Raw genomic sequence first — 55674 nt, forward strand, 5'->3', positions numbered from 1 at the left:
CGATGCGATACAGCAAGCGCTCGAGCGGACCGCCGAAGCGGACCACACGAGAGGTACCCTCCATCACGCGCGTGAGATAACGCGAAACCGGCACGGCGAGTGCAAGCAACACGACCACGTAAACGACCGTTTGCAGGACATTGTTCGAATTCATTCGATGTCCTCCGCGCGCAACAGCGCATAGACGAGGTAAGCGAACAGCAGCGCGGTAGTAGCGCCTGATAGCCATAGAATCCAGGTCATGAGCGTGCTCCCTGGCCACGCCGGAACTGCATCAACTTCTCGCAGCCGGCAATCAAAGCAAAGGTCAGCGCTGCGAATAGCACTATTCCCCCGACGTACACCACATCCATTTTGTGTTCTCCAGTAGCGGACTTTGGATCGGTCGAAGGTTATGCCGATCTGCGTAAAGGCCTGGTCAAAGATGGCAGGGGCGTTATAAAAAATGCGTAAACAAAGAGGGCCGCTCCCGCTGGGTACGGAACGGCCTCATTCCGTGGAGACTGACTTTACGGGTATTTCCCGCAAGCGCGCGGCGGCGCCGCAGGCGCGGGATTTTGATAATGTTGTTACTGCGCTTTGCCCTGTTTCCCGCGACGCGCGCCAGCATGCCACCGCGCGCATGAGGGCCTTACGGGCGGGTCCGGCGAGTTCGCAGCTGGCGCCCGTTCAAGCGATAGTATCCAGCAGATCCAGTAACGCGTCCCCGTCGACAGGCTTTCTGAAGAAGCCGAGTGCGCCTCGCTGCAGATAGAAGTCTTCCGTATGTCCACCTGGTCGCCCCGTGATAATGATGACCGGCGTCGCTGCGTCCGAATGAACCGTTCTGTCGAGCACCTGAATGCCGTCAATGGGCCGCATCCCCAGATCGGTGATAACGCATACGAGGCCCGCATATCCGTCGGCAAAGAAATCCCGTGCAGATTCGTAGGTGCGTGTTCCATACCCGCCAGAGGCCAACAGGTTCCCCAGAGACGCCAGAACGCGTCGGTCATCATCAATCACGGCAACGGTTCGAACCGGAGGCGTGGGCATTTTTTTCCCGGGGTCATCGAGTCCGCACTTCGAACCAGTTTTCGAGCCAAACAACAACACGCCACTCACGCGATGCAAGATCGACGTCAGAGCCCCGCAAGAGGCAAGCGATACGCGAACAAAATCTGCCCCAATCCGATGTTCTTAAATTCCTGCCTGGGCTTCGTCGATATCTCCGTCATACCTGGACTCCACCCTGATTCGACACCTGGCAAATCAGGCACGCGAGCATCGCGAACGCGATAGCAAGCGGTCGCGGTGATACTGACCTTTCGTCCCGCTATTCGGACGCTTTGACCACGCGTCCATGGAATCAACATATAACGTTGGGCCAGGCCACGAAATTACATGTTTATGTAAGCCCGGGCCACGTTCCACTGCCTGCCCCTCGTTACTCATGCCCGCGTACGGCAAGTTGCTCGCCCACCTCGCGAACCGCGGCGCACTGAATCTGCCGGGTCTCCGCGGAGCAGGCTCATGGCCGCTCGGTGGCCTCATGCTCGCAATGGTGCCTGGGTGTTCATGCGCGAGAGCGGACCGTGCGGACGCGGGAGCGCGAGAGAGCGTGCCTCCATCGCATGCACGAGCGGGTAACCGTGCAGATGCAATGGCTTTCGTTCCGGCTACCGAGGTTCCTTCGATGGAGCCCAACATCCACGATTCCGTTCAGAAAACGCTTGTCATTAAGCTTCGTCTCACCTCACGCCATCAGCCACCTTCACGTGGTCGAAGTAGGTCAGTTCGCTCAGCAACTTCCCGAACGTGGTAACTTGCCGCCTGCGCTAGCCGAGAGCGATAACATCTTCTTTCGGAACAGGAATCTGGCGGAAGTCTGCTACCCTCCCCGCTTCACCACCTTTACATCCAACTCGATGGAAACCCCTTTCAATGATCGCGGCGTCTCGGTCACGCACAATGCACTGTCATCGGCCGGCCAGGTTTTCCCGCTGCGCGACGTCGTCGGCGTGCGGGTCGTCACCGTGCACAAGAACAAGGTCCTGCCGCTGGCGATCTCGCTGCTCGGCCTCGTCGGCGCGATTGTCGGCGCGATCTTTCGCTCGCCGGTGGGCATCGTATGCGGTGTGATGCTGATCGTGGTCGGCTGGCTCACCTGGGCCACGCAGGACGTCACTCACCGTCTGATGGTGCAAACAGCCAGTGGTGAACGCGAGGCGTTGATGAGCCTCGATCGCGAATTCGTCGAGCGGGTCAGCGAGGCTGTGCATCAAGCTAAAGCAACCGCCGCTGCACCAGTCGACAAGACCACGCCGATCGGCCGCCCAAGCGACTCCTGAAGACGCTGAACGTACCGACGAAGGTCTGATGTCCGCGCGCAACGCGCGGCTCGCGTGCGCAGCCTTTACACATCTTTGCAATCACACGCGAGTGGCCCTGTAGAGTCGCCGCTCCTGTTATCGCGTGTTCCCTTCGCCAGGCCTGCGCAGGCATTCGCCAGCATGTGACTCTACGCTTGCAGCGCCGCGGGATGCCCGTGTCGTTGCCGCGCGTGGCGTTCACTGCAATGCCTCGTCCAGGGACCGCGCCTTTTGCGAAGCGTGAACCATGTCCCTGTCGTCTCCCGATGCCGCACGCCGGTACGTTCCTCTCCATGGGCGCGCCGCTTTCTGCGCCCGGTCCTCTGCGCATTCCGATGTCCGCCTCCAGGCGGCTTGGCGCCGTCTCATTGCAATAGCGCTGTCTGCGGGCGTCGCGCTCGCCGCACTGTCCGCCTGCTCCACGACGTTCCCCGTGCCCACGCCCCCCGCGCAGAATGCGGCGCTGATCAACGGCGGCAACGACGGTCTGCTGATCCCCCTGCACACCGAGCGCGCCGACCAGGATCACGCGCGCCTCGGCCTGCCCATACAGCTCGATGGCAAATCGCTCTACGTCGCGTTGGACACAGGCACGCAAGGCGTGCGGATTCTGAAGTCGACGCTGCCCGCTGCGGACTACCCCCGCGCCGGCGACGTGACCTCGCTGTCGCTTGCAAACGGCGCCGAAGTGGTCGGCGCGGCAGTGAGCTTGCCGTTCAGCGTGGGCGGCACGAAGCCCGCGCCGATCGCCGCGCAAGCGGTCGATACCGTGCGCTGCCAGCCGACAGCGAAGCGCTGCGTCGCGATGGACGGCTACACGGGTGAGTTCGGCTGGGCGTTTTCGGGCATCGCGGGCATCGGCGCGGAGTTGCCAGGCGAGAACTGCTGCACGCAGCCGCTGCGCGCGTTGCCGGGCAAGCTCGGTCAACGGTATCTGGTGCGCTCGAACGTCGCGAAACCCTACCTCGTGCTGAGTCCGTCGGATGCGCTGACGAACGGTTACACGATGGTGCCGATGGGCGCATCGAAAGACGGTGCAACGCAGTGGCCGAGAGGCTGCGTGCGGGTCGCCGACAAGATGACGTTCTGCGCGCCGCTGGTGTTTGCCACCGGCACCTCCGGCATGATCCGCATCGAAACCGACAAGGCGCCGAACTGGACCGGCGACGACGACGTCGGCAAAACCCTCAACCAAGGCAACTATCAAGCGGCGATCGGCGTGGGATCGTGGGTGCATCGCTACGACAACGCGCAGGTGACCATCGTCAAAGCAATGCCGGACGCGAACCGGATCGTGGTCGGTCTGATGGCGATGCAGAACATCGACGTGCTGTTCGATTTTCAGCGCGGCCAGTTGGGTCTGCGTGCGGCGAACGCCAGCGAAAGCTTCGCGCCGTGACGTTACGCGAGGGCTAACGAAAGCCGTGCGCTCCGGGCAAGGAACCGCACGGCCCTGTCGCTTATCGGACGCTCACACGGCCGGCAAGCGCACGCGCATTGCCCTCAGCTCTGTCCCAGGTTAAGCGGACTCACATGCCAGATATTGCGCGCGTATTCGCCGATCGTGCGGTCCGACGAAAACTGCCCCATGCCCGCGACATTCTCGATCGCGCTTTCGGCCCACGCCCGCTTGTCGACGAAGCGCGCATCCACCTGTTGCTGTGCCTGCGCGAACGCGGCGAAGTCGGCCAGCACCATGTAGTGATCGCCCCAGTCGACCAGCGTGTGGAAAATATCCGAGAAGCGCAACGGATCGTCCGGAGAGAAGAAGCCCGTGCGGATCTGATCGAGCGCCATGCGCAAGTCCGGGTTCTCTTCGTAGACCTGGCGTGGCCGGTAGCCGCTCGCGCGCAGTTTGTCCACCTCGTCGGCAGTATGGCCGAAGATGAAAATGTTCTCGCGGCCCACCGCGTCGCAGATTTCTATGTTGGCGCCGTCCATCGTGCCGATCGTCAATGCGCCGTTCAGCGCGAGCTTCATGTTGCCCGTGCCGGACGCTTCGGTGCCGGCCATCGAAATCTGCTCCGAGAGATCGGCCGCCGGAATGATCATCTCGGCCACGCTCACGCCGTAGTTCGGCACGAACACCACTTTCAGCCGATCGCCGATCAGCGGATCGTGATTGACCTTCTCGCTGACGTCGCCGATCAGCCGGATGATCGTCTTGGCCATCCGGTATGCGGATGCGGCCTTGCCGGCGAACAGCACGACGCGCGGCACCCAGTCGAGCTCGGGGTTTTCGCGAATCTGGTTGTAGCGCACGATAACGTGCAGCAAGTTGAGCAGCTGGCGCTTGTATTCGTGAATACGCTTGACCTGCAGATCGAACAGCGCATCGGGATCGAAGTGCAGCTTGGTGTGCTGCGCGAGGCGCTGCACGAGCCGCAACTTGTTTTGCCGCTTGGCGTCGCGGAACGCGTCGATGAAGCCGCTGTCGGTGCGCAGCTCGCGCAACTGCTCGAGTTCGAACAGATCGGTGCGCCAATGCTTGCCGATGCGCTGATCGATCAGCGACGACAACGATGGGCTCGCCTGCGCAAGCCAGCGGCGCGGCGTGATGCCGTTGGTCACGTTGGTGAAGCGCTCCGGATAGACGCGCGCGAAGTCGGCGAAGATGTCGCGGGTCATCAGTTGCGAATGCAGCTTCGACACGCCATTGACCTTGTGGCTCGCGACGATCGCCAGATACGCCATGCGCACGCGCCGCTGCCCATATTCGTCGACCAGCGAAATGCGGCGGATCATCTCGCCGTCCTGACCGGATTGCTCGCTCACATGCTTGAGAAACTGCGCGTTGATCTCGAAGATGATCTCGAGATGCCGCGGCAACAGTCGCGCGAGCATCTCGACGTCCCACGTTTCGAGCGCTTCGGGCATGAGCGTGTGATTGGTGTACGAGAAGATCTGCGTGACATGTTTCCAGGCCTTGTCCCACGGCAGATGATGTACGTCGACCAGCAAACGCATCAGTTCCGGGATCGCCAGCACAGGGTGCGTGTCGTTCAGATGCACCGCGACCTTTTCGGAGAAACGCCCGAACGTGCTGTGCGTGCGCTGATAGCGGCGGATCAGATCCTGCATCGTCGCGGACACGAAGAAATACTCCTGGCGCAGCCGCAGTTCGCGGCCGGCGGGTGTCGAGTCGTCCGGATACAGCAGCCGCGAGACGTTCTCCGACATGTTCTTCGTATCGACCGCATTGCGGTAGTCGCCCCGATTGAACGCACCGAGGTCGAGTTCATCGGTGGCGCGCGCCGACCATAGCCGCAGCGTGTTGGTGGCATCCGTCGCATAGCCGGGAATCACGGTGTCGTACGCGGTGGCGTTCACATGCTCGGTATCGATCCATTCGACCCGTTCACCCCGCTGCACCGTGCGCCCGCCGAAGTGCACCATATACTTGATCTCCGGCCGCGGAAACTCCCATGGATTGCCGGCGCGCAACCAGTAGTCCGGCGCTTCGACCTGCTCGCCGTTGACGATCTCCTGACGGAACATCCCATATTCGTAGCGGATGCCATAGCCGAAGCCCGGAATGCCGAGCGTCGCCATCGAATCGAGAAAGCAGGCCGCGAGCCGGCCGAGACCGCCGTTGCCGAGCGCTGCGTCCGGCTCGATATTGATCAACATCTCCATGTCGACGCCGAGACTCGCGAGCGCTTCTTTCATCTGGTCGTGAATGCCGAGCGCCAGTAACGCATTCGTAAAAGTACGGCCGATCAGGAATTCCATCGACAGGTAATAGACGCGCTTCACGTCCTGTTCGTATTGCAGGCGCGTGGTTTTCATCCAGCGCGCCACCAGCCGGTCGCGCACGGCGAGCGCCGCCGCATGCAGCCAGTCATGCGGATGCGCGGTGACAGCGTCCTTGCCGACACCGTACATCATGCGGTTGGAAATGGAGCGCCGTAGCGCGTCGACGGTACTGTTGAGCTGGTCGAATTCCAGATCGACGGTTGTCATCGAAGCCTCCGGGGGTAAAAGCGCCGCGGCATACGCGAACCGCTCGGTGACGGACGGGAGGCGCGTGCCGTTCAGGCGGGTTAAAAAAACAGAGTAGGACATTTTACGACTGCCGCACACCAGCAAGCGCGAGCGATGTTCACGCACATGCCATGCCCGCCGCGACGCGCGGATATCGCGGCTTCTCGCCCGGACAGGGTGCAAAACGCTCGTAAGCGGCACTGTGCGTGTGCATCGGGCGGCATGAGAGCGGTCACGGACCGGCTGCAAAGAAGTCAGTGCAGCCGAGCTGCGCCCTGCGCATCCGATCATGCAGGCCGCGATTATTTTTTTCTGGGTGTCGCGTGGATGAGTCGCTCCAACGCTGCGCTATGTGCTTGAATCGGGCACCTCGTCTGCTCAACGCGTTGCGTTGAATGGAGATGTAGGGAGCGCGCGCCGCTCGGTTCGGTGGCGTCGCTTGGGCTTGACCGTTAGTTGCGTCTCAGGCGCTGACATCGGCCTGGCAGCGACGGGATCGCACGAAGCCTGCTAACGCGCGCTCACCGCAGTGCTGCCGGCCTCCCAGCAGAATTCCCGCGTCTCTGCAACAATCGCTAGGTTTCGCCGCGCGCTACTGGCCTTGACCGCTGCACCAGTCGGCGCGCGCTCTCCCCATGCAACCCCGCCGCTTGCACGCCGCGTTTCTCAACCGGCCGCATCGGCGCACAATCCGACGACCCACGCCTTGTCCGATAACCCCAGCGCCGCCGTCACGCAGACCTTCCCGGCGGACAGCCCGATGTCCGCCGCCAACCGCCGCGCGATGGCTGCGATCATGCTCGCCGTCGCGCTCGCCACGCTCGACACTGCGATCGCCAACACCGCGCTGCCTGCCATCGGCACGGATCTGCACGCGGCGCCCGCAGCCTCGGTGTGGATCATCAACGCCTATCAGCTCGCGATGGTGGCGACCCTGCTGCCGCTCGCCGCGCTCGGCGACATCGTCGGGCACCGGCGGATTTATATCGGCGGCATTGCGTTGTTCACGCTGGCCTCGCTCGCGTGCTCGATGGCTTCGACGCTGCCGCTGCTCGCGGCCGCGCGCGTGATGCAAGGCCTCGGCGCGAGCGCGATCATGAGCGTGAACAGCGCGCTGATCCGCTTTCTCTATCCGCCGCACAGACTAGGACGCGGGCTCGGCACCAATGCGCTGGTGGTTGGCGTGTCGTTCGCGGTCGGGCCGACGGTGGCCTCGCTGATCCTGTCGGTTGCCGGGTGGCCCTGGCTGTTCGCGGTCAACGTGCCGCTCGGCCTGCTCGCCTTGGGCTTTGCATGGCCGGCCCTGCCGCACACTGAACGCGGCAAGCATCATTTCGATCCGGTCGCCGCGCTGCTCAATGTGATCACCTTCGCCGCGTTGATTTTCGCGCTCGGTGAGGCAGCGCAGCGCGCGTCGATGCAACTCGTGCTGGGCGCGGCGGCGCTCGCGCTGCTGTTCGGGCTGCTGCTGATCCGCCGCGAAGCGGGCCATCCGTCACCGATGCTGCCTGTCGATCTGTTCAAGCGGCCCGTGTTCGCGCTATCGGCGCTGACCGCGGTGTGCTCGTTCGCCGCGCAGGGGCTCGCGTTCGTCTCGCTGCCGTTTTATTTCGAGGACATCCTGCATCGCAGCCAGGTCGAAACCGGCTTTCTGATGACACCGTGGCCGGTGGTCGTCGCGCTGGCCGCGCCGCTCGCGGGCAGACTGTCGGACCGCTACCCGCCCGGCCTGCTCGGCGCGATCGGGCTTGCGGTGATGTCGGCGGGGATGGCGTCGCTGGCACTGTTGCCGGCGCATCCGCAAGTGCTGGACATCGGCATCCGGATGGCAATCTGCGGCGCGGGCTTCGGCTTTTTTCAGTCGCCGAACCTGAAGGCGCTCATGGCGAGCGCGCCGCCCGAACGCAGCGGCGGCGCAAGCGGCATCGTCGCGACGGCGCGGCTCGTCGGGCAGACCACGGGCGCGGCGCTGGTGGCACTGAGCTTCGGGATAGCGGGCCGGCACGGTCCGACGCTGGCGCTCGGGACGGGCGCGTTCTTCGCCGGCGCGGCGAGCCTCGCGAGCGGACTGCGGCTGCTCGCACCTTCCCATCGTGCGGGTGGACACGTGAAGGCGCCACGGAAATAGAGCGGGCGGGCGCGCAGTGATGACAGCGCGCCCGTTTGTTGGTGAATCGACCGCTGATCAGCGCCGGTCAACGCGCCGCGAAATAGCCCTTCACGGCGGCAATGAACGTATCGATGTCCTCGCGGGATACGTCCGTATGCGTGACGAAGCGCGACGCGTACAGCATTTGCGTGAGAATGCCGCGCTCGTTGAGCCACGCTTCGAGCGGCGCGCAATCGTGCTGCGCAAACTGCGCGAACACCATGTTCGTGGCGACCGACTGAACTTTGACCTGCTCGATCGCGGCGAGACCCGCCGCGAGATGCGCGGCGTTGGCGTGGTCGTCGGCGAGGCGCTCGACGTTGTGATCCAGCGCGTACAGGCAGGCCGCCGCCAGCACGCCGGCCTGGCGCATGCCGCCGCCGAGCACCTTGCGCCAGCGGTGCGCCGCGTCGATCAGCGCCTGGCTGCCGACCAGCACCGAGCCCACCGGCGCGCCGAGTCCCTTGGAAAAACAGATCGACACGGAATCGAACGGCTCGCACAAAGCCGCGACCGGCTTGTCCGACGCGACCGCCGCGTTATAGACGCGCGCGCCGTCCAGGTGCGTCGACAGGCCGCGCTGACGCGCGAGCTGCACCGCCTCGGCCACATAGCCGGCCGGCAGAACCTTGCCGCCGATGGTGTTTTCCAAAGCCAGCAGCCGCGTGCGCGCGAAGTGGTTGTCGATGGGCTTGATCGCCGCGGCAATCTTCTCGAGCGGGATCGAGCCGTCCGCGGCATTTTCGAGCGGCTGCGGCTGAATGCTGCCGAGCACCGCCGCGCCGCCGCCTTCGTACTTGTAGGTGTGCGCGAGCTGGCCGACGATGTACTCGTCGCCACGTGCGCAGTGCGCCATCAGTGCGGCCAGATTGCTTTGCGTGCCGCTCGGAAAGAACAGGCCCGCCTCCTTGCCGGCGCGTTCGGCGACGACGGCCTGTAGACGCAGCACGGTGGGGTCGTCGCCCCAGACGTCGTCGCCCACTTCGGCGGCCGACATGGCCGCGAGCATCGGCGGAGTTGGACGGGTTACGGTGTCGCTGCGCAAATCGATCATTGAGTGTCCCTGTGGGTATCGTGCTGTGTCGTGCTGTGTGGTGCGTCCAAAAATGACGTCCGTGAGTGCCGGTTGGCGCGACGCGCTTGCACTGACGCATGGAGGCGGCGTCGCAGTTCAGTGGAGCATTGTGCTTTTTGACGCGACGTTTGTCATTGGTGCGGCGCACCAATCGGTGCCTCTCGGACAAACGAACTACGACGCAGGGGTGATCGCGTTCAGGCCGGAAATGCGCCGGTCCCATCGACAGTGCCGCACGATCCTTGACCGATCCCGCGGGATTGGAACCCTCGAGCTTGCCGAGGATCACGTTGTTGCGCGCGCGAATGGTGTCGCCGGGAAGTCTTGCTAGCTGGACGAGCGGAGTATTGCCATCGTGGAGTCAACCGTTTTGTAAGCCATATACCGGCGGAGAAGAGGTTTTGACGAGCAGTGAGGGGACTGCCGCGGCCGGTAGCGGCCGAATACATGTGTCCTGCGAACAGGTTGGCAACGCGCGAGCGCACGAAATCGAGTATATATCATCTTGTGATATTAAATCGAATCGGCGCAATGGCTGACGCGCCGGCCCCTTCAGGTACGGACGATGCTACGCCGGTAATGTTCCCACCTCGCCCGCGTTCACGCGGGCTGGGTCCAGACAGGGTGGTTTTGTCTACAGGAGACCGCGGTCATGACGCTAACCAGCTTCTTTCGGGAACCGGCGGAACGCCAGATCGCCAGCCTGCCGGTACCGTGCTCGGTAAGGCTTCCAGACGGTCAGCGCCTCGGCGCCGCGCAACCCCGGCTGTCATTCGACATTCGCGACACGCGCGCACTGCTGCATCTGACGCAAGGCGCAATCGGTCGTCTCGCTGAAGATTACGTGGAAGGTCGTCTGGAGATCGACGGCGATCTTCACGATCTGATGGCGGCCGCCCCTGCGTTGCTCCGTCACGACCCGACCCGGGAAGCAGATGGCTGGCTGGTCAGCCGCGTGCATCGCGCCCGCCGCGCCATCTGGGAGCGCACTCACCATACGCGGACCGCGGACGCCGCGCAGGTCCAGCATCATTACGACGTGTCCGACGACTTCTACGCGCTGTGGCTCGATCCATTGCGCGTGTACTCGTGCGCGTATTTTTCAGCGCCCGGCATGTCGCTCGCGCAGGCCCAGCAAGCCAAGCTCGATCACATCTGCAAAAAGCTGATGCTGCGTTCCGGCGAATCGTTTCTCGATGTAGGCGCCGGTTGGGGCGGCCTGCTGATGTGGGCGGCGGAGCACTACGGCGTGAACGCCACGGGCATCACCCTGTCCAGGAATCAGCACACCTATGTGAACCGGCTCATCGAAGAGCAAGGGCTGCAGGGTCGCGTCCGGATACTGCTGCAGGACTACCGCGATGTCGACGAGTCGATGCCCTTCGACAAGATCGCTTCGGTGGGCATGAGCGAACACGTCGGCCGGCCGAACTTGCCTGGCTATTTCGCGAAGATGCGCCGCCTGCTTCGGCCCGGCGGCCTGATGATGAACCACAGCATTACGGCCGGCCGCCCCGAGACGGCGCAACTGGATGGCGGCATGGGCGACTTCATCGACAAATATATTTTCCCCGGTGGTCAACTGGTGCATGTCAGCGCGGTGATGGCAGCGATGACCCAAGGCAACCTGGAACCCGTGGACGCCGAGTGCCTTCGCCCGCATTACGCGCGCACGCTGTGGCATTGGGCCGATGCCCTCGAGGCTCATCTGGACGAAGCGCGGCGGATACTGGGCGCCAACGCGGAAAAAATCATCCGCGCGTACCGGCTCTATCTGGCGGGCTCGGCGATGGGATTCGAGCGAGGCTGGACCTCGTTGTTCCAGATTCTGGCGTCGCGCCCCGCCGAGATGACGGAACGGCGCGATCACGCTACCGGAGGGCTCGGCGTCGATCACGGCGACTATCCGTTCAATCGCGCCTACATGTATGCACAAACGCACACGCCCACGCAACCTTCGATTGCCCAGCCAATTGACAGCACACGCGCGATCAGTTGACCTGGAGGTCCGCCGCGCGGCGAGCGTTACGTCTGCTATCTCAGCCGGCTAAAGCTGTTCGACCGAGCGGGCATTCTCGCCAGCACGCGGGGCGTCCGCGCTCGTTTCCGGCCCCATGGTCACCAACACGCTGCAAGTGACCCGGTCCAGCAACAGGCCATCGTTTCTGCCGGCCCACCAGCGCGCGAGCCGGCCCGCGTGACGGTGCCCGACGACGATGAGGTCAACCTTGAGATCTCTCGCGAACAACGGGATCTGCTCCAACGGATCGCCGATAGCGAAATGCCCGCGCGCCCACATGCCGCGCGCCGCGAGTTTTTTCAAGCCTTCGTCGAGCACGCTTCTGGCCGACTCGGTAACCAGATCGACAGGGATAGCCGAAGTGATGTCGGCCCCTTGCACCCATGCCGAATTGTTGATCACGGAAAGCACGTGCACCTCCGCGTTCAGATCCTGCGCCAGCGCGGCGCCGTCCTTCAACGCGTGCTGCCCCTCACGTGTTCCGTCGTAGCAGAGAAGAATGCGGTTAAAAGTCGGCATGTCAGGTCTCCCGGTGTTTCGCTTCGCTGCAGTGCAAGAACCCGCTACGCACTGCCCGGATGCGTCGCGCCGGCCGACCGACTCAGCGTCGTCGCCGAGCCGACACACCATCACTTCATTATATGTCACTTCGTGATACATACGGGCCTCAACGCCGGCGCCCGACACCTGTCTTGCGCATCAGCCGGGGAGCGCGACCCGCGCAGTGTGTCGCTGGCGACTTCGCACCCGTGCCTCGCCGCGTGGCCGAGCCGGCGACATGAAAGTGCGATCGCCACGCCTCGCCGAATGGCACGAGCTGTTCACGGTGACGTTCGGCCACTCGCGTGACGCGCTGTTCGCCATGAGGCACAAGATGGACTTCGACTTGCCGCCGATCGCTCGGACTCTGGCGCCTCTCGACGAAGCCCGCCGCCTCGCAGCGCGACACCAGCGTCACGACGCCGTGATGAACGGTCTGCAGGCGCTCGGCCAGCTCCGCGATAGTCGCCCAATGACGTCCCGGCATGCCCTTGATATGCAACAGCATCAGATACTGAACGGGGGTGATGTGCTCCGTGCGCAATATCGCTTCGGAGACGTGCAAAAAACGCCGAAGCTGATAGCGGAATTCGGACAGTCGCTCGAAGTCCGCCTTCGTCAAGGTGTCGCTGTGATGAGCGTTCATGGGTCACCCGATCGAAGTGTGAGCTACTCGCGCGGCGCGCGATCCTGGAGCGCGACCGCATCCTTGCCACGCGTCAGCGAAACGCGCCTGAAGCGCACCCGCTCGCGCTCCTCGTTGAAAATGGACAGCGACGGTTTGACGAGGTCGTGGCGGGACACGATGCCGACCAACTGATAGCCGGACTCGTCGGCCACCACGGGCACACGGTCCAGCGAGCGCGCGGCGAGACGCGCGGCAACGTGCCGGCAGGTTTCGTCGGGCAGTGCGATCTCGGGGCGTTGGTTGGCAAACAGCTCTCCGACTCGCGCGCTCGCGCGGCCCGCCTCGAGCGCGGCACCCAGCATCCGCCGATCCACCATGCCGACAAGCTTCCCGCGGAGCACAACGGGGTAGGCCCGGTGAACCTGATGGGGTCCGAACTCCCGTGACAATGTGTCCGCAACGCTGGCGTCGGCATCGATGGTCTTGACCGTGCGAGTCATCACCTCGTCGACGTGATGACGTTCGAGCGGGTCGATGCCGTATTCGCGGTAGATGTGATAACCGCGCCGCGCGATCTTCTCGGTAAGAATCGACCGACGCATGAAGAGCACCGTAAAGCCATATGAAACGGCGGAAGCGGTCAGCAGCGGCAACAGCGCGTTCGCATCGTGCGTGAGTTCGAATGCGAACACCACCGCCATGATCGGCGCGCGCATCATGCCGCCCAGCGCGGCCGCCATGAAAACCAGCGGCCATACGGCAGGATCGCCGCCGGGCATCAATGGACCGAGCACCGCACCGACGCCCGCTCCCATCATCAGCAACGGAGCGAGAACGCCGCCGGAAGTGCCCGAGCCCAGCGCGATGACCCATATCACCGCTTTGACCAGCACGATGGCCAGCACCGCGCTGACGGCCAGATGATTCATCAGCAGATCGCCGATCACGTCGTAACCGACGCCCAGCGCGCGCGGCTGGAAATAGCCGCCGATGCCGACTGCGAGTCCGCCCAGCGCCGGCCACCACATCCAGTGAAACGGCAGTCGCGCGAACGCGTCTTCCACCTTATAGAGCCCGCTCGACAGCGCCCAGGAAAGCGCGCCGGTGATCAGCCCGGCGAGCGCGCAAGAGGCGAGTCCGAGCGGTCCCAGCGCCAGCGATTGCAGCGGAAAAAGCGGGCCGCTGCCCATCAGCAGCGGTCGCGCAAAGCCGGCGACCGCGCAGGAAACGGCAACCGGCAACAGGCTGCGCGGGCGCAGTTCGAACAGCAGCAATTCCACCGCCAGCAGCACCGCGGCTATGGGCGTACCGAACACCGCCGTCATCCCTGCCACCGCGCCGGCCACCAGCAAGGTCTTGCGCTCGCCGCTCGACAAGTGAAAGTACTGCGCGATCAGCGAACCGATTGCGCCACCCGTCATGATGATCGGACCTTCGGCACCGAACGGGCCGCCACTGCCGATCGCGATCGCCGATGCGAGCGGCTTGAGTACCGCGACAGTGGGCGACATCTTGCTTTTGCCGAATAGAATCGCCTCGATGGCTTCCGGAATACCGTGCCCGCGGATCTGCTCGGAACCGAAGCGCGCAATCAATCCGACGATCACTCCACCGATCACGGGCACGACGACAACCCCCAGCCCGAGTCTGTTGTCCGCAGGCGAATTGCCGGCGATCGATATTGTCTGAAAGAAGAACAGGTTGGTGAAGAAGCGGATTAGATGCAGCAGAAAATCCGCCGCGAAAGTACTGAGAATGCCTAGAACAGCGGCGATGGCCGTGATTCGCAGGAGTCGGGTATCGGTGGCGAAATCGCCCTTTGACGCATGTGTGTGCACGATGGCTCCTGACCGTCGAGTGGAAACGCGAAGATGCGGGCAAAACGCTGCCGCATCCTCGCCCCGACATATTGCATCATTTTGTGATGTAAAGTGCGACCGCCCACCAGGCCTGCGAGCGCAGCGGTGTAGAAACAACAGAGCGCGCACGCATCTGTCCGAATAGTTCAATTAGATCATAGCGTGATATATACTCCCGAGTAAGCGGGCTGATAAACAACTCATAGTGGAGACCGGTCATGACGGACTTTCTGGTTCAGCTTGCACCTTTGCACTGTTGCTGCTTCTGATCGTCGCTCAGGAGCGCCGCGCGAATCTGCGTGAGCGGCTTCTTGCCTCCAGTGTGCGTCGCCGTTGGTGGAATCGTCCGCGCAACGGGCATTGAGGACATTGCAGCCTGCGGATCACCCTGGGGCGCTCGCAGTGGTATGCGCACCCTGCTTATGCTTGCGGCCAGAGAAAGAAGATGTGCGCGCCGTTTGCGTCGGCGGGCATGCTGTCCGTCGGACGCCGCGTGTGCCACCTCTGCCTCGCCGAGCAGCACTCGTTCGGCCATCTCACCAGAAGCAATGGACCACTCGACAACATGTCGAGCATGGTCGCCCCGTACACGCCGACAACGGTAACTGGCACGTCGCCGAAGTACGCAGGGGGTGGCCGCGAAGGCATCACGGCAAGTTGGGCAAGCCGTAGTGGGTTGCGCACTGCAGTGTGCGCCCAAGCGCTCATCGCGCCGCCCTGTTCGGCGTAGAGTTCGGGTGCGCGCGCCGCGGCGCTATAGTGGATAAGCGGAATCACGCAGGCCGCGAACAGGCCCGCCCAACGCCGCCGCGAGAGATGACGTTTCATCCGTCGATGCTTTGACGGATCGAGCGGGCTCCGTCTATCCTCCGCCGACCCGGACATCTAGAGGCCCCAGATGATATCCGCATCACTGTCGCGCGCCGCGCGCATCATGTCCAGAAAAGGCCATGCGCGTTGAGACAAGCGGTTGCGCGATTCGCGGCGGTTGCTGGATGAACAATGCACGCCTTCGACGGTGGCTGCCGCCGCCGCATCCTCGGAAATCGCGGCTTCGAGCCGGCCAATCGCCCTGGGAAGTTCGTCATGCCCGATGACGCCACGGTCTTCCAGACGCTTGCCGATCAAGCCAAGCAGATATTGAGCAAGGTCCCGGAGCATCACGACATCCGGCGATGCCGGCGATTGAAAAGTAATGAGCATGATGCCTCCTCCGGAAGAACGCGGGACAGGCAACTCGTCGATCGGACTCGTCTGCATGCTGATCGCGCGAAGCCTCACGCGTCATCGCATTCTCGTGGATCCTCTGTCGTCATTTTATGTCACAACGTGACTAAATGAAATGTAGCGTCCCCTTTTGCGCGTTGCGGCGCGCGTCCCGTGCGATGGCCCACATGCCGATTTTATATCACATTGAAATATAATCATGACCACACGGTATTCGCGTTATCAAGGTTTTCCCGCTAAGGTGCGCTCCCTTGCCGTGCACTTTGCTCCTTCTATCTTGTCCCGTTCCCTTGCTCTGCGCTGGCTCGCCAGCTTCGTTCCCGTACCGGTTACCGTGAAATGGCAGGAGCGGGCGCACTCATGTCTGGGTGCGCTGCTCGGCATCGCCTTCACTGGCGGCTCGATGTTCGTGCTGCTCGGACCGGCGGCGAACATTCCGCTGCTGGTCGCACCCATGGGCGCTTCGGCGGTCCTCCTGTTCGCCGTGCCCGCGAGCCCGCTGGCGCAGCCCTGGTCGATCGTCGGCGGCAATCTGGTGTCCGCGACAATCGGCGTGACGTGTGCCAGCTTGATCCCCGACCCAACCCTCGCGGCCGCGTTCGCGGTCGCATCGTCGATCTGCGGCATGTTCGCGCTTCGCTGCGTGCATCCCCCTTCGGGCGCGGTGGCACTGACCGCGGTGCTGGGCGGGCCCGCCATCCATGCGCTCGGCTACCGGTTCGTGCTGGAACCCATCGCGCTGCAGTCGGCCGCGCTGCTTGCCGCGGCGCTCGCCTATCACGCGGCGACGGGCCACCGCTACCCGCACAGCAGCGGCCTGGCGCGCGCCACAACCGGCAATGCGGCCGACGACGCGTCGCGCGCAGGCTTTACGCGCGCTGACCTCGAAGCGGTTTTGAAGCGTCGCAGCGAGATGCTGGACATCGACCCGGACGACCTCGAATCGCTGCTGCGCGAAACGCAGCTTCAGGCCTTCTCGCGCAGCTTCGACGAACTGACCTGCGCCGACATCATGTCCCGCCGCGTGATTTCGGTGGCGGCGAGCACGCGGGCAACGGTCGCGTGGGGGCTGCTCAAGCGCAACAAGGTAAAGGCGCTCCCGGTCACGGACGCCGAGCGGAATCTGATTACCATCGTGACGCGGACCGACCTCGTCGATAAGCAGGTTTTCGGCCAGTTCCTGCCGTTCGCCACCCGCCTGGACGGCTGGCTGCGCGGCAGCGCGGCGCGCGCGCCGACCGTCGGCAGCGTGATGAATACCGAGGTTCGCACCACGCGCGCCACAGCGCCGATCACCGACCTCGTGCCGCTCTTCGCGCATCACGGCCATCACCACATTCCGGTGCTGGACGCAGCAGGGCACCTGGCCGGCATGATCACGCAGGTGGACCTGATCGCCGGTCTCTATCGGCAAACCATGCTCAAAGCGCAAAAAGCGGCCTAGCGACGCCCGCTTTGCCCCCAAGGCGAGACCGGCAATTACATCATTATGTGATATGTTCGTCGTTTATTCCCGTTAGCAGGTATCCAATGAAAGTACGGACTCGTGGACTGACCAAAGCCGACTTCGAGCAACTTTCGGAGTTTCGCTACCAGATGCGGCGCTTCGAACGGTTCTCCGAGCAGGCCGCGCAGAGCGAAGGCATCACGCCGTTGCAGTATCTGCTGCTGCTGCACATCAAGGGCTATCCGGAGCGCGACTGGGCCACCGTTGGTGAACTGGCCGAGCGGCTTCAGTCGCAGCATCACGGCGTCGTCGCGCTGGTGTCGCGCTGCGAAGCGCTCAATCTCGTGCGCCGCCAGGTCAGCGAAACCGATCGCCGCCAGGTCGAAGTCCACCTTGAAAAAGCCGGCGAGCGAGTGCTCGCGCGACTGGCGCAATTGCACCGCGCCGAATTGAAATCGCTCGAGGGCGCTTTCCAGATTCCACAAATCGACTTCGACTAAGCTTGAGCATGACTTCACATAAGCGTGACTTTTCGGCCAACGCCCGGCTGCCCGGCATCTTTGCGCTGGCGGCGTGCATCGGGGTAGTCAGCACGCTTGCCGCGTTCGCATTGCTGAACCTGATCCGCCTGTTTACCAATCTGTTCTTCTTCGGCGCACTGTCGTTTGCGGACCGTTCGGCCGCCGGCAATACGCTCGGCGTTCGGCGCGGAAGGCCCGATCGTCATGACCCGCCGTCAATCGGCAAGCGGCGCTTCGCGCCGGCTGGCAGGACCGGCTGATACAAAGATAGCGTCGTGGTGGCAGAAGCCGTTGCACTTTCGCCTCGCCTCTTTTGCGCGGCGCGCGCTATTTGCCCGCGCCGCGTTCGATCGCGCAACTGAGCACGAGTGTGTCGCCGCGGCCGGCTTCGGGGCTGAGCGCGGCGGTATGAAAGTCCACGGAACCGCAACGCCATTCGGCAATAAACCCGTTTTTGCATTTCCCTGCCGGCCGACTCGTGAGCGGGACGCGCGGCGTGTACCCGCAGGTCATCAGGCCATTGCACTGGCGCGCGAAGTCTCGCGTCTGGTTGCCGTGCGGCGCTCCACAGTTCAGGCCGTAACTGCCTGATACGATGCGGATCGTTCGCTCTTGCCCCGGCGAAGCTTGTGCATTAGCCGCGAGAACGAAGAGCGCCAACATCGTCGAGACGCGGCGAATGCTTTGACAACGAGGAGCCGTTCTTGCACTCCGATAAGCAGGCGCTTCAGTCACCGTGCCTCCTTCCAAACACGCAGCGATAGCAAGTCTCCAGCGCATAACCGCGCCAACCCGCTAACGTCAGCCGCTGCCGTCCTGCTCGCCAGCGATGTGCGCCAGCACGCTGGCGACCACCCGATCGCACTGCGCGCCGCCAAACTCGAACAGATCCCGCTCGATCAGGTCTGCTTCCTGCACCAGCGCTTCGCGCAACAGATTCCTCGCGCGAAAATGCCGGCTGCGCACGGTGGCCTCCGGAATCGCGAGACATTCAGCGGTTTCCTCGATGCTCATTTCCTCAACCGAACGCAGCACGAAGACGACACGGAAAACATCGGGCAGCTCGTCGAGCTTGCGTTCCAGCAACGCACGCAATTGCGTGCGCGCGGCCGCCTTGTCCGGCGAATTCGAATCGTCTGCGTTCATGGCGTCGATATCGACATGAGTACCCGGGTCCACCATTGGAATCACATTCTGGCGCCGTGTCTCCCGGCGCAACCGGGCAAAGCATTCGTTGAGCACCAGCCGGGACAGCCAGGTGAGCAGCGCGGAGTCGCCGCGGAACTGGCCAATCGATCGATACGCGCGCAGATACGCTTCCTGTAGCGCGTCTTCCGCTTCGGCGTCGTTGTGCAGCGTAGCGCGCGCGAGACGATACAGGCGCCGGTTGTGCCGGCGCATCAGCAGTTCGAACGCGCTCCGGTCTCCGGCAACCACGCGCCGCGCGATCGACAGATCATCGAGCGTTGCAGGTGCCGGCTGTGGCATTGCGCCGTGCGTCATGACGCGCTCGTCGGGTTGTGTCACCGGACATTCAGTGTGCCGTGCATCGTCGGATGGAAGGTGCATAGATAAGGATAGCTCCCAGCTCTGCCGGCGACAAAACGCCACGACGCGTTCGGCGCAATGCTGCCCGAATCGAACGCCTTCGAGGTCGACGTCGCCGTGTGGGCGAACAGGTCCTTGTTGACCCACTCGACGCGATCGCCCCGTTTGACCGTCAGCGTAGGCGGATCAAAACGCATCTGGTCGATGACTATCCGGTGCGTGAGCGGCTCGGCGCGCGCATGGACGGCCAGCAGCATCCCAAGGGCCGCACAGAGCGCAACGGCCAGCGAGTAGCGGCGCGTGCGCACGTTACTGCCGGCGATCGCACTCACGCGGCTGCGGATGTCAACCATTGCTCTTGCCCAGCTCCGCCTGCAGATGCTTCGCATGGTCCAGATGCGCGACAAAGGCCGGCCGTACCTTGACCAGAAGCGCTTTCAGGTCTTCGTTTTTCGCACTGGGGATCAAGGTTTTGTCGAGCGCATCGAGCACGCTCTCGTGATAGGCCACCTCGTGATCGATATACGTCCGATCGAAAGCCATGCCGTCGAGTGTCTTAAGCTTGGCGAGGTTTTCATCGCCACCCTGCTTCAGGCTTTGACTCGTCGCGTTGGGCTCCGGCGTGACGTGCAGCTTATGTACGAGATCGGTGGCGGCCTTGTTCACGCCGCTGTGGTCGGTGATCATTTGCTGCGCAAACGCTTTGACGTCCTTCGAGTGGGTCTTCGACTCCGCCAGCTTGCCCGCGTCGATATCGACCAGATTGGCGGTGACCACGATCGCCGCGATCTGAGGATCGGTGGGGCCGCCGCTTTGTGCGTAGCCGGCGAAGCTGGCAAACGTCAGTGTCCCGACCAATGCAACGATGATCCGTTTCATGACAAGTCTCCCGGTTTGTCGTAGACGGACGCACGGCCGCGCCGACGCGGTCCAGATCCCATCGATCCGTCACGACCGTTGATATGGACTTAGATGTCACCGGGAAGAGCCCTGTTTCCGCTCGCGGCATCGGTCGACGCGAGTTCGCGGAAATACGAATGGCTGTGGGCTAGCCGTCCGCAGGGGCTCGGGTCGCGGACGTTATTGGCGCTGACCGGATGTTCGCGGGTCCGGCGGATTCATTCGCAGCTTACCCGCCGCGACCCGTACGCGAGCAGACTCAGCCGCCCGTCTTCGGCAGCCACGCGAGCGGGTCGACCGGCTGGCCGCTCTGGCGGACCTCGAACTGGATGGAGCCCACGCCGTGGCTGTCCACGCCGACCTCGCCGATGGTTTGTCCTTGCGCGACGGCGTCGCCTTCCTGCACGAGCAGCGCGCTGTTCTGGCCGTAAGCGGTGATCAGCGAGTCATCGTGCTTGATGATGATGAGCGGGCCATACGCTTCGATGCCGGTGCCCGCGTAGACGACGCGGCCGGTTGCCGCCGCCTTGACCGGATCGCCTGGGCGGCCGCCGATCACGATGCCGTTCGACTTGCCGGGCGCGAACGCTCTGAGGATGGGGCCGCGCAACGGCCATTGCAGCACGCCCTGCTGTGGGCCCGCCGATGCCGTCGGCGCAGTGGGCGCGGCGCCGGGGGCGCCGGGCGCGCCAGGCGCGACGTTGACCGGAGGCGTCACCAGGCTGCCGGAGGCCATCGGGGGAGACACGCGCAGCACCTGACCGGGATTGACGGGCGAGTTGACCGCGAGGCCGTTCCACGCGGCGATTTCCTGCGGCTTGCGGCCATACGCGGAGGCGACGCCAGCGAGGGTGTCGCCCGGATTGACCCGATAGAACCCGGCGGGAACCGGGACCGTACTGAGAGTAGTCGGGCTGGACGGCGCATTGCTGTAGAAGGGCGTGCTCTGCCAGGGCATCGTCGTGCAGCCGCTGAACATCACGCCGAGCGCGGCCGCTGTTACAAGCCGCGTCCCCGTCAACTGCCATCGTCTTGTCATGTGTTTGTCCTCGACACTTGTTTCGATCGAATTCACTCGGCGCCCACGCATTCTCCGTGCCACGGGTCCTGCGGGCGCCGTCGCGGGGGCGGTATTGGCGTGCCGCATTACGCCGCGATGCGCGCCAGCGCCTATGCGGGCACGGCATCGAAGCGAGGCACGCCGCTCACACGCTGCCTTCGGCTTCGACCACCAGTATGCGGGCCGCGCCGATCGGATGAGCCACATGCTCCGTGCCCACCGACGCATAGAACACGTCGCCCGTTTCGAGAACCGTCGACCGTTCGACGCCGGCCTCCCGATAGCGCATCTCGACTCGCCCATCGAGCACCGCGAACACTTCCTCGCCGTCGTTGATGTGCCACTGGTACGGCTGATCGGTCCAATGCAAACGCGTGGTGATGCCGCCCATGTTGGCGATCTCCAGCGCGCCCCAGGCACGCGTCGCGGTAAAGGTCTTGCTGCGAATGATCTTCATGATGAAAGGCAGTGGGGAACCATGGCGCTGCGCGGCCAGTTCGCACCGCGAGCGGGCCGCGCCAACGAGAATGCCCGGCAATCCAGCTGGCCCCATTATAGGACCGACGGGCCGCGAGGCCTCTCAAAGGCCAGCGACACGAATTGGTGTGAGCATTGAAACCACTTGGCGCTAGCCTATACTCAGGCATGCTGCGCGGAACACAGAGTTCGAAAGCGCGTCCCCAAACGCTGAATCCTGCGAGGAGTTGGGCATGAACAAAGCCACCTTTCTGGCCGTGCAACTCAATGTCGACGACGTTGCGGCGTCGCCCGGCCTCGTCGAGTTGCTGAACACGCACCTCGTTTTCGCTGCCGACGTGGCCGAAGCCGCCGACGCGCTCGTGCAACTGGCCAGCATCGCGGGGCTGTCGAGCGGTGTCGAGGCGAGCGTCGAGATACCCGCGCTGGCCATCGAGCGCTTGCGCGAAGCGCTGGACAACCTGAGCGGTTATGACGAATCGTGGCTGCTCGCGCTGGAACCCAGCCGCGAGTTGTTCGATGACATCGGCCGACGGCACCGCACCCTGCACTAGCCGTCACGCTTGCGATTCAACGCGGCGCTGGCGCCGTAAACGACGAAACGCCATCCGCAAAACCGGATGGCGTTTTTTCTTGCTTCGCGCCTGGTCAACCAGGCGGCGCTTTCGGCAGGGCCGGCGTTGTTCCGGACTTAGTTGCCGAAGTAGACCGAGCTACGGTCGCTACCGACGACTGCGCGGCCAGCTTGCGAGCTGCCGGCCATCGGCGCGCCATAGCCGCTGTTCGCGGCCTGAGCGGTCGTGCCGTTCTGGGCATCGACACGAGCTTGCGCCGCCTGCAGATTCACCGGGTAGTCGGAGTGATCGCCCGCCGGGTTGTAGCCAGCTTTTTCGAGCTGGATCAGTTCGGCGCGTACTTGCGCGCGGGTCACCGGCTGGTTCGATTGAGCAAACGAAGCGACTGGAGCAACCAGGGCGGCGGCGACGACAACTGCAGAGATCAGGGTCTTCATGATGTAAAACCTCCATTACTTGTTTTGTTGTGCGCTTTGGCTGGGTTCTCCGTAGCGCTTGATGGCAAGTTTAGGGGGGCCGACACCTAGGTAAATACCTAAAACGATGAAACTCTATTCCGCTTTTTGCAATAGTAGAAGATCGGACAACGGGCACAGTTGCGCGAAAAAGCGAGCCACCGCAACAATTCGGGCAGTTCCTTCCCAACCGAAACGAACCGCGCCACGCGCGATTGGAAGCGCGTGGCGGGTCGTCTTCCCGACGCTCAGCCCCAGTTCGCGTGGAAGCTGCCGGGCTTGTCGATGCGTTCGAACGTATGCGCACCGAAGAAGTCGCGCTGAGCCTGCACAAGGTTCGCCGGCAGACGTTCCGAGCGATAGGCGTCGAAATACGCAACCGCCGACGCGAAAGCCGGCACCGGCACGCCTGCGTTGATCGCGGCCACCACCACCTCGCGCAACGCGGCCTGATAGTTCTTCGCGATGTCGCGGAAGTACGGATCGAGCAGCAGGTTCGCGATGGTCTTTTCTTTCGTGTAGGCGTCCGTGATCTTCTGCAGGAAGCGGGCGCGGATGATACACCCGGCACGGAAAATCTTCGCGATGGTGCCGAAGTCCAGATCCCACTTGTACTCTTGCGACGCGGCGCGCAGTTGAGCAAAGCCTTGTGCGTACGAAATCACCTTGCTGAAGTACAGCGCGCGACGCACGGATTCGATGAACGCGTCGCGGCCCTCGCCGAGCGGCTTGGCCTGCGGCCCGTCGAGCAGCTTGCTGGCGGCCACGCGCTGGTCCTTGAGCGACGACAGCACGCGCGCGAACACGGCTTCGGTGATGAGCGGCAGCGGTGCGCCGAGGTCGAGCGCGTTCTGGCTGGTCCACTTGCCGGTGCCCTTTTGCGCGGCGCGATCGAGAATCACGTCGACCAGATCCTTGCCGGTTTCCTCGTCTTTCTTGCTGAAGATTTTCGAGGTGATTTCGATCAGATAGCTGTCGAGCTCGCCCTTGTTCCACTCGGTGTAGACCTTGCCCAGTTCCTGGTTCGATAGCCCGGCGACCTGCTTGAGCACCGCGTAGCTTTCGGCGATCAGCTGCATGTCGCCGTACTCGATGCCGTTGTGCACCATCTTCACGAAGTGTCCCGCGCCGTCCGGTCCCATGTACGCAACGCACGGCTCGCCGTCCGGCGCCTTGGCGGCGATTTCGGTGAGTATCGGAGCGACCAGGTCGTACGCGTCGCGCTGGCCGCCGGGCATGATCGACGGGCCTTTCAATGCGCCTTCCTCACCGCCCGACACACCGGTGCCGATGAAGTGGAGTCCCGCCTTGGCCAGTTCCTGATTGCGGCGGATGGTGTCGGTGAAATGCGTGTTGCCGCCGTCGATCAGAATGTCGCCGGGCTCGAGCAGCGGCTTGAGCTGCGCGATGGTGGCGTCGGTCGGCTCGCCGGCCTTGACCATCAGCAGAATACGGCGCGGCTTTTCCAGCGACTGCACGAATTCTTCCAGCGTGAACGCCGGCACCAGCTTCCTGTCCGGATATTCGGCGACGAGTTCGTCGGTTTTCTCGCGGCTTCGGTTGTACACCGACACCGCGTGGCCGCGGCTCTCGATGTTCAGCGCCAGATTGCGGCCCATGACCGCGAGCCCCACCACGCCGATTGCCTGCTTGCCCATGTGAATTCTCCAGAGTCGAAAATAGGGTGACGTTGCGCCGGAAGGAACGTCGGCGCAACGTCAAGGATGAAAGAATAAAAGAAATGCGCGCTGACCGCTCGCTGGCGGGCAGCGGGCGCCGGGTTCGCTGCCTGCGGGTCAGGCCACGTCGTTTAGTCGGGTGCGTCATGGCGCGTTGCGTTGCTCGCTGCAGGTGAGCGGCGACTCACGCAATATGCCGGCTTGCGTCCGCAAGAACGCCCGCAAAACCGTCTGTCAGCCCGTCTTTTAGTGCGTCCGTCAGCCCGTCTGTAGCTTGTCCGTCAGCCCTGCACGGCGCTCCCGTGTTTCCTGAACACGAGGCTGAAATTGTTGGCCGGCATCGCGATCGGCTCGTCGCACTTCAACCCGACCGACGCACCGAGCGCGACGACTGCTTCCATGTCGCGCACGCCCCATGCCGGGTCACGGCTGCGCAACTGCTGATCGAACGCGTCGTTGCTCGGCGACGTATGGGCGCCGCCGCGCTTGTACGGACCATACAGATACAGTACACCGCCATCGGTGAGACGACGGCTTGCGCCGGCGAACAGCGCCTCCGCCGCGCTCCACGGCGAAATGTGAATCATGTTGATGCAGACCACCGCGTCGAGCGAATCGACGCCCCAGTCCGCCTGATGCACGTCGAGCGCTAGCGGCGCGCGCACGTTGGGCAGGCCGCCGTGCGCGCGCCACGCGGCAATCGACGCACGCGCGTCGGCGTCCGCATCGCTCGGTTGCCAGTCCAGTCCGGGCAGCGCGCCGGCGAAGCACATTGCGTGCTGGCCGGTGCCGCTCGCGATTTCGAGCACGCGGCCGGTGGCGGGCAACACCTGGCGCAGCACGGCGAGGATGGGTTCGCGATTGCGTTCCGCGGAAGGCGAACGTTGCCGCAGCGCCGGAGGGAAATCTGTCATATCGAGCTTCCGTGTCAGTACAGGGTCGTGCGAATGCGCTCCGCGCGTTCGCAGTCGTTCGTGGCGGCGTCGAACCCGGCGCCGTCGAAGCGCCGATGTCTTTCACCCGCGCTCGGCAGCGCCGATCGCTCGACGTGCGCGCCACCGGTTCGTCGATACATCGTTCAATGGGGCGCGAGGCGCCGGGCCAGTGCGCTCAGCGTGTCGGCGCACGGCATGGTGATTTTCAGTGACAGCAAGGGATCGGCACGCGTGCGCCCCAAATTGATTGCGGCGATCGGCTTTGCCTGCTGGTGCGCCCATACGCAAAAGCGATAACCGGAATAAACCATCAGCGACGAACCGACCACTAGCACCGCGTCCGCTGCGTCGAGCGCATGCGAGGCCGCTTCGACGCGCGCCTTCGGCACGCTTTCGCCGAAGAACACCACAGCCGGCTTCAACATGCCGCCGCAGTTCGAACACGACGGAATGCGAAAGCCGCCCAGATCGTGCCACTCCAGGTGCGCGTCGCCATCGGCGGCGGCTTCGGCGCTCGCCTCGAGCAGCGCGGGATTGTTCGCCTCCAGCGTCGCCTGAATCGATGCGCGCGCATGCTCCATTCCGCAATCCAGACACGTCACGCCACCTATGCCGCCATGCAATTCGATCACCGTCCTGCTGCCGGCCCTCTGATGCAAGCCGTCGACGTTCTGCGTCACCAGCGTCGGTGCATGGCCCGCGGCTTCTAGCCTGGCGAGTGCCGCGTGCGCGGCGTTCGGCTGCGCGTGCGCGACCATCGGCCAGCCGACCATGCTGCGGGCCCAGTAGCGCTGACGCATCGCGAGCGTGCCGAGAAACTCCTGCAACGTGATCGGGGGCGAGCGCTTCCATGCGCCGTTGTCGTCGCGGTAACCGGGGATGCCGGAGTCGGTGCTGATACCCGCGCCGGTCAGCACGAACAGACGCGGATAGCGCTGCACGAAGCGATGCAGTTCATCGAGCGAATGTGATCCAGACAAAGAGTTGACAGGCTCGGACAGAAGGTCGGTCATGACGGGCAGGCAATGAAGGCTACGGTCTGAACGTAAAAGCGGCAACCTCGTTCAACGACGCGCGCGCGGGTTGCTGCGCCGCTCGTGCGCCGGGTGACGGGCCTGCCACTCGGCGAGCGCGGTCCGATAACGCTCGAGCGCTTCGTCGTAAAGATCGAAGATGCAGGGATCGCAGCCGCTATGACAGCAGTCCTCCAGCTCGGGCCGCACGGGCGGCTGCGGCTGCGGGTCGTCGCTGGGTCGGGCTCGGGGCACGGCGAATCGCGTGTATCAAGGCGGGAAGCGGTCAGTATAAGTTGATCGGGCGCACCCTGCAGCGGGCGTGCCGCGCTGGCGGCGCACCGTGCTGCGGGCGTGCCGCGCGCGACCTGCGTGACCTGAGTGACGCTTGTACCGCGTGCACCGCACCTACCGCGTGTACCACGCCTCTCCGCCCGTGCGCCCGTGCGTCCCAGCGCACCGAAGCGCCGGCTAACCTCGCCCGACGAACGGCATTTTGCTCGCCATGATGGTCATGAACTGCACGTTCGCCGACAGCGGCAGGCCGGCCATATAGAGCACTGCGTCGGCGACGTGCTGGACATCCATCAGCGGCTCGGCCGCGATTTCGCCATTGGCCTGCGGCACCCCGCGCGCCATCCGCGCGGCCATTTCCGTTTCCGCATTGCCGATATCGATCTGTCCGCACACGATGTCGTACTTGCGGCCGTCGAGCGACACCGCTTTGGTAAGGCCGGTGATCGCATGCTTGGTGGCCGTATAGGCGATGCTGTTGGGCCGCGGCGCATGCGCCGAGATCGAGCCGTTGTTGATCACGCGGCCGCCGCGCGGGCTTTGCGTTTTCATCATCCCGAAGGCCGCGCGCGTGCACAGGAACACGCCGGTGAGATTCGTGTCGACCACGGCGCGCCATTCGTCGATATCGAGTTGATCGATGTCGACCGGCGAGCCGCCACGCCCCGCGTTGTTGAACAGCACGTCGAGCCGGCCGAAGCGCTCGCGGACCCTATCGAACAGCGCGGCGACGCTGGCTGCGTCCGTCACGTCGCACGCGACGGCCAGCGCGGCCCCCGCGAGACCCTGGGCCTGCTGAACCACCGCGTCGAGCGCCGCCTGGCGACGCCCGGCCAGCACGACGTCGTATCCGTGCTTCAGCAGTGTCAGCGCGCATGCGCGCCCGATGCCGCTGCCCGCGCCCGTCACCAGCGCAACCTTTCCCGTTTTCGTTCCCGTCACTGCCCTCTCCTGTTGGTTGACCCGCTGCGGCCGCTCATGCCGGCCCGTTGGCCCCGCATGCACACCCGCCCCGGTTAGCTGTAGCACCATACAACAGCGGACGGTCGATCACAAATCCACGGGTGGGTTGCCGATGGTGTCGCGGCGACTTTCAGCGCGCTTGCATTTGCAACGATTGCTGCTCGCGCTCGGTCGCGGCGCGCATCGGTGGTATCTTTCGCGGCTGCTGCGCATCACGCGCGATTCACGACCTTCCCGCGACGACGGACCGCCGACAGCAAGCACGCCCGATGAACGAACTCTTCACCACGACGCCTCGCGCCCAGCCCGCGCCGCCGCGCCGTTGGCCGCCAACCCGCTATCCGGCGATACTCCCCGCGACCGCCGCATGGCACGTCCTGGTGCTGGCCGGCTGGCTGCTCGCGCCCGCCGCATGGCCCTGGTGGCTGGCGGCGATCTTCGCGAATCATGCGATGTTCACGGTGGCCGGCCTGTTGCCGCGCACCTCGCTGCTGGGGCCGAACTGGACGCGCCTGCCCGCCGGCACACGCAACGCGGACGCCATCGCGCTGACCATCGACGACGGGCCCGACCCCGTGGTCACGCCACAGGTGCTCGACCTGCTCGACCGCCTGGGCGTGCGGGCCACTTTCTTTTGCATCGGCGCTAACGTGGCGCGCCATCCCGCGCTCGCGCGCGCAATCGTGGCACGCGGCCATGCGCTCGAAAACCATTCGCAGCTTCACGTGCATACGTTTTCGGTGACGATGCCTCGCGGGCTCACCCGTGAAATCGATGCCGCCCAACGCACGCTCGAACAGCTAAGCGGCGAGCGGCCGATGTTCTTCCGCGCGCCCGCGGGGCTGCGCAATCTCTTTCTCGAACCGGTGTTGCGCAAGCTCGACCTGCGGCTCGCGGCATGGACGCGCCGCGGCTACGATACCCGCGAGCGCGATCCCGAGGTGGTCGCGCGACGGCTGCTCGACGGGCTCGCGGCGCGCGACATTCTGCTGTTGCACGACGGCAATGCGGCGCGGACGGTCGATGGAAAGCCGATGATCGTCGCGGTGCTGCCGCGGGTGATCGAGGCGGCTCGCGCGCGGCAGTTGCGTTTCGTGACGCTGCGCGAAGCGAGGCTCGATGCGTGACTCAGGAAGGAAAAGCCACCATCTCATCGAGTCCGCATTGCACAGCATGCAACCCGCTGCAAACCGTATGAGGTGTGGATAGAATCGTGCGCATGCGCCCTAGCCTTCCTCAGCAGCGGGAGCCGGAGCTGCCGCTGCATACGCCCAGTGTATCGTCGGTGACGCTGGCGGCGGTCATCGCCGTCATCGCCTGGATTTCGCTCGCCGCGCAGGCCGATGTCACGATCGATCGCACGCTGGCCCGCGGTTTGAGCGTGCTCGACGGACTCGCTCGCATGAGCAGCTATCTGACCAACCTCACGGTGCTGGCCTGCGCGATCTGCTTTACTTGCGTGGCGCTGCGCAAGCAGCGCTCGCCGCTGCCGCGTTTTTTCCGGCAGCCCGCTGTCGTCACCGCGGTGGTCGTGTACATGGTTTTTGTCGGGCTGGCGTATAACCTGTTGCTGCGCGGCTGGTGGTCGCCGGCACCGCTCAGGCGGCTGCTCACCGAATCGCTGCACAGCGTGCTGCCGATGCTGGTCACACTCTATTGGGTGCTGTTCGTGCCGCGTTTTCATTTGAGCTTGCGTCACTGTCTGCTATGGCTGATCTATCCACTGACGTACCTGGGCGTCACGTTCTGGCGCGGCAGCCTGTCCGACTTTTACCCTTATCCGTTCATCAACGTCGGCACGCTCGGCCTCAGGCACGTGATGATCAACTCCGCGCTGCTGTTCGGCGGCTTTCTGATGCTGATGGCGGTGTTCGTCGGCATCAATTTCCGGCGCCGGCGCTGACGGTCTGACGCGGGCCTACCGACGTTTTTTCCGTGGGTCCAAACCTGTTGGCATACGGGCGCGGTTCTTGCGCGAGGTGTGTGGACGCGGGATCTCGCCATGCGAGACGCTGCGTGACCTGGGTGTGGCGGCGTTGTACCGCAGCGCGCTCACACGTAAATATGACAACGGGAGCAAATTCGTATGGACACCAATTCAGCGGAAGGCACGGTCAAGCAAGTCGCGGGCAAGGTTCAAGACGCTGTTGGCGAGGCACTCGGCGACACCGGCGCGCAACTGGCGGGCAAGGCGAAAGAACTCAGCGGCAAAGCGCAGCAGCTGTGCGCGAGCACGACCAGCCTCGTGCGCGACACGACGGTCGAAAGTCCTTTTACCACCATGGCGGTGGTCGCCCTGGTTGGATTTATCGCTGGTGCGCTGTGGTCACATGGCGGGGCGGATCGCGATTATCGGCGGTAGCAGGTCGGATGCGGCCGCGCCAACGCAGTTCAATGACGGGGATTGAACGAACAGACCGGCGGGCGATGCGCTGAGGGGGTCGCCCGTTTTCCATCGGCGCGGCTGCCTCGCCGCGTCGCGCGCCATGTTGCGCGAACGTGGCTGCTAGCTGTTTTTCTTCCGGCGTGCCGGGCTCATGTCCAGTTCCACCCAGGTCGGCGCGTGATCGCTTGCGTGCGGTTCGCCCCGCACCCAGCGGTCGACGCCCGCGTCGCGCAGACGCGGCGCGAGGTCCGCGCTCAGCAGCAGGTGGTCGATCCGCAAGCCCGAATTCGTGTCCCAATGGCGGCGGAAATAATCCCAGAAGGTGTAGACCCGCTCGTCGCCGAAATGCGTTCGCAGCGCGTCGGTCCAGCCTTGCGCCAGCAGCAGCCGATAGCGCTCGCGACTCTCGGGCTGCAACAGTGCATCCTTGAGCCATGAACGCGGGTTGTAGATATCCTCGTCCGTAGGCACGACATTGAAATCGCCCGCCAGCACCACGGGATGGCCGCTTGTGAAGAGCTTCGCTGCATGCGCGATCAGGTGATCGAACCAGGCGAGCTTGTAGTCGAATTTCGGACCCGGCTGCGGATTGCCGTTCGGCAGATACAGACTCGCGACCAGCACACCGCCCACCGCCGCCTCGAGATAACGGCTGTGCGTGTCCTGCTCGAAGCCGGGCAAGCCGCGACGGTTCTCGAGCGGGGTCTCGCCCTTGGCCAGAATCGCCACGCCGTTCCACGCGCTCTGACCATGCCAGATCGATCCATAGCCCGCGTCGCGCAACTGCGCCACCGGAAAGGCGCTATCCATCGCCTTCAGTTCCTGCAGGCAGACGATGTCCGGCGCTTCGCGCGCGAGCCATTGCAGCAGCGCCGGCAAGCGCGAGCGAATACCGTTGATGTTGAAGGTCGCAATCCGAAGCTTCGCCACGATCTGTGCTCCTGTCAGACGGCTTACTCCGCGGCGGCGTCGCACCACTCCATCGCCCAGGACTTCGCGCACGAAATGGCATTGGCTTCGTTCGCAAAGGAATCGATGTCGCCGGAATCGTGCGACTGCGGGTGCTTGTCATGTTGCGACGCGCGGACGATTTTCGCTCTCGCGTAGTAGAGGCCGTCGTCCGCATGGCGCGCGCGGCAATCGATATGGAAATGCCGGTAATCGAACTGCATGGGCTCTCCTGTGAACGCGCTGTGTCCGTTGCGCGCTAGCAGGGCTCATACCTGGTGCCGCGCAACGAAGCGCGGCAAGACGCGGACACGCGCACGCCCGCCAACCCGCGTGCGCGTATCTTCACCGCCGACTAGCGCCCCTCAATTGGGCACATTCACCGCGCCATTGGTCACCGTGATCGCATTGCTCCCCGGACTCGCCGCGATCGCCGGCAAATCCGCGGTAGTCAGCGCGGGCGCGGCGCCAGGCGTGCCACCGCGCGGTGTCGTGTGAATCACCTGCGACGGCGGCAGCGGCGTGCCGCTCTTCAAGTGGCTCCACATCAGATTGAGCGCCTGCAGATTGTAGTAATGCAGCGGCACGAAGCGCGTATCGAAGCCGGCGACGCTGAGAAACGCGTCGAAGTGCTGCCCGTTCGTCACTTCGTAAAGCGACAGCTGGCTCGCGCCACCCTCGACCACCTGATTCATGCCGAGATACGGCCGCGATGCGTGGTTGATCGGCACCAGCGCATCCGCGCGGCCCTGCACGATGATGGTCGGCTTGCCGTGCAGGTTCGCGTTCACGCGAATCGCGTCGACGCTGGCGTTCAGCTTGCCGCTCGTCCATAGTGAGCGCAGGCAGGCGGCCCCCGTGAAACTGGCATCGGCAGTCGCCAGCCGATGATCCGCCGCGCCGGACGTACCCGCGTTATAGACCAGATTGATGCCGTTGGTCGGCGGCACGCCATTGCCGTTGCCGAACACGGTGAGCATCGGCGAGACGGCCGGCGCCACGCCGGCCGCACCGGTCGCACTGGTGGTGCCGAAGCTGAAATTGCACAGATTGTCGGCGACACTTGCGCGCGCATACGCGTTCGCATAGGTGACGGCGACCGCAGGCACGGCTTGCGAGTCCCACATCGGCGCTTGCAGGACGTCCGAGTCGGTCTGGTAGCCGTTCTGGTGCAACAGCGCGAGCGCGTTTGTCGCCTGGGTCGTCACGTCCGCTCCTGCGATCACCCCGCTCGCCGCGAGCGACGCGCATCGTGCGGTGCGTAGCGCGGTGGTGGTCGCCAATGGCAACGCAGTCAGATACGGCGCACCGGTTGCGGCGGGCGCGAGCGCGGCGCACGGTTGCAGCAGGTTTGCGAGCGTCGTGTAGTCGGCAAGCGGTTTGCCGAACGCGCCGACCGGCACGCCGCCCTGAGCCACCGACACCTGAGCCGGAAGCCGCAAATTGATCTGCGGCTCGCCGACGACCACCGCGGTAATCAACCCGGACGTATCCTGTTCCGCCGCCGCAAGCGACGCCCCACCGCCATTGCTCACCGACGCCGCGATGGTGGTGATCTTGCCGCTCGTATAACGCACGGTGCGCGTCGAACCGTTCAAAGCGCCGTACGAATCGTTGAGCGCCCAATACGCGAACTGGATGGCCTGCAGCGTATTCTTGCCCCAGTCCTGCTCCGGATTCTGCTGCGAGTGCGCGTGCTTGAACGCGTAGCGATTCGGGAACTGGTTATTGAAGGACGCGAGCGCGCTGCCGCTCAGGTTCGCGGTGAAGAGACTCGCCTTGCCGGCGGCTGACGCATCCTGCAAGGTGCCGTCGATCAGCGTGACGCGATTGGTCGACAGTTCGTGCGCGCCGTTGCCGGTGCCCTTGTCGGTGTACGCAACCGCGCAACCGCGCTTGAGGCCCCACTCGCCGGCCGCGGAAATCGCGCCGTACACGCCGCGCGAGCCGGACGATGTCGCGGTGACGATGCATGGCTGATCCGGATTGAAGCTTGCCGGAATCTGCACCAGCAGGCTGACGTTTTGCGTGCCGCTACCGTCGTCGGCGAACGCGAGGTATTCCTTGCCCGCGATCTTGCCCTCGCCCAACGTGTCGTTACCGTTCAGGTCGACATTGGGGCCCCAGAAGCGTCCATAGCCGCCGTTCGCGCTCATGTCGACGAGCGCGCGATAGTTCGACCAGATCGCGAGCCGCCGCAGCTCCGCGGCGCTGGGCTGGGCGGGATTGGCAATGGCGGGCGCGGTGGCCGACGCAAGGCCGGTTTTGCCGAGGCCGGCGGTCAGCAGGTCGTCGCTGTTACCGTCGTAGGACCGCATGGTCACCGTGCTTTGGACAAAAGCGGGCAGCACGTTGCTCGGCGGCGGGTTCAACGTGTCGTCATTGCCGCCGCAGGCACTCAGCACGATTGCCGCCGCCGTCACTGTCGCCACAGTACGTAGTGGCCACGCCATCCCGTAAGCGATGCGCGCAGCCGGCCAGACTCTGATGGCTGATGTCATGTTTCCTGCCTCCATTATTATTAAACTGTTTGTTGTATGTGCAACGGCATGCACATCACGCGCATTTCTGCGTTAAGTTTGCTGAACGCGACGCTTCGGATACCGATGCATCGCTAGCCTGCATCGACCTTTCATTGGAGTCAACAGATCGTCATGTCTACACATAACGAATGTCAGGATCCGGAGGACGAAGCTGCCCTCCCACAGCAACCCTCGCGCCGACGCTTCCTGCAATCCGCCGCTGCAGCGGCAACCGTCGGCGCGGCGCCGCATCTGCGTGCCCAGGGGCAAACCCCAGCCGCGCCCCCGGCGCCGACGAGCCAGACCGTGCCGCCGCGTCCGGTCACGCTGACCATCAATGGCCGCGCTTACACGCTGCAACTGGAACCCCGCGTGACCTTGCTCGACGCGCTGCGCGAATACGCGGGCCTGATGGGCACGAAAAAAGGCTGCGACCGCGGCCAATGCGGCGCCTGCACCGTGCTTGCCGACGGCCGCCGCATCAACTCGTGTCTGACGCTGGCGGTCATGCACGAAGGCGAGCAGATCACCACCGTGGAAGGCCTCGCAACGAACGACGCATTGAGCCCGATGCAACGCGCGTTCATCGAGCATGACGCGTTTCAGTGCGGCTACTGTACGCCGGGCCAGTTGTGTTCCGCGACGGCGATGCTCAACGAATTCCGCAACGGCGCGGCGAGCACCGTGACAGCCGATGTGCGTGCCCGTCCCGCGCAACTTTCCGACGATGAGATCCGCGAACGGATGAGCGGCAACATTTGTCGCTGCGGCGCATACGCGAACATCGTGGCCGCGGTTCGCGCCGCGCATGACGGTAGCAGCCAGATCGGCAACGCCAGCGGCATGCATGACGCGACCGCTGTCGGTGCGGTAGCCGACAAACGTGGCGATGAACCTCGCATTGGCCGCACCGGCCACGGCGCCGCGTAAGGAGCGACGAACATGGATGCGATCTTCTACGAACGCGCCGGCGACATCGCTGGTGCAGTGCGCGCGGCGCAGCAACCGGGTACCGTCTTCATCGGCGGCGGCACCAATCTGCTCGATCTGATGAAGGGCGGTGTGGCGCGGCCGGTGAGGCTCATCGACATCACGCATATCAACGGACTGGACACCGTCAGCACGCTGCCGAACGGTGGGCTGCGCATCGGCGCGCTGGTGCGCAACAGCGATGCGGCGAACCACGCGCTGGTGCGCGAGCAATACCCGTTGCTGTCGCAAGCGCTGCTGGCGGGCGCGTCGGCGCAATTGCGCAACATGGCGACGGTCGGCGGCAATCTGCTGCAACGCACGCGCTGCGGTTACTTCTACGACACCGCCTTCACGCAGTGCAACAAGCGCATACCGGGTAGCGGCTGCGCGGCGCTCGACGGCCGCAACCGCATGCACGCGATTCTCGGCGCCAGTGCGCAATGCATCGCGGTGAATCCGTCGGATATGAGCGTCGCACTCGCCGCGCTCGATGCCGTGGTGCGCGTGAGCGGCCCCGCCGGCGAGCGCACTATCGCGTTCGCCGACTTCCACCGCCTGCCCGCCGACCGGCCCGATGTCGATACCACCTTGCAGCCCGGCGAACTGATCACCGCGGTCGATCTGCCGCCGCCGCTCTTTAGCGATCACTCGCATTACCTGAAAATCCGTGACCGCGCCAGTTACGCATTTGCGCTGGTGTCGGTGGCCGCCGCGTTGCGGATGGACGGCGAGCGCGTGCAGACCGCGCGCATTGCGCTTGGCGGCGTGGCGCACAAGCCGTGGCGCGCGAGCGCTGCGGAACAGATGCTCGACGGACAGCCGCTCACGCAGGCAACACTGAGCGAAGCCGCCGCCGCCGCGTTGAACGACGCAAGGCCGCAGCACGAGAATCGCTTCAAGGTGCAGCTCGCGCAACGCGCGATCGTTCGCGCGGTCAACCAGGCGGCCGCACGCGCGGGAGGTGTGGCATGAACCTGATCGGTCAACCCGTCGACCGCGTGGACGGTCTGCTCAAAGTCACCGGCGAAGCGCGCTATGCCGCTGAATTCCCCGAAGCGCGTCTCGCGCATGCGGTGCTCGTCACGAGCACGATTGCGCGCGGCACGATTGCCTCGATCGACGCGAGCCGCGCGCAAACCGTGCCCGGCGTGCTGCTGGTGATGACGTATCAGAACGCGCCGCGCCTGCCGAACGGCGGCAAGCCCGCGCTCGCGCCGCCGGCCGGCAGACGGTTGTCGCTGCTGCAGGACAACCAGGTTCACTACAACAACGAGCCGATCGCGGTGGTGGTCGCCGACACGCTCGAACATGCAACCGATGCTGCGCATCGGTTGCGCGTGGTCTATCAGCGCGGCGCGGCGACCGTGGACTTCGCGCAGGCCAAACCGAACGCGCACGCGCCGGACAAGCCGCAAGGCCGGCAAACCGACACGCAGCGCGGCAGCTTCGAGGACGGCCTGCAAAACGGCGCGGTCCATGTGAGCGCAACCTACACCACGCCGATCGAACATCACAACCCGATGGAGCCGCACGCCACGATGGCGCGCTGGGACGGCCCGCACCTCACGCTCTACGATTCGACGCAGGGTGTCAGCAATGCGGCGCAGGCGGTCGCCAAGGTCTTCGGCATTGCACCCGGCGACGTGCGCGTGATTTCGCCCTTCCTCGGCGGCGGCTTTGGCTGCAAGGGCTCGTCGTGGTCGCATGTGTCGCTGTGCGCGATGGCGGCGAAGCAGACCGGGCGTCCGGTGCGGCTCGTGCTCGAACGGCCGCAGATGTTCGGTCCGGTCGGCGCGCGCCCGCATACCGAGCAGCACTTCACGATCGCCGCGCGCCATGACGGCACGCTGACGGCAATGCGTCATGACAGCTTCTCCAATACGTCCATGATCGAGGACTGGACCGAGACGTGCTGCATGGTCACGCGCATGCTGTACGCGGTGCCCAATCAGGTGACCACGCACCGGCTCGTGCCGCTCAATCTCGGCACGCCGACCTACATGCGCGCGCCGGGCGAAACCACCGGCTCGTTCGCGCTCGAATCGGCGATGGACGAGCTCGCCGCTGCATTGAACATGGACCCGCTCGCGCTGCGTCTGAAAAATTACGCCGAGTTCGACCCGCAGGAAAACAAGCCGTGGTCAGGCAAGTCGCTGCGTGAGTGCTATCAGATCGGCGCACAGAAATTCGGCTGGGCGCGGCGGCCTGCCGCGCCACGTTCGATGCGCGACGGCAACACGCTGATCGGCATGGGGATGGCGACCGTCACGTATCCGGCCAATCGCAGCGAAGCCTCGGCCATCGCGCGGATTCTGCCGGACGGCACCGCGATGGTCGCGTCGGGCACCCAGGACATCGGCACCGGCACCTACACGGTGATGACCCAGGTGGCCGCCGACGCGCTCGGCTTCCCGCCGGAGAAAATCCACTTCGCGCTCGGCGATTCGACACTGCCGCGCGCGCCGGGGTCGGGCGGATCGCAGTCGGCCGCGAGCGTGTCGCCGGCGGTGCGCGATGCGGCCAGCCAGGCGCGCAGCCGGTTGATCGCGCTGGCGCTCGCCGATCCCGCTTCGCCGGTGCACGGCCTCGCGCTCGACGACATCACCGTGGATAACGGCTGGGTGGTGAGCCGAACGCAACCGGGCAAGCGCGACCCGGCCGCGGCGATCATCGCGCGCTCGGGAGGTCAGCCAATCGAGGCGACTTCGACCGTGGAGCCCGGCAGCGAGAAACACACATACTCGTTTCATTCGTTCGGCGCCGTGTTCGTCGAGGTGCATGTCGACGCTGACCTTGGCACGATCCGGGTGCCGCGTGTGGTGGCCGTGTATGACGTGGGGCGCGTGCTCAACCAGAAGACCGCGCGCAGCCAGTTGATGGGCGGCATCGTGTGGGGCGTCGGGGCGGCGCTGCAGGAAGAGAGCACGCTCGATACCCGTTATGGACGCTTCACGAACGCGAACCTGGCGGAATATCACGTGCCGGTGAATGCGGATATCGCATCGCTCGATATCACGTTTCTCGATCGGCCGGATCCGTATATCAACTCGCTGGGCGTGCGGGGAATCGGGGAGATCGGGATTACCGGGGTGCCGGCGGCGATTGCGAACGCGGTGTATCACGCAACCGGGGTTAGGGTGCGCGATCTGCCGATTACCCTGGATAAGGTGATGGGAGGGACGATGTCCTGAGCATTTGCCCTTGCCTGAGACGCGGGCACGAGACGCTTGCCTGAGCCGGCGTTGCATCGCACAATCTGGCTCATTGCTCAGCATCGGTGCCCCCATGCCCTACGCCTCGCTCGCTACTGGCGTGTTGCTCGCCGCCGGCTTCGGATCTCGCTTCGATCCGCAAGGCCAGCACAACAAGCTGCTCGCGCGGATGCCCGACGGCACGCCGGTCGCACATGAGTCAGCGCATCGGCTGCTGCAGGTGGTCACGCGTGTGGTGGCCGTAGTACGGCCGGGCTCGGACGCGCTCGCGCGTCTGTTGAACGACGCCGGTTGCGACGTGGTGTTCGCCGCCGGCGCCACGCGCGGCATGGGCGCCAGCCTCGCCGCCGGCGTCGACGCGAGCGACGACGCCGCAGGCTGGATCGTCGCGCTCGCGGACATGCCGCGCATCGCCACGACGACGATCGAAGCGGTGGCGCGCACCCTCGACGAGGGCGCCTCGCTAGTCGCGCCGTTTTACGAGGGCGAGCGCGGACATCCGGTCGGTTTCGGCATCGAGCATCGCGACGCATTGCTCGCGCTCGATGGCGACAGCGGCGCGAAGTCGCTGCTGATCTCGCAACGCGTGACGCGAATCGATGTCCTCGACGCGGGAATTTTGCGCGATGTGGATACGCCCGAAGATCTGCGCGCGGTATAGCGGCGAATCTGCAAGACAGTGAGCACAGCAATGACACGCGGGCCAGGCACGCGCCTTGCGCATGCCACACCCGCGCGCAATTCCGGCCGATTGCGCCTAAGCTGAGTGGACGCCATATTTTCTGTCACGAGCGGACGCGTCGCACCAGCGCGCCACGCATCGACTACGGACACGCCCATGAGCGAAACCAGCCCACGCCTGTTCATCGTCTCCCCCCATTTCGACGACGCCGTATTCAGTTGCGGCGCGTTGCTCGCTGCGCATCCCGATGCGGCGGTGTGCACGGTGTTCGCCGCGCCGCCGGAGCACGACATGCATACCCAGTGGGACGCCAAAGCAGGGTTCGCGAGCGCCCGCGAGGCGGTTCACGAGCGCACGCTGGAGGACAGCCGCGCGCTCGAGATGCTCGACGCGATTCCGCTACGCATGCCATTTCGCGACAGCCAGTACGCCGATTCGCCGTCGATCAGCAAGATGGCGGCGGCGCTCGAGGAAACGATTTATCGCACCACCGCCAACACGCTGCTGATGCCGCTCGGCCTGCATCACGACGACCACGCGCGCGTCTTCGAAGCCTGCTGCGAAATCCTGCCGCGGCTCTCGCACCTGGAATGGTTCTGCTATGAGGAAGCGATCCACCGGCGCACGCCCGGCGCAGTGCAGGCGCGGCTCGCCGATCTCGCGCAGCGCGGCATCGTGGCGACGCCGGCCAGTCCGAGCGCGGGCCATACGATCGACGTTCAGCGCCGCGCGCAACTCAAGCGTGAAGCGGTGAATGCCTATGCCAGCCAGTTGCGCGCGGTCGGCGCGGGCAACTACGACGACATCTTTGCCGCCGAGCGGTACTGGCAACTGAGCGTGGGCCGTCGCGCGAAAAAGTAAGCGGCGAAGCGCGGCGCAAACGCCTACGCTAGAAGTGCAATTGCCTGCGCCGGGTTCGAGCGGCATCGCCCGCACGAGGCGCAGTTCACCTACAGGGGATGCGATGAGCTACGACATGCATACCAGTCCGATTCCCGACCCTCACGCCGATCCGAACCGCGATCCGGAGGCCGACCCGCTAGTGCCGCCGTCGCCGGGACATCACGTCGAGGAGCCGCAGCGGCCCGATGGACCGCCGGACAAAGACCCCGTGTGAGCGGGCTTGGAGCCGCGCGGCCAAGGCCCGCCGCGCGGCGTTTGCCGGCTGAAACGGCGCAGGAATCGATCAACGCATCAGGTCGCTGAAGCCCTGCAGCAAACGGTCGATATCCGCGGCGTGGAAACGTTCGCGGCCCGTCTCGCGCACCTTCAAAAGACCCACCCAGCGGCCCTGCGGCGCTTCAGACACAATTGCCGCCGACGCCTCCTGCCCGCTCGACACATGACGCAGCACGGTCCTGTTGCCGAACAGCCCGCGGTCGTCGGCCGCCGAGCTTTTCACGGACGCTGCTTTTGGTGTTGCCATTCAGTGGAGAAATGTGCTGTTTCTTGCATCCCACCCTATGCGCACGGCTTTGCAGTTGATTGGCGTTTTGTGGCGTATTGACGAGCCTCCTGCTGTTATGGGCCTACGTCGTTTTAAACAGTTGATTCAGGCGAGAGCCGCGTCCGTATATCGATTATTAAACAGCCGTATCGATTCTCCAGCATTCCCGGTTATCCGGAGACCGGAATCAGCGATTCACATTCGGACAAATCGATTTTCCGTGAAGCAATAAAAATCCGTTCGCAAACGCGACGATAAACTATTGAACAGACTAATAGCCGGCAAGAAACAGCGGGTTTCCCCTGCCTGCGGAACGACCGCAGAGTCGCCGTAAACAGGGTGAGCAACGCGCCACGCGCCAAAAGCGCACCCGGCACCGACCGAACACCTTGCAAAAACTCATCTGACTGCCATGACTCTGAACAAAAAACTGGCTTCCATGATTGCGGTTCTGTGGACCGGCCTGATTCTGATCGGCGGCTTCGGCGCATGGCAAAACCGTGCGTCGATGATCTCGGACCGCCGTGATCAATTGACCGCGCTGGTCGACCAGGGCAATCACATCGCTGCCCGCTATTACGCGCTGGCCCAGCAGCACACGCTCCCGGAAGCCGACGCGAAGAAGCAGGCGCTCGACACGCTCGCGGCGATGCGTTATGGCAAGGACGGCTATATCTCGGTCAACGATTCGCAGCCGGTCATGCTGATGCACCCGTTCAAGCACGAACTCGTGGGCAAGAACCTCGCACAGTTTGCCGACCCGGCGGGCAACCATCTGTTCGCCGATATCGTCAACGCGGGCAATCACGAGGGCGGCGGTTTCGTCGATTATTTGTGGGCGAAGCCCGGCAGCGACCAGCCGGTGGCGAAGACCAGCTACGCCGCGCATTTCGCACCGTGGGACTGGTACATCGTGACCGGCATGTACATGGACGACGTGCAAAGCGCGTTCTACGCGAACCTGTGGCGCTGGCTCGCGATCACGGTGACGCTCGGCGCCATTGCCACGGCCGTCATGCTGCTCGTGCTGCGCAGCATTCGCCGCTCGCTCGGCGGCGATCTCGAAGTTGCCGTCGAACACGCGAAACTGATGGCGCAGGGCAATCTCGCCACCCGCGTGCCGGGCGCGCCGCACGACAGCGCCAGCCTGCTGCATGCGCTGCAGATCATGCAGGCCGGTCTTGTCGACACAGTGTCGCGCGTGCGCCTGGGCACCGAGAACATCAACACGGGCGCGACCGAAATCGCCGCCGGCAATACCGACCTCTCGCAGCGCACCGAGCAACAGGCGGCGGCGCTCGTCGAAACGGCGTCGAGCATGGACCAGATGACCGTCAACGTGAAGCAGAACGCGGACAGTGCGATGCAGGCCGCGCAACTCGCCGGCCAGGCCGCGGACGTCGCCACGCGCGGCAGCCGCGTGGTCGACGACGTGGTGCGAACGATGGGCGAAATCACCGCCAGCTCGCGGCAGATCGGGGACATCATCGGCGTGATCGACGGCATTGCGTTTCAGACCAACATTCTTGCGCTCAACGCCGCGGTCGAAGCTGCCCGCGCCGGCGAACAGGGACGCGGCTTCGCAGTGGTCGCCGCCGAAGTGCGCAGCCTCGCGCAGCGCTCGGCGACGGCGGCCAAGGAGATCAAGGCGTTGATCGAAACCTCGACCCATACCGTCGACACCGGCGCGTCGCTGGTCGCCAACGCGGGGTCGACGATGGGCGAGATCGTGCAGTCCGTGCGTCGTGTGAACGAGATTCTCGAAGAGATCAGCAGCGCTTCGCGCGAGCAAAGCGCGGGCATCGAGCAGGTCAATCGCGCGGTGGGCGAAATGGATCAGGTGACGCAGCAAAACGCGGCGCTCGTCGAACAGGCCGCGGCCGCGGCGCATTCGCTCAAGGACCAGGTCGCTGTGCTGCGCGAGGCGATTTCGAGCTTCGCGTTGCCGGCTTGAGTTGCCAGGCGGGGCCTTGGAGCAGCAGTCAAAGACAACGCTGGACGGGCAACGAGCGGCTCTGTGACAGGCCCCGTTCGAGTCGACGGATTGATGGAACGAGTCAGCCGCGCGGATCTTTCCAGGTCCGCGCGGCTTTTCTCATTGTGGGGCGGGCGCCTGGCCAGCGTTCATGCTGGTCACAGGTCAAGCCGGAGTCGGTCTCCCCCACGCGGTTTTATGCGTGCGCAGCGTTCTGAAGCACGCTTAGCCGCCTCGAAAGGTCTCGCATGTGCCGTGCATCGCTCAGGTCGCTTCGGGACAGTTAACAACTCTCGACTGAACAATAGGCGGTAACCCTTGCTAGACTGCATGTCGCGCTGGATGATCTGGCCGTCCGCGCGAACCTCGGCATGGATCGCGACGGTCGCGATTCATGCTCCTCCCCCGCAAGCAAGCTAAGGAAACGCCATGATGAATCACACTTTGACGACCGCGGCCGGTGCACCGGTCGGTGACAACCAGAATTCGGAAACCGTCGGCCCGCGCGGCCCGATCACGCTGCAGGACTTCTGGCTGATCGAGAAACTCGCTCACTTCGACCGTGAAGTCATTCCCGAGCGGCGCGTTCATGCCAAGGGCTCCGGTGCATTCGGCACGCTCACCATCACGCACGACATCACCCGTTACAGCAAAGCCAAGGTCTTCGAAGTCGGCAAGGTCACGCCGCTATTTCTGCGCTTTTCCACGGTCGCGGGCGAACGCGGCGCAGCCGACGCGGAGCGCGACGTGCGCGGCTTCTCGATCAAGTTCTACACCGAGGAAGGCAACTGGGATGTCGTCGGCAACAACACCCCGGTGTTTTTTATCCGCGATCCGCTGAAATTCCCGGACTTCATTCATACGCAAAAGCGCGATCCGAAGAACAATCTGCGCGACGCCAACATGGTGTGGGACTTCTGGTCGCGCAACCCTGAATCGCTGCACCAGGTCACCATCCTGATGAGCGACCGCGGCATTCCGAAGAACTATCGGCAGATGCACGGTTTCGGCTCACACACGTTCTCGCTGATCAATGCGCAGAACGAGCGCTTCTACGTCAAGTTGCACTTCAAGTCCAAACAGGGCATCGAAAACTATACGAACGCCGAGGCCACCCAACTCATTGGCCGTGACCGCGAAAGCGCGCAGCGCGATCTGTTCGAACAGATCGAAAAGAAGAACTTCCCGCAGTGGCGCTTCTGCATACAGGTCATGCCCGAAGCCGAAGCGTATGCGCGCCAGGAAAACCCGTTCGACATCACCAAAGTGTGGTCGCATAAAGACTACCCGCTGATCGACGTCGGGGTGCTGGAATTGAACAGGAATCCGGACAATTATTTCGCCGACGTCGAGCAGGCCGCGTTTACGCCCGCCAATATCGTGCCGGGCATCGGCTTCTCGCCGGACCGTCTGTTGCAGGGGCGCCTGTTCTCGTATGGCGACGCGCACCGCTACCGGCTCGGCATCAACCATCATCAGATCCCGGTGAATGCGCCGCGCACGCCGAATGTGAACACCTATCATCGCGACGGCGGCATGCGCACGGACGGCAATCTCGGCGCCACGCCAAACTACGAGCCGAACCGGTTCGGGGCATTCCCGCAGGACGCATCGGTCAACGAGCCGCCGCTGAAGGTTGAAGGCACGATCCAGCGCTACAACCATCGTGACGACGACGACTACTTTAGCCATCCCCGTGCGCTATACAAGCTCTTCGACGCGGCGCAACGCGAGCGCCTGTACGACAATATCGCCGCGGCGATGGCCGGGGTGTCGAAGGAGATCGTCGAACGGCAATTGGCGCTGTTCGAAAAGATCGACCCAGGTTACGCGGAGGGCGTGAAGAAGGCGCTCGGCAAAACGCCGCCCGTTTCGGAAACTGCGTTGCCTTGAGCGATCGGTTCGAGCCACTGGCTTCGGCCACTGCCTTGAACCACTGCGCGACGTCGCCGCTTTGAGGCGTGGCAATGTGTGTTGCCGGTCGGTTGCGCGACCGGCAACCTTTCGATTTTCCGGCGATATCGCTTGGTCAATCAGCGGCCAAGCCCAAGTGTGCGCTTCGTCGCTGCACGCTTTCACCAACGCCTCGATAGCAGTGCGACCATGGCTTTTGCGCCTGCGGTTGTCATGACCGCCAATCCGCCGACGTCTTTATAAGAGACCGATCGCTGCGCACCGCCTTGCCCCTTCACCGCTTCTTAAGTTTCGCTTAATTGTTCCCTGCAACCATGGCGCACCATCCCCTGTTGGGCCGCCAGAACATCGGCGGCTTTTTTTAACGGGTATCGACAATACGTCGAAAGACGAACTGCGCGCCCGTCAAGAAGGAGTCAAATCATGGTTGAAGACACGGTATTCGAGCATCTGCGCGCTATGCCCGACAACGATTGGGTTCGCCAGATTCACTCTTGCAAGATCTCTGACCCGCTGCAGCCGCCTTGGGGACGCTCATACCGGCTGGTCGAATGGACCATGAAGCACACTCCCGAATCGAGCCGCCGGGTCGTCCCCGCGGAAAGCACACCGCTCGAAATCGCTCAGGCCGTCGTCTCCCATGTGCCCGGCCGCCGTTTCTGCCAGCACGGCGACGAGTAACTTTTCCGCATCCGGCTCACTACTTGCGCTCGCCGCGCAATGCGGCCGAAGCGCAATACTCCAGCGCATCGTCCAGCCGGTCGTCGCCCCAGAACATTTCACCGCCGACAAAAAACGTCGGCGCGCCAAAGATCCCCTTAGCCGCGGCCATGCTGGTCTGCTCGCGCAGGCGCAGCTTGTTCGCTTCGCTTTGCGCGTCGGCGATGATCTGCTGGGCGGGCAAGCCCACATCGTCGAGCGCTTCTTCGACCACATCCGCTGAACCGATGTCGCGGTCGTCGACGAAATTCAGTTGCATGATCTTGCGGCAGTACGCGCCCATCCATGGCTGCTCCGCGCCCAGCAGCGCCACGCGCATCGCGAGCAGCGCAGCTCGTGGAAAGACCGTGGGACGCGTGAGTGCCAGACCGTATTTGCGGCATTGGCGTTCCATGTCTTTCCATACGTAGGCGCCCTTTTTCTTTTGCAACACGAATGGCGAATCGTCGAAGCCCAGGTCGCGGAACACGGGGCCCAGCAGGAATGGGCGCCATAGAATCCGCACGCCATACGACTGCGCCCGCGCGTCGATGCGCATCACGCTGAGGTAACTGTAGTTGCTGCCGAAGTCGAACCAGAACTCGAGTTCGGCTAATGGTGCCGAGGTGTTTTCAGTTGATGACGCTTTGACGATCATGAATCGCCTCCAGATCATGTACGGTCTGCGACCATTCGCCGCCGCCGATGCGCTGCGCCTCTGCTCAACGGTCGCGCGGCACGTTAATGCTATGGGCTGCCCGTGCGCCCGGCAGCCGATCACGCCGTGAAGCATCGGCACGGCATACCGACCGCCATGCGTCTTTTATCACCGCAATCTCATCTTTAGCGCTGCCCACGCGGCTGGATTGCGCAGCCAGCCGCTAACGTGTTTGCGAAGCCACGCGCAGGCCAAGCGAAATGAACAGCACGCCGATGATCTTGTTTTGCCAGCGGGTCAGCCACGTCAAGCGCTTGACGAGTTTCCCCAGTGGGCCGATGGTCAATACCAGCAGCGTCGTGTAAAGCGCGCTCATGCCGACGAAGATCAAACCCAGCGTGATGAACTGCACAAACGTGGAACCGTGCTCCGGACGCACGAATTGCGGCAGAAAGGCGAGAAAGAACAGTGCGGTCTTCGGATTCAACAGTTCGGCGGGAATCGCCTGAAAGAACGCTTTCGCAGCAGATACCGGCGCGACCGCCGGCATGTGCGGGCTGTTCGCCGACTTTTTCTCACGCAGTGCGCGAACGCCCAGATACACCAGATAGGCAGCGCCGACCAATTTCACCGCGTTGAACGCGAGCGCGGAGGTCATCAGCAGCGCCGAGAGGCCGACGGCCGCGCCCAGCGTGTGCATGAAATCGCCGGCGGCAATGCCCAGACCCGTGAGAATGCCGGCCTTACGTCCGCCGTGTACCGTGCGCGTCAAAACAAGCAATACGGCGGGGCCCGGAATCAGAAAAAGGCCAAACACGACCGCAACGAAAGTCGCCAACGTAGATAGGTCAAGCATGTCGCCTCCTGTATCGACGCGCTGAACTCAATGGAGTCGCGCGTTCTGCCGGCAATTGTAGACGAATAGCCGAGTGGTCGCCGTCCCGAACCGGCGACGTGGCGACACTTCCGGTCCGCTTCTGCGCGATATCGGTGATAGTCGAAAACGGTATGCTGGCAAGACCGGCGTCCGAGAATGCTCGCCGCCTATCCGTGCACCAGCACGCCGCCAAGTGGCGGCATGTGATTCAGGCCGCCCCAGAAGCCGAGCGGCACCGCAGCCGTCGGCCGAGCGATGCGAGTTCTTATGAACATCGCCCGCCGCATTGCTTTTCAAGTTACGGAGGTGTGCAAAATGAATCTAGACACGCGCGCGGAACTCGCCCATCGGGTTAGCGTGGGGCGCAGCCAGGCGTCTGGACACTAGCGGCCATTGACATGCCTATATAATCAAAAAACCATCTCTCCATACGATTGCGAAAATACATTGCTGCCCGATATTTCGATTGCGGGGCCGAAGATGGCCGCCCTCGCCCCGGTGCTGTTTCCCGAAATGTCGAGGCGCGGCTCGGACCCTGGCGACCTGACCGGGTGGCTCGCTGCAACCGGTGCGCAGACGCAGACCGCGCCTTTACAGGTTCATTGCGCAAATCAAACATGAGTTACACCATTTCCACGTCATGCAGCAAAGAACTCGAAATCCGCAAGAGCCGCTTTATCGCCTTCGCAATACCTGTGGCCGATCGCGATGCCGCAATGGCCGAGTTGCGCCGGCTACGCGGTGAACATCCGGCGGCGACGCATGTATGCTGGGCGCTGCTCGCCGGCGGCCAGTCCGGCATGTCCGACGACGGCGAACCATCCGGCACCGCCGGCCGGCCGATTCTCGAAGTCCTGCGGCATCACGATCTGGATGGCGTGCTGGCCGCTGTCGTGCGTTATTACGGCGGCGTGAAGCTGGGTGCCGGTGGTCTGGTGCGCGCTTACACCGATGCCATCGCATCCGCTTTGCTGGACGCTTCGCGAATAGAAAGGATTGCTCAAGTTTCGTTGAGCGTGGAAGTGAGCTATGCCGAGGAGGCCAAAGTCCGCCGATGGATAGACGCGCACGGCTATGCGCTCGTGGATAGCGCTTATGCCATGCTGGTGAAGATGACGATCCGGTTGCCCGTCAACGCGCTCGACGATGCGCGGCGAACGCTGGTCGATATCACGCAAGGCAACGCGGGATTCCCTTGAGGAACCGGCGAATCCGTTGGGAACGCCTCGGGCATGCAACGCGTGTCCCGTCAGCACGCCCATGAGCCCGGCTCGCTGTTACCATGCTGTTCTTTACAGAGTTGACTCCACTGAAAAGGCCAAGCCTCTGACTTCGACTGCCGCTTTCTCCAGCACAGCGCCTGAGTCGCCGCAACCGGGCGCGGCTTCACCGCGCTCGACCTGCGCCGCGCGCTCGCCGTTGATTTCCACCGTGCGAACGGGTTGCGGTGCCGTCGCATTGCCGTTGCTGCTTTCCGCATGCTCATGGTCGTGGTTCGGCCTGAACGGCAGCGCCCCGCGCGCGAGCGCCCATCCTACCGGCTGGCTCAGCGTAGCCCCGACTCACGAGTTCGCCTACATGCCCGCGCGCAGCGGACGAATTTCGCCGAATCGCATCGAGAACACCGCGATGACCGGCGTCGTCCTCAAGGCGGATGTCGCCGGTACGGTGCGCGACAGCGTGGCGCGCAGCTTGCAGATTGCGGGCTTTCACCTCGACGAAGGCAAGCGTGTGCTCAGCGGCACCATCGAAGCCTTCAGCGTCGACGATACGCGCTCTCCGGCATTCTGGACGTTGAAGATGCGCTATGTGGTCGTCGATACGGCGACTCGCACGGTCGTATTCTCGACCACGAAGACAGTCAAACAGAAGTCGCCCAAATTCACCAATAACATGATCGCGATTCAGGATACGGTGAAGCTGAGCGTCGATGCGTTGATCCGCGATCCCGGGTTCGTCAAAGCCGTGAACTGAACCCGTCTGCAAAACGCACCTGCGTTGGAACCAGTGACATTCCAGCCGGCCGGCTCCGCTACAATCCGGTTACACGTGTCGCGCGGCTTTGCGCGCGATTGTTCGGAACGCAACGTTCAGGTGCAAGTCATCATGTCCATCACCGCGTGGCTATTGTTTCTGCCCGCCTGCTTCGCGATCAACCTCGCGCCCGGGCCCAACAACCTGTTGTCGATCAACGTGGCGGCGCAGCATGGCTTCGTGACGGCCTTCGTCGGCGGCACTGGCCGGCTGGTCGCATTCGCGATGATGCTGGTGCTCGCCGCGACCGGCCTCGCTGTCGTGTTGCACGCATCGCAGTGGTTCTTCCTGGCGATCAAGCTGACCGGCGCCGCGTATCTGATCTGGCTGGCCGTTCAACTATGGCGCAGCGAGGCGCCCGCAATCGACACCACCCAACCGCAGGATGCTTCGCTCGGACGCATTGCACGGCAAGAGTTTCTCGTGGCGGCAGGCAACCCGAAAGCAATTCTGGTCTTCACCGCATTTCTGCCGCAATTCGTCGATGTCGCGAAGCCGATGCTGCCGCAATTCGCGGTGCTCGGTGCGAGCTTTCTGGTGCTCGAGTGGGTGGCGGTCGCGCTCTATTCCTGGGCGGGTATGTATCTGGGCAAATGGTTCGTGCGCGCGAAGGTTCGGCGGTGGTTCAATCGCGTTTGCGGCGGGTTTCTGGCGGCGATCGGAGTGAGTTTCCTGCTCGTGCGGCGAGGATAGCGCTTTGCACGCGCAAGTTGCGTGACGTGCTATCCGGCCAGGTGTACACGTTCAGCCGCATTTTCGCGACTTCCTCCATAAGCAATTGCTAATGCTTCGGCCGAGAAATTTTAACTATCTGCATTCGTCGCGCCCCTTTATGCTCAGACAGTGACCTGCTGCCGCGCGAAGCGACAGCGGTAGCGGGCAAGCGACTTTTCACAGTCACGGGAGCGGCATCATGAAGATCTGTATCTTCGGAGCGGGAGCAATCGGCGGTTTGATGGGCGTGCAACTGGCACGCGCCGGCGCAGACGTGAGTTTCGTCGCCCGTGGCGCACATCTGGCGGCGATGCGCGAACATGGCGCACGCCTGATCATGGACGGCCAGACGTTCAGCACGCCGGTTCGCTGCACGTCCGACCCGGCTGAACTCGGCGTACAAGATTTCGTGATCATCACGCTGAAGGCGCATTCGCTGCCCGGCGTGGTCGACGCGATGCAGCCGCTGCTCGGCAAGCACACGGCGATCGTCACCGGCGTCAACGGGATCCCCTATTGGTACTTCTACCAACACGGCGGACGCTTCGCGGGTACGCGCCTCGCGAGCGTCGACCCGGACGGCGGTCAATGGACCAAGCTCGGACCGGAACGGGCGATCGGCTGCGTGCTGTACCCCGCGGCGGAGATCGTCGAGCCGGGCGTCATCAAGCATGTGTACGGGAAGAAATTCCCGATCGGCGAGCCGAGTGGCGAACGCACGCCCCGCATTCAGCAACTGCACGAAATCATGCAGGCCGCGGGCTTCGAAGCGCCGATTCGCGAGAACATCCGCGACGAAATCTGGCTCAAGCTGTGGGGCAACCTGTGCTTCAACCCGATCAGCGCATTGACGCATGCCACGCTCGACGTGATCACCAGCGACCCGGGCACGCGCGCGGTATCGCGCACGATGATGCTCGAAGCCAAGCGGATTGCCGAGCAGTTCGGCGTGCATTTCCGGGTCAATGTGGAACGGCGGATCGACGGCGCGGGCGCGGTCGGCGCACATAAAACGTCGACGCTGGTCGATCTGGAAAATCGCCGCCCCATGGAAATCGATCCGCTGCTGACGGTGGTACAGGAAATGGGGTGCCTCGTCGCCGAACCGACGCCTACGATTGACGTCGTGCTTGCGCTGATCAAGCTGCGCGAGCGGATGGCATTGCAGGGCGATTGAGCGCAGCGTCGTCACATCCCGTTGTTCGCGGCAATCTCGCCGCAATAAAAAAGGATCGAACGCCAATGCGTTCGATCCTTTTTGCTCTCCCGCGCGACTGCCCCGATTGCGTTACTGATCGATCGCGAGCCAGACCGCCTTCGGCTCGGTGAAGTTTTCGATCGCGACATCGCCATGCTCGCGGCCGAAGCCCGAGTCGCCGGCCCCGCCCCATGGCAGACGCACGTCGGTATAGCCGTAGGTGTTAATCCACACGGTTCCCGCTTTGAGGTCGCGCGCCACCCTGTGCACGCGTCCGATGTCCGCGCTCCATACCCCCGCCGCGAGGCTGTACAACGTGCCGTTAGCAATCCTTATCGCATCCGCTTCGTCGTCGAAGCGAATCACGCTCGCAACCGGACCGAAAATCTCCTCCTGCGAAATGCGCATTTCGTGTTCGACGTTGGCAAACACCGTCGGCTCGACGAAGAAGCCACGCTCGCCGACCCGCGAACCGCCGGTCACGAGCGACGCGCCCTCCGCGCGTCCCGCGTCGACATAGCCGAGCACGGTCTTCATCTGCGCAGCGGAGATGAGCGGACCCATCGACGTTTCTCGCGCCGACGGGTCGCCGATTTTGATCGACTTGGCGCGCGCGGCGAGCCGTTCGACCACTTCGTCATAGACGTCGCGATGCGCGAGGATACGCGAGCCTGCGGAACACACCTGGCCGGTGTTGAAGAAAATGCCCGACGCCGCGGCGCGCACTGCATTGTCGAGATTCGCATCCGCAAAGATCAGGTTCGCCGACTTGCCGCCGAGTTCCAGCGTGACACGTTTGAAGTTGCTCGCAGCGCCCTGCAAAATGCCGCGCCCCACAGACGGCGACCCTGTGAACGTCACTTTGTCGACGCCCGGATGTGCGACCAGCGCATCGCCGACCACACGTCCCTTGCCGGTGACGATGTTCAGCACTCCCGGAGGTACGCCCGCTTCGAGCGCCAGCTCGCCGATACGCAATGCGCTAAGCGGGGTGATCTCGGCGGGCTTGACGATCAGCGTGCAGCCGCATGCGAGCGCCGGTGCGATCTTCCACATGCCGATCATCAGCGGGAAATTCCACGGCACGATCGCGGCGACCACGCCCACGGGCTCGCGTACCGTGTACGTCAATGCATCGGGGCGCGTCGGCACCACTTGACCGTTGATCTTGTCGCACCAGCCTGCGTAGTATTCCAGCGTATCTATCGCGGCCGGAATGTCCTGGCGCATCACTGCCGCAATCGGCTTGCCGGCATCGAGACTTTCGAGCGCGGCGAGCTCGTCGAGATTCGCGCGCATCAGACCGGCGAGCCGCATCAGAATGCGGCCACGCTCGGCCGCGCGGATCGAGTTCCATACCTTCAGGGCCGCGCGTGCGGCCACCACCGCGGTATCCACGTCCGCCGCGCTGCCTTGGGCGACCATCGCGATCGGCTCTTCGGTGGCCGGGTTGATGTCGACGGAATACTCGCCCCCGCCAGGCGGCAGACGCTTGCCGTCGATCAGCAGATCATGGTGTATGAGGTCCGTTTGAGTTTCCATCATGAAGCTCCTTGAGTGGATGTCTATATCGCGGACTGCCGGAAAAGCGACTGACTTGCAGCGCCAGCAATCGGGGCCGATGCTGAGGCTTGCGAGAGACAGTCGACTTTGTGCCCCTATGGCGCGCGGACTGACTGTAAAGCGGGCGATGCGGCAAACGTTCGCCCGCCCGCTGCCGCATCACACGCAAGCCCCACGTTCTGCGAAGCAAAGTGCGCCGTCCGTTTATTCCCCTGTCTGCTCCGGCCAGTGGCTCAAGCGGGAAGCGTTGCGGTTGTTGCCCGCGGCCGCCAGCACGCCTTGAGGTTCTTGAGGCTCGTTGGCCGATTCGATCCAGCGTGCGCGCATCGGCTTGAGCAAAAGCTTCGCCGAAATGCCCGCGGCAATCGTGATCGTGGCGGAAACGATGAAAACCAGATTCCAGCCACCCGCCGCAGCGAGCACCGATGCAATCGGTACGAGCAGAGACGCCGTACCTTTCGCGGTGTACAACGTGCCCGCATTCGCAGTCGCATATTTGCTGCCGAAGGTATCGGCGCAAATGGCCGGGAAGATCGAAAATATCTCGCCCCAGAAGAGAAAGATCAGCGCGGCGAACGTCATGAACGCATACGGATTGCTGCCGAAGCGCATCATCCCAAGCAATGCCAGGCCCTCGCCGATGAAGATCAGGAACATCGTGTTTTCGCGGCCGATCTTGTCGGAGATGAAACCGCACAGTGGACGCGTCAAGCCGTTGAAGATGTTGTCGATCGAAAGCGTCATGGTGAGCAGCGGCAAGGTCAGGCCGAAGATCGACATCGGAATGCGGGCGAGGCCCCAGTCTCGCGCGATCGGACCGAGTTGCGCAGTCGCCATCAAACCGCCCGCCGCGACCGCCACGAACGACGCGTAGATCACCCAGAACACCGGTGTCTTGATCATCTGCCGCGATGTGAAGTCGACCTTCGACACCGCGAATCGGCTACTGCGCAGTGCTTTCTGGTGCAGAGCCGGCCTCACCAGAAGCATCGCTAGCAACAGAATGGTGACGCCCTGGAAGATGCCGAAGAAGAAGAATGCATGCTCGTAGCCTGAGTGCGTAATCATCCTGGCAATCGGGACCACCGTGATCGCGGCGCCCGCGCCGAAGCCCGCGGCCGTCAACCCCGCGGCGAGTCCGCGCCGATCGGGAAACCACTTGAGCGCATTGCCGACGCAGGTGCCATACACGCCGCCCGCGCCGAGCCCACCAATGAAGGCCGCCACGTACAGCACCCCCAGGCTCGTCGCATATGAGTTCAACACCCACGACAAGCCCGCGCAGACTGCGCCCGCCGCCACGACGGGCCGTGGCCCGAAGCGGTCCACCAGCCAGCCCTCGAAAGGCACCAGCCAGGTTTCGGTCAGGATGAAGATGGTGAACGCGAGCTGGATGGACGCTTCGCTCCAGTGATGCCTGGCGTGCATCGGTCCGACGAACAAGGTCCACGCGTATTGCAGGTTGGCCACCAGCGCCATGCACGCAATGCCGATAACGAGTTGCCACCACCGACCGCCCCAGAACATGCGAGTCGGGGTTTGCTGGGTAATATTGTCCATGAGCCTTGTCTCCACTATGTATTTAGTGCAGCCGGTCAACGTCCCGAAGGAAGTCCCCTCGGGGGAACACGCCGCGCTGTATGTGTCCACCTTATGGTTTAAACCCCGAAAAGCCTTGCCATTCGGGAAGATTTAATTTTTGTTTTTCGGCTTCTTTAATACACCGGACTCCGAACACCCCAATTTCCCGCAACGCTGATTATTCCGATCATTAATACGCCGAGGTGGACACCGCCGGGCTGTTGGGTGCGCCCCGCTTGCGATGCAAGCGTTAACCCGAGTGTTTCACCGACAATTTGGCTTATACAGAACCATGCTAGGGTCATTGCTAAATTACTAATAATTAAAGTTTGTTATTATGTCGATTCACGTTTGCTTATATATCGGCGATGACAATGCGCAATGCAACACTGCGGCAATTGAAGGTCTTCGAAACGGTGGCGCGCCATCTGAGCTTCTCGCGCGCCGCAGAGGAATTGCACCTGACGCAGCCCGCCGTCTCCACCCAGGTGCGGCAACTCGAAGAACACGCGGGCTTGCCGCTCTTCGAGCAGTTGGGAAAAAAGATCTACCTGACTGCGGCCGGCACCGAAATGCTCCACTACAGCCGCGCGATCATTCAGCAATTCCATGAAGTCGATCAAGCGATGAGTCAGCTCAAGGGCGTCTCGGGCGGCAAGCTCAACGTGGCGGTCATCAGTGCCGGCGATTACTTCTTTCCCCGGCTCCTCGCCGAGTTCACGCGCCGCTATTCCGGCGTCGCACTCAATCTCGCGGTGCACAATCGCGAACAACTGTTGCATCAACTCGCGACCAATCAGACCGACCTGGCGGTCATGGTGCGTCCGCCGCACGAGACCGACGCGACCAATGAGCCCTTCGCGCCGCATCCGTATGTCATCGTGGCCGCGCCCTCGCATCCGCTCGCTCACGAGCGCAACATCCAGATTAGTCAATTGGCGAACGAGGCGTTCATCGTGCGCGAGCGCGGCTCGGACACATGGAATTCGATGGAAGAAGGCTTTGCCGGGCGTCTTGCGAATCTGAAGATTGCGATGGAGATCAAAAGCACCGAGACGATCAAGCAGGCGGTGATCGCCGGCATGGGCATTGCATTTCTCTCCGCGCACACGATCAGCCTCGAGTTGCAACTGGGGCACCTCGTCGTGCTGGACGTAGAGGGTTTCCCCGTCATGCTCAACTGGTACGTGGTGCACCGCAAGAACAAACGTCTGCCGCCGGTGGCGCTCGCGTTCAAGCGCTTCCTCATGGAAGAAGGCGCGAGCCTGATCGAGAAGATCACGCGCGTGAAGGAATTGAGCGTATATAAAGAGTAGGCTATGGAAATCCAATAAAACTTTAACTATTGCAAATCGTTCAGTACTTCTATGCTGCAAGCGAGTTCTCTCACCTGGCAGCCGAGGAGGCCGATCATGAACCATGCTCCCGTTGAATCCCGCACCGTCAGCACGCATGCTGCGCGTCCTTCCACAGACCACGCCGACGACGCTCACCTGAGCGCCTACAACGCCGCGTTCAGCGACCTTGGCCTGCGCTTTCGCTGGGACGGGGCGACGCTCGACATGCTGAAGGAATTCACTGGTGAAGTGGCCCGAATCACCGCGTACATCGAGCGGTATCACAGTCATCTTCATCGCGCATACGATGCGGACTTTCTGGCGCAACTGATCTTGCACAAGAAACACCAGTACTACAGCGAGTTCGCGTCGGCCGACTGAGAACGTCGGCGGGCCGAGGCTCCCTTCGGGGGCAGGCTCAGGCCCGCCGAGTTTCGCGCTGACTGTCGTGCCGGTTCGCATATTCATATATTTAGCGACGCGTAATGACATGGGTCGGGCGATGCCAGGCACCCATGCGTTGACGCCTGATCGCGCTGGCGCTCGCACGTGCGCCTCGACGATCTCGATATGCCGACGCGCGCAGCGTGCCTGGCGTCGTCTCACGCAGTGTCCACGCCTCTTCCTCTGCGCCATGCCACTCGATCTGGGCGAGCAGTCCACGCTTGGCCCACGCGAGGCCAGATGAGCGCCCTGCAAAAGCATGCATCTGTAAAGCGTGGCCCGGATGGCTACCGGCATCGTCCGCTTCCGAGTATTCACGGCTCGTCATCAAATGCACGCCTAGCGAGCATGCCAGCGCGCTCATCGCCAGCAGCGCGGCGAGTCCGAACGGCTGCGCCTGCTCGGTCACGAAGCCGTAGCCCAGCCATGTACACAGCAACATCGCAAGCACGTTGACGATGCGGTGGCCAGGACGGGTCGCCGCGTTCAATTGCAGCGCACCGCGCAATTTGTATAACGCAATCGCGCAAGTCGCGAAGATCAGCGCACCGATGAATACCGCGGCATAGAGCCCGATTCGCTCGACATTGCCGCCCCCCGTGGCCGCCGACAGATAGCGCGCTATCCCGCTCGACATAACGGCGAGGCCCATGCCGCTGCCGAGCAGCGTGACAAGACCCGGCCGCCGCGTCAGATCACGGCCGCGCACGAGCCATGCGCCTAAAGCGGCGCCTGCTACGGACGCGTCGATCAGCGCGTCGCTCGCGCCCATGCCCGCCGCCAGCAAGCCTGCAAGCACGGCGGCCAACGC

53 protein-coding genes and 5 pseudogenes (1 of these 58 only partly in view) are annotated in these 55674 nt (G+C 63.7%); 26 read left to right on the plus strand and 32 right to left on the minus strand.

Annotated elements, in window-relative coordinates; genetic code table 11:
• Positions 1-150 precede the first annotated feature (150 nt).
• The 4 genes and pseudogenes from kdpF to ABQJ48_RS25055 all read right to left on the minus strand — a co-directional run.
• Positions 151-243: a K(+)-transporting ATPase subunit F gene (gene kdpF / locus ABQJ48_RS25040; protein WP_367840657.1), complete on the minus strand. Its 93-nt coding sequence runs from the start codon at positions 241-243 to the stop codon at positions 151-153.
• Complete coding sequence (locus ABQJ48_RS25045) at positions 240-353, minus strand: potassium ABC transporter ATPase (RefSeq protein ID WP_090688089.1); 114 nt, start codon at positions 351-353, stop codon at positions 240-242. Before ABQJ48_RS25045 ends, kdpF begins: the two co-directional genes overlap by 4 nt.
• 316 nt (positions 354-669) lie before the next feature.
• Positions 670-1005: a response regulator gene (locus ABQJ48_RS25050; RefSeq protein WP_367840779.1), complete on the minus strand. Its 336-nt coding sequence runs from the start codon at positions 1003-1005 to the stop codon at positions 670-672.
• 78 nt (positions 1006-1083) lie between these two features.
• Positions 1084-1217: pseudogene (locus ABQJ48_RS25055) on the minus strand (succinate dehydrogenase, cytochrome b556 subunit); the annotation flags it as partial.
• 690 nt (positions 1218-1907) lie between these two features.
• Between ABQJ48_RS25055 and ABQJ48_RS25060 the strand changes: the two are divergent.
• Positions 1908-2330 (plus strand): DUF6232 family protein, encoded by a 423-nt coding sequence (locus tag ABQJ48_RS25060; RefSeq protein WP_367840780.1) that lies wholly within the window; start codon positions 1908-1910, stop codon positions 2328-2330.
• A 454-nt stretch (positions 2331-2784) separates the two neighbouring features.
• The gene (locus ABQJ48_RS25065; RefSeq protein WP_473094179.1) at positions 2785-3750 is read left to right on the plus strand and encodes a hypothetical protein; all 966 of its coding nucleotides are present in this window, start codon (positions 2785-2787) and stop codon (positions 3748-3750) included.
• Between the two features lie 104 nt (positions 3751-3854).
• Here ABQJ48_RS25065 and ABQJ48_RS25070 read toward each other — a convergent pair whose 3' ends face one another.
• Entirely contained in the window at positions 3855-6314 is a 2460-nt protein-coding gene (locus ABQJ48_RS25070; RefSeq protein WP_367840659.1) for a glycogen/starch/alpha-glucan phosphorylase, read from the minus strand.
• Between the two features lie 781 nt (positions 6315-7095).
• Between ABQJ48_RS25070 and ABQJ48_RS25075 the strand changes: the two genes are divergently transcribed.
• A complete protein-coding gene (locus ABQJ48_RS25075; RefSeq protein ID WP_367840781.1) occupies positions 7096-8463 on the plus strand; it encodes an MFS transporter in 1368 nt (455 codons plus the stop codon).
• Between the two features lie 67 nt (positions 8464-8530).
• Here ABQJ48_RS25075 and ltaE read toward each other — a convergent pair whose 3' ends face one another.
• Entirely contained in the window at positions 8531-9538 is a 1008-nt protein-coding gene (gene ltaE / locus ABQJ48_RS25080; protein ID WP_367840660.1) for a low-specificity L-threonine aldolase, read from the minus strand.
• A gap of 241 nt (positions 9539-9779) precedes the next feature.
• Positions 9780-9940 (minus strand): annotated as a pseudogene (locus tag ABQJ48_RS25085) (cysteine synthase B); the annotation flags it as partial.
• 271 nt (positions 9941-10211) lie between these two features.
• Here ABQJ48_RS25085 and ABQJ48_RS25090 point away from each other — a divergent pair.
• On the plus strand, positions 10212-11558 hold the full coding sequence (locus ABQJ48_RS25090; protein ID WP_367840661.1) for a class I SAM-dependent methyltransferase: 1347 nt from the start codon (positions 10212-10214) through the stop codon (positions 11556-11558).
• Positions 11559-11606: 48 nt separating this feature from the next.
• On the opposite strand, the gene ABQJ48_RS25095 is transcribed toward ABQJ48_RS25090, so the two are convergent.
• The 5 genes and pseudogenes from ABQJ48_RS25095 to ABQJ48_RS25115 all read right to left on the minus strand — a co-directional run bounded on the left by ABQJ48_RS25095 (position 11607) and on the right by ABQJ48_RS25115 (position 15809).
• Complete coding sequence (locus tag ABQJ48_RS25095; protein WP_367840662.1) at positions 11607-12098, minus strand: universal stress protein; 492 nt, start codon at positions 12096-12098, stop codon at positions 11607-11609.
• A 292-nt stretch (positions 12099-12390) separates the two neighbouring features.
• Positions 12391-12765 (minus strand): annotated as a pseudogene (locus tag ABQJ48_RS25100) (MarR family winged helix-turn-helix transcriptional regulator); the annotation flags it as partial.
• Between the two features lie 23 nt (positions 12766-12788).
• A complete protein-coding gene (locus tag ABQJ48_RS25105) occupies positions 12789-14585 on the minus strand; it encodes a chloride channel protein (protein ID WP_367840663.1) in 1797 nt (598 codons plus the stop codon).
• Between the two features lie 441 nt (positions 14586-15026).
• Complete coding sequence (locus ABQJ48_RS25110) at positions 15027-15434, minus strand: hypothetical protein (protein ID WP_367840664.1); 408 nt, start codon at positions 15432-15434, stop codon at positions 15027-15029.
• Positions 15435-15491: 57 nt separating this feature from the next.
• Complete coding sequence (locus ABQJ48_RS25115) at positions 15492-15809, minus strand: DUF1840 domain-containing protein (protein ID WP_367840665.1); 318 nt, start codon at positions 15807-15809, stop codon at positions 15492-15494.
• A 301-nt stretch (positions 15810-16110) separates the two neighbouring features.
• Between ABQJ48_RS25115 and ABQJ48_RS25120 the strand changes: the two genes are divergently transcribed.
• From ABQJ48_RS25120 to ABQJ48_RS25130, 3 genes and pseudogenes are all read left to right on the plus strand, one after another.
• A complete protein-coding gene (locus ABQJ48_RS25120; protein WP_367840782.1) occupies positions 16111-17277 on the plus strand; it encodes an HPP family protein in 1167 nt (388 codons plus the stop codon).
• A gap of 86 nt (positions 17278-17363) precedes the next feature.
• A complete protein-coding gene (locus tag ABQJ48_RS25125; RefSeq protein ID WP_367840666.1) occupies positions 17364-17780 on the plus strand; it encodes a MarR family winged helix-turn-helix transcriptional regulator in 417 nt (138 codons plus the stop codon).
• 2 nt (positions 17781-17782) lie between these two features.
• Positions 17783-17983 (plus strand): annotated as a pseudogene (locus ABQJ48_RS25130) (chloride channel protein); the annotation flags it as partial.
• A gap of 619 nt (positions 17984-18602) precedes the next feature.
• Here ABQJ48_RS25130 and ABQJ48_RS25135 read toward each other — a convergent pair.
• The 5 genes from ABQJ48_RS25135 to ABQJ48_RS25155 all read right to left on the minus strand — a co-directional run bounded on the left by ABQJ48_RS25135 (position 18603) and on the right by ABQJ48_RS25155 (position 21766).
• A complete protein-coding gene (locus ABQJ48_RS25135) occupies positions 18603-19304 on the minus strand; it encodes an RNA polymerase sigma factor (protein ID WP_473094186.1) in 702 nt (233 codons plus the stop codon).
• 20 nt (positions 19305-19324) lie between these two features.
• Positions 19325-19702, minus strand: a complete 378-nt coding sequence (locus ABQJ48_RS25140) for a cupredoxin domain-containing protein (protein WP_367840667.1) — start codon at positions 19700-19702, stop codon at positions 19325-19327.
• Positions 19695-20228, minus strand: a complete 534-nt coding sequence (locus tag ABQJ48_RS25145) for a DUF4142 domain-containing protein (RefSeq protein WP_367840668.1) — start codon at positions 20226-20228, stop codon at positions 19695-19697. Before ABQJ48_RS25145 ends, ABQJ48_RS25140 begins: the two co-directional genes overlap by 8 nt.
• 280 nt (positions 20229-20508) lie before the next feature.
• Positions 20509-21288, minus strand: coding sequence for a peptidoglycan DD-metalloendopeptidase family protein (locus ABQJ48_RS25150; RefSeq protein ID WP_367840669.1), 780 nt, complete (start codon positions 21286-21288; stop codon positions 20509-20511).
• 166 nt (positions 21289-21454) lie between these two features.
• A complete protein-coding gene (locus ABQJ48_RS25155) occupies positions 21455-21766 on the minus strand; it encodes a cupin domain-containing protein (protein ID WP_367840670.1) in 312 nt (103 codons plus the stop codon).
• A 253-nt stretch (positions 21767-22019) separates the two neighbouring features.
• Here ABQJ48_RS25155 and ABQJ48_RS25160 point away from each other — a divergent pair, with 253 nt between their 5' ends.
• Positions 22020-22340 (plus strand): hypothetical protein, encoded by a 321-nt coding sequence (locus ABQJ48_RS25160; protein WP_367840671.1) that lies wholly within the window; start codon positions 22020-22022, stop codon positions 22338-22340.
• Between the two features lie 137 nt (positions 22341-22477).
• Here the strand turns inward: ABQJ48_RS25160 and ABQJ48_RS25165 are convergent, their stop codons facing one another.
• The 6 genes from ABQJ48_RS25165 to ABQJ48_RS25190 form a co-directional block, all read right to left on the minus strand.
• Positions 22478-22798, minus strand: a complete 321-nt coding sequence (locus ABQJ48_RS25165; protein ID WP_367840672.1) for a DUF4148 domain-containing protein — start codon at positions 22796-22798, stop codon at positions 22478-22480.
• Positions 22799-23064: 266 nt separating this feature from the next.
• Positions 23065-24474 (minus strand): NADP-dependent phosphogluconate dehydrogenase, encoded by a 1410-nt coding sequence (gndA, locus tag ABQJ48_RS25170; RefSeq protein ID WP_367840673.1) that lies wholly within the window; start codon positions 24472-24474, stop codon positions 23065-23067.
• A gap of 302 nt (positions 24475-24776) precedes the next feature.
• Complete coding sequence (locus ABQJ48_RS25175; protein ID WP_367840674.1) at positions 24777-25409, minus strand: DUF938 domain-containing protein; 633 nt, start codon at positions 25407-25409, stop codon at positions 24777-24779.
• 164 nt (positions 25410-25573) lie between these two features.
• Complete coding sequence (locus tag ABQJ48_RS25180; RefSeq protein ID WP_367840675.1) at positions 25574-26443, minus strand: NAD-dependent protein deacetylase; 870 nt, start codon at positions 26441-26443, stop codon at positions 25574-25576.
• A 51-nt stretch (positions 26444-26494) separates the two neighbouring features.
• Positions 26495-26698 carry an oxidoreductase-like domain-containing protein gene (locus tag ABQJ48_RS25185; RefSeq protein WP_367840676.1) on the minus strand — a complete coding sequence of 68 codons (204 nt, stop codon included), beginning with the start codon at positions 26696-26698 and terminating at the stop codon, positions 26495-26497.
• A 216-nt stretch (positions 26699-26914) separates the two neighbouring features.
• Positions 26915-27679: an SDR family oxidoreductase gene (locus ABQJ48_RS25190; protein ID WP_367840677.1), complete on the minus strand. Its 765-nt coding sequence runs from the start codon at positions 27677-27679 to the stop codon at positions 26915-26917.
• Positions 27680-27969: 290 nt separating this feature from the next.
• Between ABQJ48_RS25190 and ABQJ48_RS25195 the strand changes: the two genes are divergently transcribed.
• From ABQJ48_RS25195 to ABQJ48_RS25205, 3 genes are all read left to right on the plus strand, one after another.
• A complete protein-coding gene (locus ABQJ48_RS25195; protein WP_367840678.1) occupies positions 27970-28827 on the plus strand; it encodes a polysaccharide deacetylase family protein in 858 nt (285 codons plus the stop codon).
• A 92-nt stretch (positions 28828-28919) separates the two neighbouring features.
• The gene (locus ABQJ48_RS25200) at positions 28920-29603 is read left to right on the plus strand and encodes a Pr6Pr family membrane protein (protein ID WP_367840679.1); all 684 of its coding nucleotides are present in this window, start codon (positions 28920-28922) and stop codon (positions 29601-29603) included.
• Between the two features lie 183 nt (positions 29604-29786).
• Positions 29787-30062, plus strand: a complete 276-nt coding sequence (locus ABQJ48_RS25205; RefSeq protein ID WP_367840680.1) for a CsbD family protein — start codon at positions 29787-29789, stop codon at positions 30060-30062.
• Between the two features lie 144 nt (positions 30063-30206).
• Here ABQJ48_RS25205 and ABQJ48_RS25210 read toward each other — a convergent pair whose 3' ends face one another.
• The 3 genes from ABQJ48_RS25210 to ABQJ48_RS25220 form a co-directional block, all read right to left on the minus strand.
• Positions 30207-31016, minus strand: a complete 810-nt coding sequence (locus ABQJ48_RS25210; RefSeq protein ID WP_367840681.1) for an exodeoxyribonuclease III — start codon at positions 31014-31016, stop codon at positions 30207-30209.
• A 23-nt stretch (positions 31017-31039) separates the two neighbouring features.
• On the minus strand, positions 31040-31258 hold the full coding sequence (locus ABQJ48_RS25215; protein WP_367840682.1) for a hypothetical protein: 219 nt from the start codon (positions 31256-31258) through the stop codon (positions 31040-31042).
• Between the two features lie 141 nt (positions 31259-31399).
• Positions 31400-33535 carry a D-(-)-3-hydroxybutyrate oligomer hydrolase gene (locus ABQJ48_RS25220; protein WP_473094180.1) on the minus strand — a complete coding sequence of 712 codons (2136 nt, stop codon included), beginning with the start codon at positions 33533-33535 and terminating at the stop codon, positions 31400-31402.
• Positions 33536-33688: 153 nt separating this feature from the next.
• Here ABQJ48_RS25220 and ABQJ48_RS25225 point away from each other — a divergent pair, with 153 nt between their 5' ends.
• From ABQJ48_RS25225 to ABQJ48_RS25250, 6 genes are all read left to right on the plus strand, one after another.
• Positions 33689-34486 (plus strand): 2Fe-2S iron-sulfur cluster-binding protein, encoded by a 798-nt coding sequence (locus ABQJ48_RS25225; RefSeq protein WP_367840683.1) that lies wholly within the window; start codon positions 33689-33691, stop codon positions 34484-34486.
• A 12-nt stretch (positions 34487-34498) separates the two neighbouring features.
• Positions 34499-35500: an FAD binding domain-containing protein gene (locus ABQJ48_RS25230; RefSeq protein ID WP_367840684.1), complete on the plus strand. Its 1002-nt coding sequence runs from the start codon at positions 34499-34501 to the stop codon at positions 35498-35500.
• Positions 35497-37719 carry a xanthine dehydrogenase family protein molybdopterin-binding subunit gene (locus ABQJ48_RS25235; protein ID WP_367840685.1) on the plus strand — a complete coding sequence of 741 codons (2223 nt, stop codon included), beginning with the start codon at positions 35497-35499 and terminating at the stop codon, positions 37717-37719. Before ABQJ48_RS25230 ends, ABQJ48_RS25235 begins: the two co-directional genes overlap by 4 nt.
• 94 nt (positions 37720-37813) lie before the next feature.
• Positions 37814-38401 (plus strand): nucleotidyltransferase family protein, encoded by a 588-nt coding sequence (locus ABQJ48_RS25240; RefSeq protein WP_367840686.1) that lies wholly within the window; start codon positions 37814-37816, stop codon positions 38399-38401.
• Between the two features lie 177 nt (positions 38402-38578).
• A complete protein-coding gene (locus ABQJ48_RS25245) occupies positions 38579-39283 on the plus strand; it encodes a PIG-L family deacetylase (protein WP_367840687.1) in 705 nt (234 codons plus the stop codon).
• Positions 39284-39386: 103 nt separating this feature from the next.
• The gene (locus ABQJ48_RS25250) at positions 39387-39539 is read left to right on the plus strand and encodes a hypothetical protein (RefSeq protein WP_367840688.1); all 153 of its coding nucleotides are present in this window, start codon (positions 39387-39389) and stop codon (positions 39537-39539) included.
• 81 nt (positions 39540-39620) lie between these two features.
• On the opposite strand, the pseudogene ABQJ48_RS25255 reads toward ABQJ48_RS25250, so the two are convergent.
• Positions 39621-39815, minus strand: a pseudogene (locus ABQJ48_RS25255) (phosphoenolpyruvate mutase); the annotation flags it as partial.
• A 466-nt stretch (positions 39816-40281) separates the two neighbouring features.
• Here ABQJ48_RS25255 and ABQJ48_RS25260 point away from each other — a divergent pair.
• The 3 genes from ABQJ48_RS25260 (at position 40282) to ABQJ48_RS25270 (ending at position 44439) form a co-directional block, all read left to right on the plus strand.
• The gene (locus tag ABQJ48_RS25260; RefSeq protein WP_367840689.1) at positions 40282-41823 is read left to right on the plus strand and encodes a methyl-accepting chemotaxis protein; all 1542 of its coding nucleotides are present in this window, start codon (positions 40282-40284) and stop codon (positions 41821-41823) included.
• A 450-nt stretch (positions 41824-42273) separates the two neighbouring features.
• Positions 42274-43737, plus strand: a complete 1464-nt coding sequence (locus tag ABQJ48_RS25265; RefSeq protein ID WP_367840690.1) for a catalase — start codon at positions 42274-42276, stop codon at positions 43735-43737.
• 444 nt (positions 43738-44181) lie between these two features.
• Entirely contained in the window at positions 44182-44439 is a 258-nt protein-coding gene (locus ABQJ48_RS25270; protein WP_367840691.1) for a DUF2866 domain-containing protein, read from the plus strand.
• A gap of 19 nt (positions 44440-44458) precedes the next feature.
• On the opposite strand, the gene ABQJ48_RS25275 is transcribed toward ABQJ48_RS25270, so the two are convergent.
• Together ABQJ48_RS25275 and ABQJ48_RS25280 are read right to left on the minus strand one after the other, a co-directional pair.
• Positions 44459-45115 carry a 2-hydroxychromene-2-carboxylate isomerase gene (locus ABQJ48_RS25275; RefSeq protein ID WP_367840692.1) on the minus strand — a complete coding sequence of 219 codons (657 nt, stop codon included), beginning with the start codon at positions 45113-45115 and terminating at the stop codon, positions 44459-44461.
• A gap of 223 nt (positions 45116-45338) precedes the next feature.
• Positions 45339-45971 carry a LysE family translocator gene (locus ABQJ48_RS25280; protein ID WP_367840693.1) on the minus strand — a complete coding sequence of 211 codons (633 nt, stop codon included), beginning with the start codon at positions 45969-45971 and terminating at the stop codon, positions 45339-45341.
• A 638-nt stretch (positions 45972-46609) separates the two neighbouring features.
• Here ABQJ48_RS25280 and ABQJ48_RS25285 point away from each other — a divergent pair.
• The 4 genes from ABQJ48_RS25285 to ABQJ48_RS25300 all read left to right on the plus strand — a co-directional run bounded on the left by ABQJ48_RS25285 (position 46610) and on the right by ABQJ48_RS25300 (position 49917).
• Positions 46610-47191, plus strand: a complete 582-nt coding sequence (locus ABQJ48_RS25285) for an IMPACT family protein (protein ID WP_367840694.1) — start codon at positions 46610-46612, stop codon at positions 47189-47191.
• Positions 47192-47423: 232 nt separating this feature from the next.
• Positions 47424-47966, plus strand: coding sequence for a hypothetical protein (locus tag ABQJ48_RS25290; protein ID WP_367840695.1), 543 nt, complete (start codon positions 47424-47426; stop codon positions 47964-47966).
• Positions 47967-48098: 132 nt separating this feature from the next.
• Positions 48099-48719, plus strand: coding sequence for a LysE family translocator (locus tag ABQJ48_RS25295; protein ID WP_367840696.1), 621 nt, complete (start codon positions 48099-48101; stop codon positions 48717-48719).
• Between the two features lie 220 nt (positions 48720-48939).
• A complete protein-coding gene (locus tag ABQJ48_RS25300) occupies positions 48940-49917 on the plus strand; it encodes a 2-dehydropantoate 2-reductase (RefSeq protein ID WP_367840697.1) in 978 nt (325 codons plus the stop codon).
• A gap of 111 nt (positions 49918-50028) precedes the next feature.
• Here ABQJ48_RS25300 and ABQJ48_RS25305 read toward each other — a convergent pair whose 3' ends face one another.
• Positions 50029-51480 (minus strand): aldehyde dehydrogenase family protein, encoded by a 1452-nt coding sequence (locus ABQJ48_RS25305; protein WP_367840785.1) that lies wholly within the window; start codon positions 51478-51480, stop codon positions 50029-50031.
• 225 nt (positions 51481-51705) lie between these two features.
• Positions 51706-53061, minus strand: coding sequence for an oxalate/formate MFS antiporter (gene oxlT, locus ABQJ48_RS25310; RefSeq protein ID WP_367840698.1), 1356 nt, complete (start codon positions 53059-53061; stop codon positions 51706-51708).
• Positions 53062-53450: 389 nt separating this feature from the next.
• On the opposite strand from oxlT, the gene ABQJ48_RS25315 reads away from it, so the two are divergent.
• On the plus strand, positions 53451-54398 hold the full coding sequence (locus tag ABQJ48_RS25315) for a LysR family transcriptional regulator (RefSeq protein WP_367840699.1): 948 nt from the start codon (positions 53451-53453) through the stop codon (positions 54396-54398).
• Positions 54399-54494: 96 nt separating this feature from the next.
• Positions 54495-54800 carry an HAD family hydrolase gene (locus ABQJ48_RS25320; RefSeq protein ID WP_367840700.1) on the plus strand — a complete coding sequence of 102 codons (306 nt, stop codon included), beginning with the start codon at positions 54495-54497 and terminating at the stop codon, positions 54798-54800.
• A 91-nt stretch (positions 54801-54891) separates the two neighbouring features.
• On the opposite strand, the gene ABQJ48_RS25325 is transcribed toward ABQJ48_RS25320, so the two are convergent.
• A protein-coding gene (locus ABQJ48_RS25325) for an NAD(P)(+) transhydrogenase (Re/Si-specific) subunit beta (RefSeq protein ID WP_367840701.1) crosses the window boundary here: on the minus strand, positions 54892-55674 show its 3' portion. 162 nt of this gene lie beyond the right edge of the window; the window shows 783 of its 945 coding nt (coding positions 163-945); its start codon lies off the right edge, out of view; it ends in the stop codon at positions 54892-54894.

It is taken from the genome of Paraburkholderia suaedae, from assembly GCF_040812055.1.
Lineage (GTDB): Bacteria > Pseudomonadota > Gammaproteobacteria > Burkholderiales > Burkholderiaceae > Paraburkholderia.

Excerpts from the sequence above, each read along its gene's own strand:
- ABQJ48_RS25230 (WP_367840684.1), top strand. The coding sequence starts at position 34,499 with ATGGATGCGATCTTCTACGAACGCGCCGGCGACATCGCTGGTGCAGTG.
- ABQJ48_RS25145 (WP_367840668.1), bottom strand. The coding sequence starts at position 20,228 with ATGAAACGGATCATCGTTGCATTGGTCGGGACACTGACGTTTGCCAGC.
- ABQJ48_RS25245 (WP_367840687.1), top strand. The coding sequence starts at position 38,579 with ATGAGCGAAACCAGCCCACGCCTGTTCATCGTCTCCCCCCATTTCGAC.
- ABQJ48_RS25110 (WP_367840664.1), bottom strand. The coding sequence starts at position 15,434 with ATGAAACGTCATCTCTCGCGGCGGCGTTGGGCGGGCCTGTTCGCGGCC.
- ABQJ48_RS25300 (WP_367840697.1), top strand. The coding sequence starts at position 48,940 with ATGAAGATCTGTATCTTCGGAGCGGGAGCAATCGGCGGTTTGATGGGC.
- ABQJ48_RS25165 (WP_367840672.1), bottom strand. The coding sequence starts at position 22,798 with ATGAAGACCCTGATCTCTGCAGTTGTCGTCGCCGCCGCCCTGGTTGCT.
- ABQJ48_RS25285 (WP_367840694.1), top strand. The coding sequence starts at position 46,610 with ATGAGTTACACCATTTCCACGTCATGCAGCAAAGAACTCGAAATCCGC.
- ABQJ48_RS25315 (WP_367840699.1), top strand. The coding sequence starts at position 53,451 with ATGACAATGCGCAATGCAACACTGCGGCAATTGAAGGTCTTCGAAACG.
- ABQJ48_RS25150 (WP_367840669.1), bottom strand. The coding sequence starts at position 21,288 with ATGACAAGACGATGGCAGTTGACGGGGACGCGGCTTGTAACAGCGGCC.
- ltaE (WP_367840660.1), bottom strand. The coding sequence starts at position 9,538 with ATGATCGATTTGCGCAGCGACACCGTAACCCGTCCAACTCCGCCGATG.
- ABQJ48_RS25180 (WP_367840675.1), bottom strand. The coding sequence starts at position 26,443 with ATGACCGACCTTCTGTCCGAGCCTGTCAACTCTTTGTCTGGATCACAT.
- oxlT (WP_367840698.1), bottom strand. The coding sequence starts at position 53,061 with ATGGACAATATTACCCAGCAAACCCCGACTCGCATGTTCTGGGGCGGT.
- ABQJ48_RS25095 (WP_367840662.1), bottom strand. The coding sequence starts at position 12,098 with ATGCCGACTTTTAACCGCATTCTTCTCTGCTACGACGGAACACGTGAG.
- ABQJ48_RS25280 (WP_367840693.1), bottom strand. The coding sequence starts at position 45,971 with ATGCTTGACCTATCTACGTTGGCGACTTTCGTTGCGGTCGTGTTTGGC.
- ABQJ48_RS25235 (WP_367840685.1), top strand. The coding sequence starts at position 35,497 with ATGAACCTGATCGGTCAACCCGTCGACCGCGTGGACGGTCTGCTCAAA.
- ABQJ48_RS25225 (WP_367840683.1), top strand. The coding sequence starts at position 33,689 with ATGTCTACACATAACGAATGTCAGGATCCGGAGGACGAAGCTGCCCTC.
- ABQJ48_RS25045 (WP_090688089.1), bottom strand. The coding sequence starts at position 353 with ATGGATGTGGTGTACGTCGGGGGAATAGTGCTATTCGCAGCGCTGACC.
- ABQJ48_RS25125 (WP_367840666.1), top strand. The coding sequence starts at position 17,364 with ATGAAAGTACGGACTCGTGGACTGACCAAAGCCGACTTCGAGCAACTT.
- ABQJ48_RS25160 (WP_367840671.1), top strand. The coding sequence starts at position 22,020 with ATGAACAAAGCCACCTTTCTGGCCGTGCAACTCAATGTCGACGACGTT.
- ABQJ48_RS25135 (WP_473094186.1), bottom strand. The coding sequence starts at position 19,304 with ATGACGCACGGCGCAATGCCACAGCCGGCACCTGCAACGCTCGATGAT.
- gndA (WP_367840673.1), bottom strand. The coding sequence starts at position 24,474 with ATGGGCAAGCAGGCAATCGGCGTGGTGGGGCTCGCGGTCATGGGCCGC.
- ABQJ48_RS25270 (WP_367840691.1), top strand. The coding sequence starts at position 44,182 with ATGGTTGAAGACACGGTATTCGAGCATCTGCGCGCTATGCCCGACAAC.
- ABQJ48_RS25155 (WP_367840670.1), bottom strand. The coding sequence starts at position 21,766 with ATGAAGATCATTCGCAGCAAGACCTTTACCGCGACGCGTGCCTGGGGC.
- ABQJ48_RS25075 (WP_367840781.1), top strand. The coding sequence starts at position 7,096 with ATGTCCGCCGCCAACCGCCGCGCGATGGCTGCGATCATGCTCGCCGTC.
- ABQJ48_RS25115 (WP_367840665.1), bottom strand. The coding sequence starts at position 15,809 with ATGCTCATTACTTTTCAATCGCCGGCATCGCCGGATGTCGTGATGCTC.
- ABQJ48_RS25265 (WP_367840690.1), top strand. The coding sequence starts at position 42,274 with ATGATGAATCACACTTTGACGACCGCGGCCGGTGCACCGGTCGGTGAC.
- ABQJ48_RS25250 (WP_367840688.1), top strand. The coding sequence starts at position 39,387 with ATGAGCTACGACATGCATACCAGTCCGATTCCCGACCCTCACGCCGAT.
- ABQJ48_RS25295 (WP_367840696.1), top strand. The coding sequence starts at position 48,099 with ATGTCCATCACCGCGTGGCTATTGTTTCTGCCCGCCTGCTTCGCGATC.
- ABQJ48_RS25260 (WP_367840689.1), top strand. The coding sequence starts at position 40,282 with ATGACTCTGAACAAAAAACTGGCTTCCATGATTGCGGTTCTGTGGACC.
- ABQJ48_RS25205 (WP_367840680.1), top strand. The coding sequence starts at position 29,787 with ATGGACACCAATTCAGCGGAAGGCACGGTCAAGCAAGTCGCGGGCAAG.
- ABQJ48_RS25240 (WP_367840686.1), top strand. The coding sequence starts at position 37,814 with ATGCCCTACGCCTCGCTCGCTACTGGCGTGTTGCTCGCCGCCGGCTTC.
- ABQJ48_RS25200 (WP_367840679.1), top strand. The coding sequence starts at position 28,920 with ATGCGCCCTAGCCTTCCTCAGCAGCGGGAGCCGGAGCTGCCGCTGCAT.
- ABQJ48_RS25175 (WP_367840674.1), bottom strand. The coding sequence starts at position 25,409 with ATGACAGATTTCCCTCCGGCGCTGCGGCAACGTTCGCCTTCCGCGGAA.
- ABQJ48_RS25215 (WP_367840682.1), bottom strand. The coding sequence starts at position 31,258 with ATGCAGTTCGATTACCGGCATTTCCATATCGATTGCCGCGCGCGCCAT.
- ABQJ48_RS25220 (WP_473094180.1), bottom strand. The coding sequence starts at position 33,535 with ATGACATCAGCCATCAGAGTCTGGCCGGCTGCGCGCATCGCTTACGGG.
- ABQJ48_RS25320 (WP_367840700.1), top strand. The coding sequence starts at position 54,495 with ATGAACCATGCTCCCGTTGAATCCCGCACCGTCAGCACGCATGCTGCG.
- ABQJ48_RS25275 (WP_367840692.1), bottom strand. The coding sequence starts at position 45,115 with ATGATCGTCAAAGCGTCATCAACTGAAAACACCTCGGCACCATTAGCC.
- ABQJ48_RS25090 (WP_367840661.1), top strand. The coding sequence starts at position 10,212 with ATGACGCTAACCAGCTTCTTTCGGGAACCGGCGGAACGCCAGATCGCC.
- ABQJ48_RS25060 (WP_367840780.1), top strand. The coding sequence starts at position 1,908 with ATGGAAACCCCTTTCAATGATCGCGGCGTCTCGGTCACGCACAATGCA.
- ABQJ48_RS25305 (WP_367840785.1), bottom strand. The coding sequence starts at position 51,480 with ATGGAAACTCAAACGGACCTCATACACCATGATCTGCTGATCGACGGC.
- ABQJ48_RS25140 (WP_367840667.1), bottom strand. The coding sequence starts at position 19,702 with ATGGTTGACATCCGCAGCCGCGTGAGTGCGATCGCCGGCAGTAACGTG.
- kdpF (WP_367840657.1), bottom strand. The coding sequence starts at position 243 with ATGACCTGGATTCTATGGCTATCAGGCGCTACTACCGCGCTGCTGTTC.
- ABQJ48_RS25070 (WP_367840659.1), bottom strand. The coding sequence starts at position 6,314 with ATGACAACCGTCGATCTGGAATTCGACCAGCTCAACAGTACCGTCGAC.
- ABQJ48_RS25195 (WP_367840678.1), top strand. The coding sequence starts at position 27,970 with ATGAACGAACTCTTCACCACGACGCCTCGCGCCCAGCCCGCGCCGCCG.